We start from the raw sequence: 56,746 nt of genomic DNA on the forward strand, positions 1-56,746 counted from the left end.
GCTTCTGCCTTTGCCTTAGCCTCCGCTTCCGCCTTTGCCTTAGCCTCCGCTTCCGCCTTTGCCTTAGCCTCCGCTTCCGCCTTTGCCTTAGCCTCCGCTTCTTCCTTCGCCTCAGCCTCCGCTTCCGCCTTTGCCTTAGCCTCTGCTTCTTCCTTCGCTTTAGTTTTTTCTTCCTCTGCTTTAACCGTACCTACTTCTTGCTGTTGCTCTACCTGTGCGCTACTATCAGCAGACTCTTCTACTGGAGGAATTATTGAACTTAAAGTAATACATAATATCGCTGCAGCACCAAAAATCATTACTACATGCAACCTTTTGGCTTCAGGAGCTCTCTTCAAAACAAAGCTCGGTTTAATTAAGCCCACAAATAAAGCTGCGATAGATACTAGAAATAGGATAAGAAGCAAATTATCAATTACTGAAGGTGACAGTATCCAAATAAAAGATACTGCTATTGCGCCCCCAAAAACCCGCCACACAAATGGCTTATTTCTTTTAGTTTCTGGAAGCCATGAAAGAACAACGTTCGGATCATTCAAACCTACGATTAGACCTAGAAAAGATATTAAAAGCAGTCCAACCAACAAAGCCATCTTTCTTCCTCCTTCTATTTTTGTAATTAATATGGATAACAAATAGGCTTTTCATAATAGCTCATATTCTTATTTACCACTCGGCAATCCGAACTCAATCTAGATATTATTTCCATATAGTAATAGAACGGGAAAATTATGAAGAGACCTCCAGAATCAATCCAAAGGTTTACGTTTTGAGATGCTTTTCTAAAAATACTCTGAAGTAATAACCTTTTTGATATCATAAATGGCATAAAGATAAAGAAAACACGCCCCAAAAAACGGCGTGTTTTCTTTATTGTAAATATTACTTCTTCTTTAACTAATCCTCCATTAATTTATTAAAATGCTATCTACGCCCTCAATTGGGTTCGTTCTTTATACTCCTCTGATAGATTCACCAGTCCCCCCTATTTCCTCCAAGTAGTATTATAGCTTCGTTTGTTATACAAGATCTCAGTCCACCTAGCCTTATATATATTTATACAAGTAGGGGGTGAACAGTTTAGCGGAGGAAATCCATATCAGTCCCACATCCCCGTAAATTCTACCCTGGCTACTGATAGAATAAATCCATATAAAAAGTTCAACCAGAAAGTTCTGGCTGAACTATATAATACGAACCATACCAACTTCCCCTTCCATACGAAAGCCACAATCTTTACGAAACAGCCTTTTGTTAAGGTTCTTTATAATGACCCATTACCTTTTTCATAACAAAAAGGAAGGAAACAAAGCTTCCCTTCCTTTATATATATTTTTCTCTCATGTAGATTTATTCAGCTTTCATATCAACTACGGCTTTTTTTCCTTCCAATATATCCAGACTTAACTGAACTGATTCTCCGATGGCTTTTTCTATATCATCTGGCTGTACACCAAAGTGGTCAACAATTGTCTTTTTATCAATGAAAAGATTTTTAGTAAAGATTTTTGCGAATTCAGCCGTATCCAATCCCACTTCTATTCCAGCACTCTTTTGTTTTTCTGCTTTCGCCTTCATCGCTTCAATATAATTAGAGGCAGGAATTGTTATGATTTCTTTGTCCGGTGTTCCCATGTATTTATGGAAGATGGTCAGCATTTCTTTCCACTCCATATTATAATAGCCAACCGGGTAATTACCTGTCTTCCCATTTATTAAGGCACCAGCAATGCACTCCCCGATCTGCTTCGCTGTCACCATGGTTGTTCCTCCTTCAGGATACATGACAGCTTCTTTCATATTTTGAATCTGTTCAACAAGGAATACCCAAACAGGCTTACGTCCCTGCTGGCTTCCAAAGACATATGGAACCTCCAAAACGGCTACACTCATATCATCATCCCCGAAGGATAAAGCCATATTAGCCTGATCTACACGGCTCCTTATATATGGATGGTGCTTCGTCAGTTCATACTCGGGTAGTTCTCTATTAAAATAAGCAAAATACGACCCCAGTACAACTGAATGTTTGACACCGCATTCCTTTGCTATTCTTAATAGCCGTTCTAATGGTGTAATATTATATTTTTCAAAAAATGAATAGATTGGTGATGGTGCCTCTACTCTTTCATCTACACCTGCCGCAAAAACAAATCCGTCACAGCCTGTTAAATATTTACGAATATCATCATCTGTCAATGTTAAATAATTTCCCAGAGTTATCTCCATTTCTTCAGGAAGGTTACTGCCTTCAGGGATAGGTGGCAGTGACAATGTTGCCACTTCATGCCCTTGTTCAATTAATACCCTTGCGCCTTCAGCACCTAATAAGCCCGTACCGCCAATCATAAATACTTTCATGTTGGTTGCCTCCTCCGTTTCATTCTCCTAAATTTTATCATCTAAGATAGTGGTATATTTGACCAAAAATGTATTTTATGTGAAATCTTATACTCACATTTCCCTTTACCTTTAAACGGTAAACAAAAAAGCTCACAGGTAGAACACCTGCAAGCCTATTCCTCAATTTCCTGAAGCATAACACTCTCCACATAATTCACAAATCGACGTAAATCCTGAGCCAGTTCGCGATTTATTTGGCCTTCTTCATACATTCGCTGAATGTCAGCTCGTTCAGCTTCAATAGCTTTGAAACGTAATTCTTCTTTTTGCTGATCCTTCATACTATTATTTGAACGGGCTTTATTTGGTTGCTTCAGTTTATCAATAATTCTTCGATACTCATAAATGATGGATGAAACATGTGAATTGTTCGTTTCCTCTACATATTTTTCTAGACTTTCAATGGCAGCTTTTGTCGCCTGAATCTGAATATCCCGCATATCATTTAACAGGACTGCCGTCTTTTCGTTTTCCTTGGTTATCACACGCTTATATTGCTTATACTTCCTATATAATTGGCCAAAAAGAGTCGTTATTTTGGACATGAAATTCTCTGTGAGTAAATTTTCTCTTATATCCAAGGACTTCTCGAGTCTTTTCACAATCTCTTCACTTACAGAACCATCAGCAGCAGCCTCCTGGATATAATGTCTTTCTGCTCTTAAACCAACTAAGCGAGCCTCTATTCTCTCTTTTTGCGATACCTTAATAAATTCTAAATCCTTATTTTCATAGCGAATTTGCTCAATCATCTTTTTATATTCACCAATTAACTCGTAACCAGCGGATTGATTCTCCGGCTCTAGTTCTTCTTCAATCCGCTTTATGGCAGTCCTCAATATTTTTAATTTCATCTGAGCATCTAAAAACTCTTTCTCTTCATCACTCTCTGGTTCAATGGCTTTTTTACTGATCAAAGGCAATAGAATAGTCGCAGCTAAAAGAGTAAATAAAATAACACCGCCTGCTATAAATACAATTAGAGACCGTTCAGGAAATAAATCTCCAGTTGCTACAAAGTATGGCATTGACAATACACCTGCCATGGTAATTGCACCGCGTACGCCAGTCAAGCCGGTTAGAAGGGCCACTTTCCAGCTGGGCTTCGATTGTTCTTTTCTGTTAGTTATGTAATAACCCATGCTTAAGAAGCAGTAGGACCAAACAATTCGGATAATCATGATAGCCAAACCAATCGCCAGGACATAACCGAGCACAAGCCAATTGCTGATTAGAGGATTCTCTACCGTTGCTCTCATAGAAGAAGGCAAACTCAAACCCAATAATAAAAACACCACTCCATTGAGTACAAACAAGATGATCGACCACATATTCTCAGTGACCACCTGTTCCTCCGCACTTTTCATTCCAGTCTTTTCACTTAAACTGGAATGAACAATACCTGCAGCTACTACAGCAATTACACCAGAGGCGTGCAGGACTTCTTCTGAAACAATATAAACAATAAATGGCGTTACAAATTGCAGCAAAGAATAAAAGGTAACATCCTGTATCCCTTGTCTTCTTAGTGAATAACGGATTAGGATAGCTAATAATCCGAGGATAATACCAGCAATCGCGCCAACAATGACCACATAAACAAAATCGGCTGCTGCCTCCCGCAATGAAAAATAACCTGTTACAACCGCAGCAACCGCATAATTAAAGGCAATTAAACCAGACGCATCATTAATCAACGATTCGCCTCGAACAAGACGTAAAATAATCGTCGGTAAGTAAATCCTTTCGGCAATTCCATTCACCGCTACTGGATCCGTTGGAGAAAGGATAGCTGCTAAAGCAAAAGCAGCGGCCAACGGAATACTGGGAATCAGCCAGTTAATAAAATATCCGCCAATTATAGTCGTTAAAAAAACAAGAATAAATGCATTGGCCAATATTGGCCAGCGCATTTTCCATAAATCATCGCGTGGAAATCGACGTCCATCATTAAATAATAGCGGTGCAATAAATAAAAGCAAAAACCATTCCGCTTTTAACTCAAATGATAGATCCTGTATGAATAAAGCAAATAAAATCCCCAAAGCTATTTGAGTTAAAGCGGTGGGGATGGATGGAATATAGTGGCTAATAATATTCGATATTAAAAGCATGACTAAAAGCAATATAATTGATAAAAGTAAATCCATTATTCTCCCTCTAACTCGATATTAATAATTTTTATATTCTTCCACAAAAGGAGGCTACTTATTAATATACCCATTCAGATATGTGGAAAACTTTTCTCTTTAATCGGATTCATTACTGTGTTGTAATCGATCCGCGTTTGAAAAGTGGGTGGCATCTGTTTATAATGTCTAACAATATCCACGTAACCGCCTCCTTTGTTTTGCCTTTTCTATAATTATAAAGGAAAATATTTCTAAAGGAGATTAAATAACGGAAAAATCAAATTCTTTTATTTAAGTGAGGACAATCTCAAAGTACAGGAGGCAAGGAAATACTTGGGGAATTATATACAAAATCTAATTAATCAATTACCCGAACTTAAAGTAGGACAAAGATTTATTCTTGGTATTGATGGCCTCAGTCGTTCTGGGAAGACGACTTTTACCAAAAGAATGAAACAGTCACTTGAGAAACAGAGTCTATCATTTCACCTTTTTCATATTGATGATTTTATTGTAGATAAAGATAAACGTTATCACACTGGTCACGATGAATGGATTGAATATTACCGACTCCAATGGGACGCGGAGTGGCTAAGAGCTAATTTTTTCAATCAATTAAAGAAATCAACTGAGTTACTCCTCCCTGCATATGACCCCACCACTGATAAGCAAAAATGGCAAGTAATCCAGATTCCAGCAACTTCCCTCATTATCGTTGAAGGTATATTTCTGCAAAGAAAAGAATGGAGAGCATTCTTTGATTTTATGATTTACCTAGATTGTTCCAGAGTAACTAGATTCAGCCGGGAAAGTAAGACCACACAGGAGAATATCGATAAATTTCAAAATCGATACTGGAAAGCAGAAGAGTATTATATAAAGAAAGTTACCCCGCTAGAACGAGCTGATTTGGTTATCAAGAATGATGATTAGATCTTTAGGATGGATCTAATTAAAACAGCCCTTCCGAACGATTCGGAAGGGCTGTTTAGATCGGTGAGCATCCTATTATTATTCAAATGCCTCATATACCTTTAATTTCTTTCCTTTAACAGTTTTATTCTTCATAGCCTGTAAGACGATTGGACCTTTATTGTTCAATATTTCAACAAATGTAGCCTGGTCTTGAATTGTGATAATTCCAATGTCTTCAGCAGATATGCCTTCAATTTTTGCAATTGTCCCCACAAAATCGACAGCTCTCAATTTCTTTTTCTTGCCGCCATTGAAAAACAGCTTCATAATTCCACTGTTTAATTCGGTCGTTTTATCTTCCTTTATCTCATTTTCGAACATTTTTGATTCGAAATTCGGCCTGCATTTTTCTACTTCTGCTTCAGTTGGCTCCTCTTTTACCTGAATAGCAAAGCCTATATATTCTTCTGTCTCTCTCAATAATTCTTCATCAAAAGGAGTTACAAAAGAAATGGCTACTCCCGTATGTCCCGCACGGCCCGTTCTTCCCGTCCTATGTACATAGGATTCCTTTTCCACTGGAAAATCGTAATTCAAGACATGTGTAATATTTTCAATATCAATTCCGCGCGCAGCGACATCCGTGGCAATTAAATATCGAAACTCACCCCGTTTAAATTGATTCATAACATCGAAGCGGTCCTCTTGATACATTCCACCATGAATTTTACCGCATGAATACTCCCATTTAACCAATGTATCAAACAGATTGTTTACCTGTTCCTGTGTGCGGCAAAAAACGATGCAGCTATCCGCATTCTCTATCGTCGTAACTTTCCTTAGCAGCTCCGCTTTCTTTTCATGCTTGACCCTATAATAAGAGTGTTCGATCAACTGAGTCGTCATCTCTTTTTTGTTAATTTCAATAAAGATTGGTTCTTTTAAATATTGATTGGATAGGTTTTGAATATCATCCGGCAATGTTGCTGAAAACAGCATGCTGATTCGTTCCTTAGGTAATTCATTTATAATGGCTTCAACCTGATCAATAAAGCCCATATTCAACATTTCATCTGCTTCATCAATTACCAAATAGCGAAGTTCATCAACATTTAATGTACCTTTTTGAATGTGATCCAACACTCTTCCAGGTGTTCCAACAACAATATGATTTTTTTGCTTAAGCTCCAGCTGCTGCTTAGCAAATGATTGCTTTCCATAAACAGCAGCTGCTTTAATCCGCTTAAATCGGCCAATATTCGTTAAATCTTCCTTCACCTGCGCAGCCAATTCTCTGGTCGGGGTTAGGATAAGTGCCTGAGGCTTATTTTCAATCCACTCTATATGATGGCAAATCGGGATTCCATACGCAGCTGTTTTCCCACTGCCAGTTTGTGCTTTTACGATAAGATCCTGATTACCAATCGCAATTGGAATCACCTTTTGCTGGACCTCTGTCGGTTGAAAATAATTCATTTTACTTAATGCCCGAATAATTTCGGGACTTATGTTAAAATCATTGAAGCTATGTTCAGTCATGTATGTTCCTCTTTTTCGGTTACTTAGCTGATTCTCAACTTGAGAGATGCTTTTATCCATTATACCTGATTGGCACTGAATAATCGAAATTAGAACGATACTCTAATCTCAGGCTACCGTTCTAAAACACTGTATAATAATGAATCTCGCCAGCCTTCTCTCATGAACAAATGGTCGCGAATGATTCCTTCTCTAACCATTCCGACTTTCTCCAACACCTTAGCTGAACCTATATTTCTTGGATCACAGGTTGCAAATATACGATGCAGGTTCAGTTCCTTAAATCCAAATTCAATTAACAAAGACGCGACTTCTGTCGCCACTCCCTTTCCCCAATAATCCGGATTAACAACATAGCCAATTTCTCCAGCTTTATTAGTGAAACTTCGTATTGTAAGTTCTCCGGCCCCAATCATATTTCCATTATAAATAATTGCGAAGACAAACCTTGCTCTTGGTTTTTGTGTTGAATCCTCGATTACTTGGCTCACGAATTTTTTCGATTCTTCTTCCGTATTCGGTCCCCATGGCTGATACTGACAAACTATATCCTGTGATGCGTATTTATGTACATCAACCCAATCACTACTAATCATTTCTCTCAGCATGATTCTTTCATTTGAAAGGCAGAATATATTTTCGATCGTATTTCCCTCCCTATCCTGAACCACTTCATTCTTCTAAAAAAGCAGCTATCTGGTCATGATAGCTGCTTAAAATTTATTCTTATTAATTTTGATATCTCAATACAGGCTTACGAGCAGCCAGTGCCTCATCCAAACGGCTGATTACCGTTGTATGTGGTGCTTCCTGTACAATTTCCGGATTCTCCTCTGCTTCCCTGGCAATTTGAATCATAGCATCAATAAAGCCATCCAGTGTTTCTTTTGATTCTGTTTCTGTTGGCTCAATCATCATGCATTCTTCCACATTCAAAGGGAAATAAATGGTTGGTGGATGATAGCCAAAGTCTAACAATCTCTTGGCAATATCAAGAGCCCGAACACCAAGTTTCTTCTGACGTTTTCCGCTGATAACAAACTCATGCTTACAGTGCTTATCATATGGGAGATCATAGTACTCTGCCAATCTTCTCATCATATAGTTTGCATTTAAGACAGCATACTCCGTTACTGCCTTCAATCCGTCTGGTCCCATAGACCGAATATACGTATAGGCACGGACATTGATTCCAAAATTTCCATAGTACGGCTTTACTCTGCCAATTGATTGCGGACGATTGTAATCAAGCTGATAGCCATTCTCTTCTTTTACAATAAGCGGTTTTGGTAAGAACGGAATTAACTCCTTCTTAACCCCAACCGGCCCTGAACCTGGCCCACCGCCGCCATGTGGTCCAGTAAATGTCTTATGCAAGTTAAGATGAACAACGTCAAATCCCATATCACCCGGGCGAGCCTTGGATAGTACAGCATTCAGATTGGCACCGTCATAGTATAGTTTTCCACCGGCATCATGAATAATTTCGGCCATCTCGATGATCTGTTCTTCAAAAAGCCCCAGTGTATTCGGATTTGTAAGCATTAAGGCTGCTGTATCTTTCCCTACAACACTCTTCAAATCTTCCAGATCTACTAAACCATCCGGACCTGACTTCACGGTAACAGTTTGCAATCCCGCAACTGTGGCTGAGGCAGGATTCGTACCATGCGCAGAATCAGGAACAATTACTTTTACGCGGTCAAAATCACCATTCGCCTCATGATAGGCACGAATCATCATTAATCCCGTCCACTCTCCATGCGCTCCCGCAGCCGGTTGCAAAGTGACTTCGTCCATACCTGTGATTTCCTTTAGACTTTGCTGCAAATCATACATTAACTCTAAAGAACCCTGTACAGCTTCTGCATCCTGCAGAGGATGAACATGTGCAAATCCATTTAGACGGGCAACATTCTCATTAATTTTCGGATTATATTTCATGGTACAGGAACCGAGCGGATAGAAACCGGAATCGACGCCATGATTTCTTCTCGAAAGTGCCGTGTAATGACGCATGATATCCAACTCGGATACTTCAGGCAGCTTTGGTTCCTCTGTGCGAATGAACTCCTCAGGCAAAAGCTCAGTTAATGCTGACTCCGGAACATCCATTTCCGGCAACGAATAGCCGATACGGCCCGGCTTGGTTTGTTCAAATATTAATGGCTGATCCTGTTTATTCATGGAAATCCCCCAATTCCTGTGCAAATCTATCAATCTCTTCTTTTGTACGCAGCTCCGTCACTGCCACAAGCATATGATTGGTTAAGGCAGGATAATCACAAGCTAAATCATAACCACCAATTATGCCTTTTTGTAGGAGCATTTTATTAGCTGCAGCTACAGAACCATTTAACTTAACAACAAACTCATTGAAAGAAGGTCCTTCAAAGGCAATTTCAAGTCCATTTGCTTTTAATTGCTCCTTTGCATAATGCGCTTTTTGGAGATTTTGAAGCGCCATCTCCTGCACGCCTTTCTTACCTAACGCAGTCATTGCCACAGAGGCTGCGAGAGCATTTAATGCTTGGTTAGAGCAAATATTCGAGGTCGCTTTATCGCGACGAATATGCTGTTCCCTCGCCTGCAAGGTTAATACAAACCCACGCTTCCCATCCTCATCAACCGTTTGGCCAACCAAACGTCCAGGTACTTTTCTTATCAGCTTAGAAGTAACTGCAAAATATCCGCAATGAGGTCCGCCAAATGCAGCCGGGATTCCGAACGGCTGTGCATCCCCTATGACAATATCTGCACCAAAATCACCCGGCGGTTTCAAGACACCAAGTGAAAGTGGGTTACTTGAAACAATTAACATTCCTTTATGTTCATGAACAATTTGTTCAATTTCAGCTAAGTTTTCGATTCGGCCAAAGAAGTTTGGATATTGAGTAATAAAACCAGCTACCTCATCAGTCATCATACCCGCCAATTGTTCTGTATCCGTCACTCCATTTTTACAGGGGACAACTTCAAGCTCAAGATATTGGCCTTTTGCATAAGTGGATAAAACAGCCCGTGATTCCGGGTGCACTGTCTCTGAAACAAGCAGTTTCTTACGACGTGTATGTCCTGCTGAGAGCATGGCTGCCTCGGCCAGAGCAGTTCCCCCATCATACATGGAGGAGTTCGCCACATCCATTCCGGTCAGTTCACAAATCATCGTTTGAAATTCAAAAATAGCCTGCAATTCTCCCTGGGAAATCTCCGGTTGATACGGTGTATAAGCGGTATAAAACTCTGATCTTGAGATAACGTGATCAACGATGACTGGCATGTAATGGTCATATACTCCCGCTCCAAGAAAAGAACTATGGGTCCTGAGATTGGCATTTTTCTCGGCTAGCTCTGTTAATTCTTTCAGAAGTGCTGATTCAGACTTTGCTTTTTTTAGCTTGTATTCACCCTTAAACCTTACTTTTTCAGGTATATCAGAAAATAAGTCATCGATTGATTCTACACCAATCGCTGTTAACATCTGTTCAGTATCCTGCTCTGTCATTGGTAAATAACGATGCTTCATTTTTTTACTCCTCCTGCCTGAGTGCGTTTATAAAATGGAGTACTAACAATTTTCGCCTTTAATCTTTTTTCCCGTATCTCAACCTCGACTACCTCATCAAGGTTAGCGAATTCTACATTAATCAGGACAAGGCCTACGTTTTTCTTTAAGGTTGGGGATTGTGTTCCAGTGGTCACTTCCCCGATGTTTTCATCCTTAACGAAAACCGGGTACCCATGTCTCGGAATACCGCGGTCAATCATTTCGATTCCGACAAGCTTTCTAGGGGCGCTATTTTCCTTCTGTTCCTTTAAAACTTCCTTACCAATAAAATGTTCTTTATCGGTTTTTACAGCGAACCCAATCCCCGCTTCGATAGGTGTAATCTCTGGAGATAACTCTTGGCCATATAAAGGAAGTTTTGCTTCAAACCGAAGCGTATCTCTTGCCCCAAGTCCACATGGAACCAATCCCTTATCCTTACCGAATTCTAAAAGATCTTTCCAAAGCTTCACTGTATCTTCGCTCTTACAGTACAATTCAAATCCATCTTCACCGGTGTAGCCAGTTCTTGAAACAAGTACACTAATGCCATTTATCATGACATCTTCACGAAAAGCAAAGAAACCAATGGTATTGAGTTCTACTTCCTCTGCAAGGTTCTGTAATATATCAGCTGCAAGCGGTCCCTGTAATGCCAATTGCCCTATTTGTTCCGATATATTTTTTAGTTCTACATCTTCGCTCGCATGCTTTTTTAACCACTCAAAATCTTTATCAATATTAGATGCGTTCACAACTAACAAATAATCATCTTCACCTTTTTTATAAATAATCAGGTCATCAACCGTTCCGCCATTCTCATAGCACATAGCAGTATACTGTGCCCGGCCCGTTTTCAGCTTACTGACATCGTTGGTCATCATCAGCTGCAAAAATGGTAAAGACCCAGCACCCTTAATCATGAATTCGCCCATATGTGATACATCAAAGAGGCCTGCTTTTGTACGCACTGATTCATGCTCCTGTTTAATGCCTGAAAATTGGACAGGCAGTTCCCAGCCGCCAAAATCAATTGTTTTTCCTCCATACTCCCTGTACACACTGATCAGCGGAGTCTGCTTTAATTCTCCCATCCTTACCCTCCTAAAAAATTCGATTCGTTTTATACGGATACTCTTGCTTGTTATGCCATTTAAACGATTGCTTGTTAACTTATTAAGTAAAACGCCGCTTTTCCACATTTGACCGAAGCGATATATCCTTCAGCGATCCACGAAAAAAAGGACAGAAACCTCCCTTATTAGGGGGGCTCTGTCCTGATACCTGAAAGTTTACCGCCGGGTAACGTACTTCGGCGTTTCCTCTTGGGTGGCTTCACAATAAAGGAAGCGCTCTCCAGAGATGCGTCCAGCAAGAGTCTCTGTACCTGAGAGATTCATGGATTCACCATTTGCTCCTTCGGTGCCGCAAATACGGTCTCTCCCCTTGCCTTCATTCGCTCATATAATTATGTAAATTGGTCATACTAAACAAAAAGCAAGAGATAAGCCGTTTTCTAAATAGTCTTACATTTATATCCTACCATCAACAATTATCAGGTGGCAACATTTACGTTATCTCGATGAATGATTGGAAACTAAAAAAATATCAGTAACACCTCAGCTTTATTGGGGCAAAAAAATTGTTTAGGCGTCACTTAATAAATTCCTTATAATTTTCTGCCATCCGCATAAAGCATTTAATCAGATTTTAGCCGGAGATTAAACTCCTACTATTGTTTAGAAATTAATGACACCACCTATACCTATATAAGGTAAGAGAATTCTATTGAATTTAGTTAAATTACAATCAAGCATTTATCTAACTAGCTTAAATAAAGAAAGTTGGGATTCACATTGAGTTTAACACCAAAGGTCTATTTTGATGAAGATTGGGAAAAGGAGCTTGAGGAAAAGATTATGGAGGATGGCCCCTGGTGCAGCTACTCCCTTTTTAAACTCGGATTGGAGGCCGAAAAGCATAATCTAATTCCAGATTTCAACGGCCTCCTTGCACCAAAGCATTTATCAGGATTTACACCTTTAACCCATCAGCTCGAAGCTGCTACCGAAGTCATCGAAAGAATGAATGGTAAAGCCATATTAGCTGATGAAGTAGGTCTTGGTAAAACAATAGAGGCCGGTCTGATCTTAAAGGAATATATGATTCGGGGCCTGGCAAGCAAAATACTAATACTAGTCCCAGCCTCTCTCGTATCTCAATGGGCACAGGAGCTTAATCAGAAGTTTCACATACCAGCTGTCATATACAGAAAGGGGTATGGGTGGGATTCTGAATGTATAATCACTTCCATAGATACTGCTAAACGAGAGCCTCATCGTTCTGCCATACTCGAACAAACCTATGACATTGTCATCATAGATGAAGCTCACAAGTTAAAAAACAATAAAACCAAAAACTATGAGTTTGTACAAAAAGTCCAGAGAAAGTTCTGTCTACTGTTAACGGCAACCCCTATTCAAAACAAGATAGAAGAAATTTTTTATCTTGTATCATTGCTTAAGCCAGGGCATTTGGGAAGTTATGCCAAATTTAATGAACGCTTTTCTGCTAAGAAACGTTCATTAAAGGATGATGCTTATTTGAAAGAATTGGTTAATATGGTGATGATTCGAAATAAACGTCAGGATACCGGCATTGAATGGACTAAGAGAAAGGTTGAAACCATTTTTATAGATTTCACCGAAAAGGAACAGGCTCTATATGATGGGGTTTCTTCATTTAGGAAAGAATTACCGGAGGGTATCGGGAGTACATTTTCTTCGTTAATCCTTCAGCGTGAAGCATGCAGCAGCAGGGAAGCCGTCTACTTTACGCTAAAAAATATGCTCGATCGAAACCCGGATGCCGGACTAAGCTTTAAGGAAGCCATACATAACCTTATCAACCTGGTCGAACTGGTTGATTGCAATTCAAAAGCGAAAAAAGCACTTGAATTGATTCATTCTATAAAAGATAAGGTTATCATTTTTACCGAGTATCGAGCCACGCAATTATATTTGCAGTGGTTTCTTAAGCAAAATGGAATCACTTCTGTTCCATTCCGCGGCGGATTTAAACGTAGTAAGAAGGACTGGATGAAAGAACTGTTCGAAAAACAAGCACAAGTCTTAATTGCTACAGAAGCAGGTGGAGAAGGAATTAACCTGCAGTTTTGCCATCATATTATAAACTTTGATTTACCTTGGAATCCGATGCGACTGGAACAAAGAATCGGCCGAATTCACAGACTTGGACAAACAGAAGATGTCCGAATCTATAATTTTGCGACCAGGAATACCATTGAGGATCATATTATGAAAATTCTCTACGAAAAAATTCAATTATTTGAACGTGTCGTTGGGGAACTTGATGATATTCTAACGAGGCTGGAGGTTAAGAATCTTGAAGAGCATTTAACTGACATCCTCAATAAATCAAAAACAGAGGGTGAGATGAAGGTTAAAATGGATAATCTCACGTCTTTAATACAGCTTGCTCAAGATCTAAAAAAGGAGATGCCTTCACATGCAGCAACAGGAAATTCTTGAGTTTCTCGTTCAATTTTTCACAGCCAATCAATGCGAAATCATCAATCAAGGGCCAGGTCATCTAACTGTGCAGTTGACAATTGATATGGATAAAGAACTGATGAACCGACCTTTTTATTGGCATTATCTCGAGAAAGTTGGCGGAGTGCCTAATCCGATGAGCTTAACGTTTATCCTCGACAAAGAGGCAGCTCCTCCTGATTTAAAAGGGGAATTCATACATTTTGGATCCCCTCGCCTGCACCAAATATTCGCGTCTGCCCAAAGACTATCGAAGCATATCCGCTTATTTGAGGAGATTAAAGTGACTAGTGGTCAGATGCCTTTATTTCCCTGGTTAGGTGTAAATGTTAATATATCCTATGAATGCGACCGAAAAAAGGATTTATTCTTTTCAATAGGATTGAACCTGATCAACGGTCTTTTTGTAGAAAATTTTATTGATTCAGCTGATAAACTCTCGCTTACACCTAAAATATCTGACTATACATTTACCCTTACACCCATTATTCGTTATCAAAGCGGGTTGCATCGTATCAAAACTTACATCCAAAATAAAATTAATCAGGATGACCATGGGTGGGCTGATGAGGCTCTCGTGCGCTGGAATAAAGACTTGAGTTTGCTGAACCATTTTTATGAGGATAAAAAAGAAGAGGAAACTCACATGTATGACCTTGAAAAAGAAGCATTACGAATGCAATACGAACCCAGAATCCGTGTCAGCATTATAAATGGCGGACTTTTTTATCTTAGCGGTCAGGCTATCTAAAAGAGGTATTTAAAGTTAAGGCTGAATTCTCGCATCAACTAAACAATAGTTTAGAATAAAGCTTAATCTTTGATGAAGATATAAAAATGAATACAAAAAAGCAGTGGGTTGCAAAAAAATCCACTGCTTTTTTAAAGAAACTTTATTACGCCTTACGTTTAAAGAGCATTTCAATTGATAACGGAATGATTCCGAACCAATGGTTCATTAATGGCGGCCGATCATCTCTATGATGACGGCGTTGCTCTTTACGTACTTCCTTTGGCTGCTTCATATACACTAACCACTGAATTGTTAAAAATTTTATATAATCATTTGTTTTCATCGACATTCACCCATCAGAAGTATCTCCATTTATCATGGATGTTATTCATTAATTTCTAAAAAAGATGGCTAGTTTATGGTGATTTTCATTAATATCTCTTCTGTAATCTCCATTTTTGTTTTTCTGTCCGTATGAACCTGTAAATCAGCAGCTAACTTATATAGGTTAACCCTCTTTTGATAAAGCTGCACTATTTGTTCCTCTTTATTTCCGGACAATAAAGGGCGTGATGAGTCAGTCTCGAGCCTTTTTATGATTTCTGTCGGATTGGCATGGAGCCAAATAACGGTTCCCTTTTCCTTCATATATTTCCGGTTGTCTTCCCTAAGAATGATACCCCCGCCTGTCGCAATGATACAATTTTCGATAGGTAATGATTGCAACGCCTGCTGTTCTAGGTCCCTGAATCCATCTTCACCTACTTCATCAAAGAGCTGCGGAATCGACCTTCCTGTACGTTCAACCACCGTCTGATCACTATCATAAAAGGGACAACGCATTTTTTCAGCGAGAGCCCTACCCACAGTCGTTTTCCCAGCTCCCATAAATCCAATTAAATAAATGGCTTTCATCTCGCTCCCCCTAACTCCTAACTATCTATCCATTTCACTACTTTCTTTGCTTCAATTGAGTACGTAATCGTCTCCCGTCTCACCGTATGATCAGTCTGAATATCCAATGAGATCTCATAGAACCCTCTCTCAAGCGGTTTTATATGATAGCCTATTCTTCCATTATAATAAATCCATTCCCCTTTTGTCTCAGGAACACTATCATCATCAAGCATTAAGATTGCAGCATGTGTACCCGTATCACCCAGATAGGTGGTAATTAACCATTCGGTTTGATACTTATGATAATTCACTTCCCGAGCCATATTTCCTATCGAATACATACAAATGATAAAAATAACCGAAAAAAACAATAAAGCAACAGGCATAAATATCCCACGTTCATTTTTAAGAAGGTTCAAATTTGTATCGTTTGAACAGCCGTTTTTCATACATATCACCATTTATAAGAGTCACAGATATGATCAGTGACTCTCCTTCTTTTTTAACATGAAAGCTCTTAATATCTTGAAGGACCATTTCATGCCCAGCGCCATCCACTCGCCTTCTTACCATATTGTTATAGACTTCATATGTTATTTCTTCTCCACTTTTATCAAGTAAAAGGACATTGCTTTTAGGTACTCCAAAGTCTTTTGTCTTTTGAAATTCTCGTTCCAATTGACGTATAAAGATATTCCATTCCATCCTTGTATTTGTGTTCGTATCCCTGACATGCCAGTCTGTTATACTGGCAAGTGCACTCGTCATAAAGACACTTAATAACGAAAATAAACCAAGAGCAAATAATATCTCTACCAAAGTAAAGCCATCATCTTTCAGGCAGCTTTTCATACACTTTCTGTAATTTATCCTTTGAGTTGCTATACTCTGCATAATAAACGTTCCCTTCAAGATAAAAAGTATAGGCTTTCCCCTCAATCTCTGCTTGTCCAGTAAACAGTGGACGGCCGTTTATCTGATATTCATTTAAATTTTCAAACAATCTATTAAGAGCGGCTTCCTCCATTCTTAAGTCATTCTTTAGCGTAATGCTTTCCATATATGCCGGAAGCAATAAACAGCAGCATAAGATAAGTATTCCAAACGAAATCAGCAGGTCCAAGATAGCATATCCATGCTCTTTATACTTTTGATATATAAAATCTCCCCCTCCCTAATTGAAAGACAAGCTTGTATATCGTTTTACCATTTTTATCGGTTAAATAGATTGTTGTTGGATTTTGGATATTTCCTGCTGGAATATAGGTAATTGGCACATTGCCAACTTTTTTAAACTTGATTGATTCGGCCTTCTGAGTCGAAATAATATGACTGTTTGTTTTGTATGAGTAAGCTGAATATTCATTTTGGTCAGTTACAAATCTTAGTAAGACATACGTGTTATTTTCCATTGCATAGACCTGAGCATAGTAAATATCCTTCTCCAGTTGATTTAAAAATGCTTGCTGTTCATATGTTTCAAACATTTTACTTGTAACCGCACTTGCTATAGTCAGCATTAACGTCAGACATCCAAGTACAATCAACACCTCTACTAACGTAAACCCTTCTTCGTTCTTTTCCATTTTTATTGTCCCTGAAGAGTTACAGTCCCATCATCCGAAATCACCGCGGTTTTTCCTTCCGGACATTTAACATCCTCTTTTAAAAAACCAGAAGAGATAAGCTTCTCCATCGTCGGAAGCGTACCTTCCTTTAATTTATAGGCTTGTACCTGTCCCTCAACCATCTTTACGAATGCCTCGCATCCCTTACTATTAACTGCTTCCTGGTTTTTCATTACATTGGGTACTGTAATAATCAATAGAACTGATATAACCAGCATGACAATCAACATCTCAATCAAGGTAAAACCTTGTTCATTTTTGTATTTCATCAAAAACACCTTCCTATATCGTATTCATCAATGAAATCATTGGCATTAATATTGCCAAATACAGAAGGATCACTAAAATGGCAACAAGGCCAAACATTAATGGTTGAACCACCTTTATATATTTTTCAGTCTGCATCTCCATCTCATTTAACAGATATCTGCTGTAGTAAAGAAGTTCTTCTCCTAATAAACTATTTTTTTGCCCATGGCTGATTACTCGCTCAAAATCATTCATAAAAATTGTGAGATTCCCACTAATGCTTTCTAATGAATCTCCCTCCTGAAGACTTTTAATCATGTGATGGGTTATTTCCTTAACTAAACTTTTTGGATCCTGCTGACTCATAATCGTTAACGCATCAATAATCGAAATACCACCCTTTAATAATGAGCCCAGCTGCATAGAAAAATAATACGTTGTGGAAAGCTTTCTAAAAGAACGCAGGAACGGAATTTTATTCATCAGTAATTCCTGTTTTATTTTGGATAGTTTTTTTAAATAATAGTGGTATATAAACAAATGCATGGTTAGGAGCACAATGATAAAAAATGGAAGATTGTTAAAGAGGGTTGCCAGTAAAACGGATAACTTTAAGAATATGTTTGATTCCTGCCCTGCGCCCTGATACATACTTGAGAATTTTGGCAACAAATAATTTGTAAATACTTGCAGCAAGGTAAATGTAAAAACAAGTAGGAAGACTGGGTAATACAATAAATTTTTTAGTTTTGCGCGATCCTCACTTTTCTTAAGCCATATTTCGCCTCCATTCTGCAAGGATTTGGATAGCTGTCCGTGTTTTTCACCGTAGGATACTAAACCAACGAGCTCTTGTTCAAAATCGAGCCATTCTAAAAAGTCCCTAAAAGTATGGCCATCTTTCAATAGTTCCAATGCATCCTTAATTTCTTCTCGATACTTCTTTTTTCCATGAATAAGAGAAAATTCAATACCCTCATAAAGAGTAAAGCCATTCTCCAATAAATCGCCCAATTCCTGAAGAAATCTCGCCTGATCCCTGCAAGACCATCGGGACTTTAGATTACTCCTCATGCACCCACCTCTCATACTCTTTTTGATCCACAAATCCATAGGCAACAGCCTTGCTGATGAGAGAAGATAATTCCGGATAATGAAAGTTCACATCATCTCCCTCCATCTCTGCCCAAACCTTCGCCAATTCATTGCCATAAATCATTTCATGCACACTTACCCGCCCTCTGCTCTTTTCCATAAGGCAGTACGGTGAGCATTCACCCTTACAAAAAGGACAGTGCAATTCCAATAATCTTTGGGAGGTTACACCTAAAAGAGTTTGCTTTGCCTCCTCCTTGTCTATCCCAAATTCCAAAAGCCTTCTAACTGCACCCAATACATCACTGGCATGCATCGTAGTTAAGATTAAGTGGCCTGTTAAAGCGGCGCGCACCGCTATTCTGGCCGTTTCAGCATCCCTGATTTCTCCAATCATGATAATATCGGGATCGTGGCGCAGGGCAGCTTTCAAGCCTACTGAATAACTGATACCGGCTTTTTCATTAATCTGGACTTGAATGGCATCATCGGACTGATGTTCAACAGGATCTTCCAGTGTAATAATATTTCGGTTAACGGTATTTTTGGCATGATGGAGCATGGAATATAAAGTTGTAGTTTTACCACTTCCAGTCGGTCCACAGATGATCATTAATCCATGGGAATGTTTAAGCATGGAAATTAACGTAGTTGACATTTTTGGAAATAAGGAGATTTCTTCGATTGGGAGAGTTTGTAAACTTGGAATAATACGAATGACGAGAGATTCAGAGTATGGGGTAGGCAAGGTGGATAATCGGAGACCAATCCATTTATTTGAAACAAACATCGTTAAGGCCCCTGACTGAGGACGTCTTTTTTCTCCTATATCCATGCCGGCCATAAATTTAAAATGAGAGATGAGTCGTTGGGCCCTGTCTCTTTGGTAACTGCCTTCTGAAAATAAGCGATTGTGAATCCGATAGTAAAGATGGGTTTTCTTGCGTTGGGGAACAATGTGGATATCTGAGGCTTTGAATTTTACTGCTTCTGTTACAACTTTTTCAGCTAACTTATCGATGGTAAGCAATTCTCGTTTCACCTCCTTATATGTTACTCTCTTATGTTATTAGACATTAATTTTTCAATCCCTGCTGGCATAACGAAAGTTTCAAAATCTGTCACAATTCGTCGTTAATTTGGGTAATTTTTCATAATCATGAAATATTTCATCCCTTTTATTCTGTTAACATATTTACAGATTAATTTTAAAATTAAGATAGTAATATATACATGTTAAATATTGATTTATCAAAATGTGGCTAAATTACAACATATGTTTCCAAAGAGTCAGAATAGCCAAGAACAGCATATCAATGCTTGATTGACTGTATTATAATGGAACTATTAAGGAGCGCGAGGTGGACCACAATGGACCAAACATTAAAAATTACCAATGTATTATCAGATCCGACCAGATACTATATTTATCAGCATATAGCTAAAAGGCACAGCGAGGTGACGGTACAGGAAATTGCGGATATATTTGAGATTCACCCCAATGTTGCGCGTTTACATTTAACAAAGCTCGAAGATGTAAATATGCTTGTTTCTGAAACTAAGAAAACAGGAAAAGGTGGAAGACCAAGCAGATTATATAGATTATCAGATGATGTCATACAATTAAACTTCCCTTACCGCGATTACCAACTGCTTGCAAAAATAGCCCTTCAGACAATGTTCTCACTGGGAGAAGCAGGTAAGGAAGCGTTATTCAATACCGGAAGATTATTTGGGAAAGATTTGGCTGAACAGCATATGAAAGGAATTGGAGAAAGTCAGGACAGCCTGTCTTTCGACCACAAACTCTCTATCATAAAAGATGCATCGACTACTGCTGGATTCTATCCGGAATTCATAACAGCTGAGGATCATTCAACCATTTTCTTTAGAATACACAACTGTCCTTTTAAAGAAATTGCCTTTGAGCAAAAAGAAGCCGTATGCGGAATGCATTATGAGTTTTTACGCGGTATGTTCAGCGTCCTTTTTGATTCAATCGAATTAATAGAAGAGGAAAATATGTTTGATCATGCAGGTTGCCAAGCTTGCACATACAAGATGCTTGCCGGAAATTAATCACACAATTCAGTCATCCTATTTTAAGATAGTTTACATTCTTTAACAATATCCTTATAATAGTAGTGATGGAATTATAAGGGGATAAGGGAGGTTAAGGGATGGACAGAATGTTCAGAGTATGTGGTTTCTGGACTGGAATTATGGCAGTCATGTTCTTTGTTGGCGGTATGCATACTACATCACTCATCTTTTTCGGTCAAACTGGTTTCTTTGTTATTTTAAGCTATTTAAAATTGTCTGAAAGAATGTACTTATATGTTTTCGGTGCTTATTTAACAGTTTTCTTTGCAGGCTTCACCTATTGGACAACGTTCATGATGACTCCTGGAGCGGGACATTAATTTACAGTAAAACCTTGATTGAGCTGTAGCAATCAAGGTTTTTTTATATTCTTAGATTGAACTAAAACACTGAAACTATCACTAATCCAGTCTCCCAGAACTAATTGTTTGATTTGTCTGTTGCGCCTGGCGACAGGAGAAAAAGGATCTGCATCCGCATGTGGAACCAGCTCATCCAATATCCCTTCCTCTAATAAAAATGACTGTTGTCCTCCCCAGTACTCTAGATCAAGCCCTCTTCTCTTCCCTTCACATTTAAGCAATGAAAAATTGACGGTACTCGTTATATCTGTTTCTCCTGGATTTTCGAGAATTGAGCCGATTAATTGATGGTCCTTAAATCCTCTTAAGGTACCATTTTTACGGGCAGGTATATACAAATCCTCCGCATCCATTCCATAATCTATCGTCATGAGATATCCACTCTTCATTTTATCGACAATTTGCTCGTAGGCAACCATCATTGGGCATGGCACCTCTATACGATAAATAAACTCCGGGATATTCAACTTCTCTATAACGGCTAAAATCATCTGATTATTGAGATCTCTGGTCGTTTCAAATAGCTCTCCATTCTTTACTGTGACGCCCGCTTCTTTCCACTGATTCTTATCTTTAATCAAAACATGAACTGGAAAAGCATCAAAAAATTCATTTGAAAAAATGAAACCTTCTATTAGTGGCATATCCTTGATAGAATCTAACAAACGAATTCTATCATCCTTTGCCGCCGTATCTAAAATCAATTCTCGATGATAGGAACTGGATTCAACAATATAATAAATTGCATTAGATGCCAGCTCTGGGTTGTACAGTTCCAATCCTCTCAAAAAATCACATGCCATCTTCCCGGTGCCGCCGCCAAGCTCACATATAGCGGGAGGCAGGTCAGATTCAATTAGCTTCCTTCCTGCCCATTTACCTATAAATTCACCAAAGACAGGGGACATACTCACCGAAGTATAGAAATCACCGCTACTTCCAATTTTATCTTTTCTCCGTTGGTAATAGCCATATTCAGGATGATACAATGCCAACTCTATATATTTGTCATACGGTAAAAATAAATCTTCTGTTTCCTCAATGGACCGAATGATTATGTCTTTCATAAATCCACCTAATTTTATAAATATTTCCACAATAGGCGTTGACATCACATTATCCCTATTGTAAATTTATGGTATAGATTAAAATGGCCCCTCCCATTTTATAGGAAATACCCCCTGACCCTCCTTATCTAATTGTTAAGGAGGGTCTACAATTAGTACACCTCTTACCTTAAAAATGGATTATGATTCATCTCATCTTCAATGATGGTTTCCGGCCCATGTCCAGATAAACAAAGCGTATCTTTTGGAAGAGTTAATAATTTTTTATGAAGACTATCCATTAGCTGTTGATGATTTCCACCAGGTAAATCGGTCCGGCCTATACTCATATGAAATAATGCATCTCCTGAAAATACAATCGCCTCGTCCTTATCATAATAAGAAACACTTCCTGGTGAATGTCCAGGTGTAAACAGTACATTAAAGGTGAAATCCCCGATTTTTAGAATACCTTCCTCTGAAATCACATTTTCTGCGGGAGCAGCCTTAATCTCACCAAGTTGGAAAAATCGCGAACCGTTCAAAGCTGGGTTTGTTAACCATTCTGTTTCTTTTTTGTGCACATAAACCGGGATACTAAAGACTTCCCGTACCCTGTCCACTGCCCCTATATGATCAAAATGAGCGTGAGTTAAAAGAACTGCAATTGGTTTCCATTTCTTTTCACGAATGATTTGAATCAGCTTTTCTGCTTCCTCGCCCGGGTCGATGATTAAACATTCACCGTCCTGCTTGGCATATAAATAACAATTTGTTTGCAAAGGTCCTAAAGGAACTCTTTTCCATGTTTTCTTCATGTCTTTCCTCCTGAAGTCTCAGTTTAGTTTCTTTTATTTTACACAAGTGATGGTTTTGTATAAAGAGTCTTATACTGTATTGTTCCTATTCCTTCCAAATTGCCTATAATATCTCGACAAATAATCTGAAAAGAATTAAAATACTATTGAATGCATTTATTTTACAATTTAATGATTTATTGGGTTTTATTACTTAATAATTCCAGGGGAGGTAAATGAAATGGGATTGGTAATTATTTTTGGTTTAGTTGCCATTTTGGCTATTTTCGCATTAATCAGCGCCTTTAAAAACAAAAATTTCCTTGGTCTAGTATTCGCTTTGGGTACTGCCGTTGTATTTGGCTGGTTCGCCATCATGACCTTCATTAGAGATGGCTATCCTGCTGTACATTAATTAATTGTATACGTCATACATCTGAAAAAGAGGAATCCTTTAAACAGGATTCCTCTTTTTCGTTCACCAGCTCCTGTCTTCTATAAATAAAGACAAGCATTTAAAATTGGTTTTGTATCCCGATAAATTTGTTCAAATTGTGATAAAGGAAGTGGATTGATTCCTTTACCCAGCTCTAATGTAAATCCAGGCTTCTTGAACTGATCAATAAACCAATCCTTAAAGCCTGCATGGCTATCAATATAGCGAACGGCCTTGTAGCCAGATCTTGCGGTAAATTCCATAGCCATAACAGAGGTGATTTCCGGCTCTTTTTTCTCATATCCCCAGTAAAATTCTTCTCCCTGGGTGTGCAGAGAAACTACACGATCGAACCCTTCCTTCAGCACAAGTGCAACCAGTGATTTCACTTCACTTTCTGTTAATGGCTCGATTCCAGGAAAATCTCTTGCTGCTGGTTTTTTCGGCCGTTTTCTCTTTTTCTCAATCTCCCAGTTTGCCGGAAATTGATTATTTAAGTCAACTCCTCTAATATTCGCTTTCCAGCCTAAAAATTCTTTTCTTCCATCATTCATCCTAATTAAATCTTTTTTCATTTTTTCAGATGGACCATTTACTACTAAATCTACACCATCAGGATTCACCATCATAACAAGTGACAAATCACACTCCAGGAATAGCTCCAATGCTGAACATTCTCCTAAATTTGTCCCCGTTGTTAATGCCAGTAAATAATCATTCAGCCACTTCATTAAAACCAAGCTAGTAATCCATTCATTCGCATGCATCGAGGCATTCATATGGACTTTTTTCGGACCAATACCAATTCGCAGTTCCCAAATATCCTGGCCAAGTTCAGATTTCCCGATAGATTTCATCTGCAGGAAAGGATAGATGGTTGTAAGTATTTCCATGTCATTCATGCATTTACTTGATGAGTATGGACAAGTCTGATCCACAATACTATGTTGAATTTTCACAGGCAATCTAACAGATTGCTTCGGATTCTCTTCCATACTCTCCATTGAATTAGCTACCTGAATTCTTTCACGTTCTACAGGGTGTGTGATATCCAAGGACGATAACCTTTCCTCCCTTGTCCAATATCCAGGTATATGAACCATATCGCCAACAGATAGCTCATTATTACTAATATGTAAATTACATTCCCGTAAAAGTGCGAACGGTATAGAATACAAAACGGCCAATCTCGATAATAAATCAGGCTTCTTTATGATGACTTCCATAGAATCACATCCTTTTCTACTCATTTTATGAATACTCCGATCAAAAAATACAGAAGCTAACAGATATTATGTATAGATTCGTAAAAAACAGCTTGATTATAGTTGCCTTTAACTGTATAGGCCTTTTTAGTATGCCATTTAGCGGGGTATGGGCTGGGGAAAGGCAGGGTGTAGATGGGGCATAGGTGTTTCATAGGTGGGGCATAGCTGCTTTCCTACACACTTCACCCACCTTTCAGGCACTTTTACCCCGGTATAGCTGGAGCATAGGTACTTCATAGGTGGGGCATAGGTACTTCATAGGTGGGGCATAGGTACTTCATAGGTGGGGCATAGCTGCTTTCCTACATACTTCACCCACCTTTCAGGCACCTTTACTACCCCGGCATATGGTTTGGTGCGGCTATCTCTGTCCTTTGACAAGTACCTCCTACATCCTCACTCAACTATCCAATTCAAACCGAATGAAAAACAGTTGGGTCAACGAAAAAAAAAAGGCATTAACCCGTATTGGATTAATACCTAATTAATTGATTTAGTTAAAAATATCCCGTCAAAGAAAACAAATTCAAAAGGGCGAATTTCATTTCCTACTGACTAATTGTCCGCTCACTCTCCCATAACCATTTAAACCATCTGCCGTGCCCGTCGGTTTCTGCAATCGTATTTTTGTTCAGAATGCCATCCAAATAATAATCCAGATGCAAATATCTATCTTGAATATTATTATAAATATGAAATACCTCTCTCATCTTCCCAATATCCTTGATGGTTTCCAACAGATGCTTTTTCACATCCATTGGCATTTGGTTAGCAACATGTGTATGAAAAATACAAACAGCATGATTCTCTGGGATATCCTGTATACAGTCAGGTAATAGATCAGCGCCATCACCATTTATCAATCTTAAGGAACTCCCCTTCACATAGGCTGCAGCTTTTTCAAACATAGACAGCCGCTCCGCATGCTCGGGCCATATTAAGGATTTAAGCCACAATTTTTCGTCCTCAACATTTAAATCAACCGTATGTAAATCCAAGCCAATCCTAATTGAAACTGGCGGCGGCATGAAGGGAAGGTTTGGTACATTTTCTCCTTTTATTTCTGCTGAAATTGTAAGTTTAGATTCTGAATTTCCATAGGTACTTTCTTGCCCATATGTATATGAATAGTGATCCCAAAGAAGCTGTAATCCTGCACTTGTTCCAATTTCAATAAGTGCCAAGGGTTTCTTTGCTATCTCATGAACAGTACAAAAGGCGGGGTACAGGTATGCACATCTTCGCACTTCATTGGTTTGAACCCGTCTCGATCTAAGAATAAATTCAATCTCTTCTCGATAAGTAAAGCAAAAATCCCTAAAAGGTCCATAAGATTCCATATATGCTTTCGGATACTCAACCAAACTAGGATAATACTCTTTCAGTGAATGTTCTTTACCCTTTAACAGAAGATAGTGGACAACACCGAATAAGAGATTTGGTACTGGCTGACCCTCCCTCGCATTCATACATATCTCTAAAAGCGCTTCATCTCCAGAAATTTTTATAGATAAGTGCTCGTATAGCCTGCTGGAGCCTATACATTCTCTTTCAGCAAAATTTATAAAGGTTTGAGACAGAACACTATTAAACAAATGGAAACCCCCTTTTAAAACTAAATAAATGACACCCGCTGTTTGATTTTGATTGGCTTCATTCACCTATAGCTCCCTCACGATACTTACCATTAAATTCTACATAAAACGGCTGAATGCTTTCGTCCAGACAATACTCGATTCTTTGTCTAAAATTATTCCAGGTTACCATTTCCAATGCCTCTGCTATGGGATAAAAACCTACCTCTAAACTTTCAGGGCTGGTAGTGGGAGTACCTCCAATCGCCTTACCCAAGAATAAGGTGTTACAAATAGAATGGTCTATATTTTGAAAAACACCACAAAATTTAGTTACTACGATATCAATCCCCGATTCCTCTTTTGTTTCTCTTATCGCAGCATCTTTGAGTGACTCGCCTTCCTCGACTTGTCCTCCAGGCATTTCCCACCCCCGGTGCGGACCCCTAATCAACAAAATTTCCCCAGCATCGTTTAATATAACCGTTGCTGCAGATACAATATGCTTCGGCACCCTCATCCCCCAAACCCTCTATCATCGGATTTTCATGTTATACTCATCAAATTAATTTCGACATATGGTTTTTATATTCCTTTATAAAAACTTTTGCAAATAAAAAAGCACTTCAACAAAATACATTGAAATGCTTCCAAAATTAATTAAATTCTACTAAGTAATTACCGTTTACCTCAGCACGTGGACTCTTAAATCTCTTGTCCTAGTTGCTGCATGATTAAGCCCGCTGCGCCTATAACACCCGCATCATTACCAAGAGATGCAACTTTGATTTCAGTTGATTCCGCAACCCGCGGAAAGGCAAATTGCTTAAAGTATTTCTCAATTGGTTTTAAAATAATGTCCCCAGCTTTTGAAACACCACCACCGATTACGATGATGTCGGGGTTAATCATATTGCCCACATTGGCAGCTGCAAGTCCAAGGTATTTAGCTACCTCATCAAGGACATCCTGACTTGCCTGGTCTCCGCCTATAGCACAATCAACTACGTCTTTAGAAGTGATCAACCCATTTTCGTTAAAAACAATCGAGAGGTCCGAATCTGGTTTCTCTTTAATCTTCTCTAACGCCAGCCTTACGATACCGGTAGCTGAGGCGATCGTTTCAACACAGCCTGTTTTCCCACAGTTACAAGGAGCTCCACCCTCTGGCTGAACCGTTATGTGACCGAGCTCACCAGCTGCCCCACTAATTCCATGCACCAAATGCTTATTAGTGATTACACCGCCACCCACACCAGTTCCGAGAGTGATACAGACTAAATCATTTGTACCTTTTCCTGCTCCCTTCCAAAACTCACCGAAGGATGCTACATTCGCATCGTTATCAACCACTGCAGGAATTCCTAATTCTTTTTCCAGCAACTCCTTTAAAGGAAAATCTCTCCAACCGATATTCACGGCCACATAGATTGAACCGTTCTCAAAATTAACTGGACCAGGAGCACCCATTCCGACACCTACTAAATTACCATCCTGCCATTCTTCCAATTTTGCCCTGACAGATTTGCCGATGTCAGAAACGATATGCAGACCATTTTCTTCCGTTCTCGTTATGATTTCCCATTTATGTACAATGGTCCCTTCTTTATCTATAAAAGCAAGCTTAATCGTTGTACCGCCAATATCAATTCCCAGTAACCAATCTTGTTTCCCCAGCATATTGATTCACCTTTTCGATTGTTTTTGTTTTAGCTGTTGCTTTTCCTTCTCATACTCTATTTCTTGTTTCAAGATTAAAATTGCCGTTTGATAATCTCTGATTTCAATCAATTGAGAGTGAAATAGCTCTCTTAATTCTCCTGCCATCATCTCTAGATCAGCTAATCGATCACCCATGTATATGATGGTTCCAAACCTCTTTAAATATTGTTGAATTTCATATACGGATTTCATTTTTGTCACATTCCTTCCTGCTTCTTTAGTATATCTGAATTTAGTTGTTCTCCTCAAGATACTTTCTTTCTGTATTCCGTCAATTGTGACATTTATAAACAAAGCATATGTATTTAGAGTTACACATATATTGCTTAGGACAAAGCATCCGTCTATTTATCATTTGACATCCATTTAAGAATATATACGTAAGGCAATAATCTAAAGTGAGGAGAGAATCCTTTTGAAAAAATATATTGGTTACCTAATAGTCGGTTTAGTACTCATATTTACCTTTATGTGGTGGAAACAGCTTTATATACAAAGGGATATAGCTGTTATTAAATATTTTCCACTTAATCAAAAGGCTGCGTTTATTAAAACAACCTCTTCCCTTGTCATGCCTAAGCAGGAAAAAGATACAGAACAGTACGATGTTGCGTTATCGACTGAATCTATTTTAAATCAAACAAGTTATCTCAGACAGGATTTCTCACTTCTTTTTCAAAACGGTCGTTTAAAAGAGTTTACAAAGAAATGGGAGCAGAATACAGATCGAATATCCCAAAAGACAACCGTAAAAGCTCATGAATCTTCTTTATTTCAAGTGGTTACCATTCATTATGCTGAGATTCATACGGAAAACGACAAGATTACCAGCTCATTTAAATTAACTGATAGTAATCTGTTTGTCATTGCTTCACGTTATGGACCAACCAAATCATTTCATTCTCCTGAAACCGAGGAACAAAAGGAATGGGCCTTTACCCTGTCTTCTGTAAGTAATTCCAGGCTGACTAAAGTGCTCAATCGCTATACAGATAACAAAAAGATTGATATTACAAGGTATCACGTAGTTCCCCTGACACAGTTTTCGACTGAAGAAAAAAGATTATTAGCCGGATATTCAGAGCAAAAGCGTCTGGAGATTACGGAAAAGCTATGGGAAGCTTTTTATTCCATTTATGTTTCAGGAATAAAAAAACAGGATGGTACAGTCATAAATCCGATAGACAGTACCATCCCCTTGATTTTGCGTAAACAAGACTCAAACAAACTAATTATTCTTATTCAGGATAAATCAGGCAATATACATGAATATTATCAGCAGCTGCCTTAAAGTAAGATAACTATTCGGAATCAAGCTCATTCAGCGTTGTTTTATAATCTTCATTATCCGGTTCCTGATAAACTGCTATTTGGATATAATCTTTAGCTTTATCGATTTGTCCCAGTTGCCAGTAGAGCAGTCCAATATCATAATATGCTTCTGGAAACACTTCTTGCTGTTCAATGGCTTTTAGAAAATACGTCTCAGCCGCTTTCAGATCATATTGATGATACTTTATATATCCTGCTAAAAAAAATGCTTCTGGAGCGTCTTCTTCCTTTAGATAGCCTTCGATAAGCTCATAGGCTTTGGCATATTCCTTAGAATTCACATATTCATGAGCAAGAGTGACATCATTATGATATTTATGGTCAGATTCATTTGATGAATACCCATATACTAAAGCTCCTATTGTTAACAAAACGGTCAGGAGCAGCGCACCCATTTGCACGGCAAGCTTAGGATTTTTCGGCAATCTGACAATCGCTGCTGCGAGGAATCCACCTATTAAACCGCCGATATGGCCGGCACTATCTATAGCATCTGCAGAGAATGTAATAACCAGGTTGATGGCCAAAATTACAATCACATTCCATCCCATTGTTCTGAAAAAAAGATTGGGGTGGAGTATACCAAACAATAGCAAGGCACCGAGTAAGCCAAATATCGCACCACTGGCACCGGCTGATAGATTGGGCATCAAAATAAAACTTGCTACCGAACCAATAAAGCCTGCAAAAAAGTAAATAACCAGAAATCTTAAGCTTCCATAAATACGCTCAACAATAACTCCGACAAAATACAAACTTAAGGTGTTCAGAATCAAGTGTGTAAATCCAATATGAAGAAAGATGGGTGTGAAGAATCTCCACCATTCCCCTTCCATAATCAATGGGTTATACTTTGCACCAAATTGGATGAGGGTTTCAGTGTTTGTACTTCCGCCACGCATCTCGAGTAAAATAAACACAAGAACTTGGATGGCCATTAACAAGTATGTAAAGATTGGTTTGCCATGGCTAAAGATTTGTTCATCTTGTTTCTGCTTTTGGTAAGAAGCAGCCAAAGCATCTTCTTTAAGATGGTTAATTTCATTTTCTTCTATAAACTCATAATCCCTGTTGACCACTTCCAACGGAAACCCCAGAAAGCTTTCCAATTCCGTCAAAGATTCTTCCATAGCCTCTGTTTGAAAAATCATGGTATCAATCGTAATTTTTGCACGACTTTCGTTTGAGTATCTTCCAAGGACATCCGAATAATCATCAACCGGAGCATATTGACTAACATAAATGGTTTTAACAGTTAGTTCCTTCCTGGAAAGAAACCTACGAATCTTCTCTGCATTCTGCAGTACAAGATTTCGGTCACGCTTCATATTATTGGACCAATCCAAATCTTCTCTTTTTATACGGATTAGGGGATCTATCCGACTCGACTGATTTTCAAGCCATATTTCTTGCTGATCAGTGGATGCAGATATAAATCGATACCCTTTTTTCGTAATCAATTGATTGATAAAGGACCAATAGATATATTCTTCTTTAAAACTCACGGATTCCCCTACTTTCTCTCCCTAAAAAGTTTCTATATCTATTTTATCATTACGTAAGAGGAACAGAAATAATTCCTCTGGTCATTATGTTTGATCTTGCACAGTTTTAAAAATTGGCAATTCCATTAGAACGGCTATAAGGATGTTGCGCAGTACTTGATTCTTCATAATGGAAGACCTCTTTTGAAACACTATATACCCTATTATGCCAGATACGAAAATAATTAAGAATTTATTCATGTAAAAATCCCTCCTGTATTACCATATAGTTTGGTGAACAGGAGGGATTTTTATTCTACTTATAGTAACTGATCAAGAATTGGATTCATCGTTTCTTTTAATACTTTAACAGAATGTGAAAATTTCTCTTGCTCATCATCTGATAATTTCAGTTCGAGGATATCAGAAATTCCTTCACGGTTTACTATCGCAGGGACACCTACATACACATCTTCTTGTCCGTACTCCCCATCTAGGAAGGTTGACACTGTCAAAATGCTGTTTTCATTCTGAAGGATGGCTTTTGTAATACGAACCAGACCCATGGCAATTCCATAGAATGTTGCACCTTTTCGATTAATGATTTCATAAGCTGCATCACGTACATTAATAAAAATCTTATCCAAATCTTCCATGGAATGATTAGGTTTATCTTTAATCAGTTCGTTCATATTCTTTCCGCCTACATTGGCATGGCTCCATACAGGTAATTCTGTATCCCCATGTTCTCCAATGATATAGGCATGGACATTTCGAGGATCCACTTCAAAATAATCGCTTAACATAAATCGAAATCTGGCCGTATCAAGAATCGTACCAGAGCCAAGTACGCGATGTTTAGGAAGACCTGAAAATTTCCATGTTGCATATGTAAGGATATCAACTGGGTTCGCAGCCACAAGAAAGATCCCATTAAATCCATTAGCCATAATTTCTCCAACAATGGATTTAAAGATTTTCATATTTTTTTCAACTAAATCTAAGCGTGTTTCACCAGGCTTCTGATTCGCTCCTGCAGTTAGAACGATAATGTCTGCATCTTTACAGTCTGAATAATCTCCGAACCAAATTTTCGTTCTATTCGGTGCAAATGGAGTTCCATGATTCAAGTCCATTGCATCGCCTTCTGCTTTATCCTTATTTAAATCAATTAAAACAAATTCTTCAGCAATTCCCTGATTTAACATAGCGAATGCATAGCTGCTTCCAACAAAACCTGTACCAACAAGGACAACACGATTTACATTCTTTTTCATTAACAAAAACCACCTTTTCACACTGCATACAAGCTCTTTATACCCTAGTATTATGTGATACTATACCAAGTTATTATACAAAAAATAGTGCTTATCAGAATTGAGCTTAGATTTACAGTTTCGTTATTAATCCAGTTAATTCCTTTCCTTTTAACAGTCCGTGTATTGCAGTGCACTTTTTTCTCCGTATGAACCGAACAAACTGGGCATATATATTCGACTTGCAGGAAAGCCCCCAGTAAGGTATCCAGAATACTGCCCAGAAATCCGAATGCACTCAGTAGGAGAATTGTTGAAAATGACAGATTAAACAGTATACCTGCTATTACTGCAATGAATATGGAGCCAAACAGCCCGGCCAGAGTTCCATGGACTGAGACTGCCCCTGAAGTACCCCGTTCACATCTCTTCAAACTGATGATATGCATTGGGTCGGACTTACTCAACACACCAAGTTCAGATGACCATGTATCAGATGTAGCTGCTGCAATTGAAACGATAAAAGCAATTAACCAGATATCCGAACCGTCAGATATAAAATAAAGTAGAGAACTTATACCAGCAGGACCGCCATTTGCTGCTACCTGGGCCCAATTTCGTCTGCTTCCGTTTGCTAATTTTTTATCAATACTCTGCTTAATTCTTTTTTTATAACTGGAAAACAGACTAGATGAGGAAAAAAACAAACCAATTAGTAGTAAACCTTCCCATCCAAGTCCTATAACAATTAAAGCTCCCAAAAGAAATGCCGCGAGAGCACCGGATTTACTCAGAGCTTTAAGCCGATATGCCCCGTAGGAGCCGACAGCAACAGCGCCGTAAATAATTAAGTTACCCACAATTTATTACCCCTTGTTCTGTGAATAGATAGTCGACAGGGATGTCGAACTCTTCTGTATGGATATCATCTCTTATTTGCATCATAAACGCCAGCGAAAGTTTGATTCCATAAAATGATGCCAAATAACGATCATAATAGCCGCCGCCAAATCCAATCCGATAACCAGTTGTTGAGAATAGGAGTCCCGGAACTACCATTATATCGATTTGGTCGGATTCTATCTTTTGTGTTTTATCCGGTCTGGGCTCTTTTAAACCACTATAAACTGACTCAAGTATCGTATTTGGACGATAGTCATAAAATTCCATATATTTTGTGTGTGGATAGCATTTTGGAATCACGATATTCTTTTTCTCTTTCCACGCTCTCTCGATAATCTCTTTCGTTTCAATCTCAGGATGCCGAGAAATTGTGATTCCGATTGTCTTTGCATTCTTCCATATGTCATGACTAAATAAGTATTCAACAATTTTAGATGTATATGTATCCCGCTCGTATGACGGAAATTCCGCTAATAAACTCCGATAAGTCGATCTTAATTCTCCCTTTAACATTGCGTTAAATCCCCTTAAATTCTATATAATCCCAAAAAAAAACAACAGGAGAGAACCTCCTGTTGTTTTATTTTGTTTCGCGGTGTGCAGTTGTACGCTTCTCTCTTGGGCAATATTTTTTAAGCTCAAGACGATCAGGATTATTACGTTTATTTTTTGTGCTGATATAATTACGCTCACCGCACTCTGTGCAAGCTAAAGTAATGTTTACACGCATGTGAGTCCCTCCAGTTCATTCAAAACTTCATTTTATACGACTTTTCTATAATATCACCTTTCACTAATAAATGCTAGTCTGATTTTTGACCAAGTAATCAAACAGCATGACTTCCTCTTTATTCTTGCCTGTAATTAACCAATTAGAAACCCCCATTTTCACTCCGGGCTCCACTAGAAGCTTGTACATCGTTGTACAGATAACTAGACCTCTGGCTAAAGGAGAGTGGATAATTTGGCCATTTTCCATTAATTCGTACACCGCTTTTTTATGTTTTCGTTCCATTATCGAAATAGATGCACAATCATTTCCATTTAATAAGCTTATCGTATTCTTACCATATAAATAGATTAAAGAATCCGCAGGACTATAAAAACTTGCTGATACTTCACTAAAGGCCTCATGGACAAAAAATATCTTAATTTCAAGTGGCCGATCCCCATCATTTTTGCAGACTACATCTACTCTATCGAAATAATCATTATTTGTTAACTGTACTGCAGCAGATATCCCCTCTTGATCTTGATCGTTTTTGCACCAAAGATAGGGTACAATTAATCCAGATTTATCATCAACAAGCCTTTTACAGCTGGCTTTTTTAGTACTTTTATTTAAAGAGTCTAACTGGTCCATGCGGTCCCACCCCTTTCATTCATCTTGCCTTCTTTAGCGAACCACTAATATCTTCCATTTAAATCCTAACACTCCCTGAACCAGATGACAATGAACGCATATTGTCGAAGTACCACTACCTACTTCCAAATTATGAGCAATACTTCCTTTTTCATATATTTTTACCAAAATCAAGTGAAAATTGTTGTACAATAGGGATTGTAATTTAATTTGGGAGGGTATTCATGATAATCATTATGATTTGTTTATTTTCTCTATCTGCCTTACTGTTCTTGCTATCGTTGTTTTATAAAGGACAGGAAACTAAAGTAGAAAAAGAGATTGAACAGCTTTCATTAGAGCATATACAAGAAATGTATATAATAAAAAAACGAATTCGTGCACTTGAGGAGGAAATCCTGCACGAGGAATCGTTTTCGGAGGTATCTTTTTTAACTAATTCCTCGCCCATACACGAGGTTATTCAAAATCAGGTCATTCATTTGTACAAACAAGGATTATCGATTGAACAAATTTCCAGGCAATCTGCATTATCAAACAATGAGGTAATTAGAATCCTTGAAAGTCAGGCAGGCGATCTTCATTGAACCGACTATACATATCTGGAGCAGCTGCAGGTATTTTTTTAGCCACAAGCGTATTTACTGCATATTATCTTGCCACAGATGAATCAGCAGCTAAAAAGGTGCCCCTTTCAAGCGAGGACGCTCATAAAACTCTACAGGAGGATGGTTATCATGTTTTATCAAAAAGTGAGTGGGGTGACTATCAAAAGAACCTTCAATCTATTAATCAACTAAAAACAGGAAATCAACAAAGTAATAAAGAAGAAACTGTAGCCATTAAATTATCGATTAAGCCTGGAATGGCTTCCGACGAGATTATCAGCCTATTAAAAGATGAGCGCGTGATTGAGGATACTGAAAAGTTTTTCACCTACTTGAATGATCGGGATCTCACAAAAAAGATTCAGACTGGGACCTATACAGTTTATAAAAACATGGACTATGCTGCCTTATCTGCCATTTTAACGAAGGGTAAATAGTATATCAAAGTGGCAGCTTTTAAACTGGGATAACCTTTGCAATAACATCCCAGATTTTTCTATTTTGATCAATACTCTCTTCCCCTGAATCGATAATATCGGCCTTTTCAATTAAATTTTCCATCGCTTGATCAACAAAGCCGGGTAAAGGAAGTTTTTTTATAGCTTTAGCCATTTTTTCTGGATAGATATGACCATAGATTTCAATAGCCATAGAGAGCTCAGATACCGATAATTCCCTTCCGTATTTCTTTTGATAGTTTGCTTTCAGTTTCCTTGCCAGATCAATGGCTTCTTTAGGGTTTTGGATAATGGATTCCAATTCTTTATTATTGTCTATATGAATAGCTTTTTCACTCAGAAAATAGGTTATAGGTACTCCGTCCACTTCTACTGACTCTTTTTTCTTCATTCTTCTAATCCCCCTTTTATTAATAAATGTTATTTTCTTATATCCAAGTCACAAATTTATAAACATCTTTAAGGATTGTCCGTTAGTCAGATAAAGCTAGAGTTTTAGTTAAACACATTTTACAACCTCAATAAAACTGTTATACATACTTATCCACCTTTCTTCATAATATGTACAAGTTACTAATACATAAGAAGATGGAGTGAAAGCGTGAGCGGACATATTATGTTTAGTTATTTTTTGTTGGGAATAACATTGGCGGCACCCATTGGTCCAGTTAACTCAGCCAGAATAGATAAGGGGATCAAAAACGGTTTTTTTCACGCCTGGATAGTAGGCGTAGGATCTATGATTGCGGATGGAGTATTCATGCTATTGGTCTATTTGGGTTTTGTACAATTTATTACGATTCCTTATGTCCAGATTTTCCTGTGGCTCTTTGGAGGATTTGTTCTTATTTATACCGGAATTGAAAGCATTTTGAGGGTCCATACACTTTCATTAGAAGATTATCGTACGAAGGACTCGTTATCGAAATCTTTTTTAACTGGATTTATAATGTCCATTACAAGTCCATTATCTATCCTCTTTTGGATAGGGATATATGGGTCGGTTCTCGCTAAAACAGTTACTTCGTACGGCACAAGCTCTCTTCTTGTGTACAGCTTGATGATTTTTCTCGGGCTAACTTTTTGGGACATTACCGTTGCCTTTCTAACAACCGGGTTCAGAAGATATCTGAATGACACTAGCTTGAAAGCTATATCAGCCTTCTCAGGACTTTCTCTAATCGGTTTTGGGGCATACTTTGGTTTTCAGGGCATAAAGACATTATTTTTTTAAGCATTAAAAATAGGAACAAGATAAAATGGAGCTTCCTATTTGGGAATCTCCATTTTTATTATCACAATTCTATTCATTTAAATGATAGTGTCTTCCTTTAATCATATAAAGGGTTTCTTCCGCCATATTAGTTATATGATCGCCTATTCTTTCATAGTGGCGGACAATAAACAATAACTGAGAATTTTCGTTAACCGTAGCAGACTCAGGATGCTTCATTTCAAGTATTTTACGGATTTCCTGTCCATATAAATCATCCACTGTATCATCGAGCTCTGCAAGTTCCTTAGAAAGGACAATATTTTCCTCCATAAAGGATTTATTGAACATATCAAGCATTTTCATACAAGTAGCGTGCATTTCGCCTACAGCCTCATTAACAAAGGGCTTTTCTTCCTTTGATAATCTAATCGCAGTTTTGGCAACATTCTTTGCATAATCACCAACCCGTTCAATTTCAGAACCGATTTTAATAGCTGAAACAATATGCCTTAAATCCGTTGCAACAGGCTGCTGCTTTGCAATCATCAAGATAGCCAGTTCATCAAGCTCTTCTTCCATTTTATCAAGCTTTTTATCATCCTCTATAACAGAAAGTGCTAGCTCTACATCATTTTTCAGCAATGCTTGGTACGATTTATTCAAGGCAGATGAAGCAAAACGTTCCATATCTATTACTTTAAGCTTTAATTCCTTTAGCTCGCTCTCGAATTTTTCTCTTAAAACCATTTTTTATTCTCCCTTCAAAATGATCTGGCTTATCCGAAACGTCCTGTTATATAATCTTCTGTTCTCTTATCATATGGGTTTGAGAAAATCTTATCTGTCTTGTCATATTCAATGACTTCACCATTCAAGAAGAAGGCAGTTTTGTCAGATATACGAGCTGCTTGCTGCATATTATGCGTAACGATAATAATACTGAATTTCTCTTTCAACTCTTGTACGAGTTCTTCAACCTTTAATGTTGAAATTGGATCTAATGCGGAAGTCGGTTCATCCATTAATATCACATCAGGAGAAACGGCAAGGCATCGTGCCAAACAAATACGTTGCTGCTGTCCGCCTGATAGTCCGTTGGCGTTTGTATGCAATCGATCCTTAACTTCGTCCCAGATTGCTGCACCACGCAAGCTTTTTTCTACAATTTCATCCAATTCTTTTTTGTTTTTAATACCATGTATTTTAGGTCCGTATGCTACATTTTCATAAATAGACTTTGGAAAAGGATTTGGCTTCTGAAATACCATTCCAACTTTTGTCCGTAATTCTTCCACTTGAAAATCTTTATCAAAGATATTCTGTCCCCGGTAAAATATATCACCAGAAGTACGAACACTTGGAATAAGTTCAATCATTCTATTTAATACTTTAATATAAGTAGATTTCCCACATCCAGATGGGCCAATAATGGCTGTAACCTCATTTTCATTAATGGCAAGATTAATATCCTTTAAAGCATGGTGATCACCATACCACAAATCCAAACCCTGTGTATCGTAAACAAGTTTACTAGACTTTTCCGTTTTAGCCGGGTTGGCTTCTTTTAATTCTATCATCTCAATTTCCCCCTTGGTAATGGTGATTTCACTTAAGACACAGATGCCTTTTGTTTTGTTTTACTTTTGCCGCCTTCAAAATGTTTTTGGATAATTTTTGAGAATAAACGTGCAAGGAGATTAAAGATTAATACCATTATAATCAATACTGCTGCTGATTTAGTCGCGATTGCCGTTGCATCCGGAACAATTCCTTCAGAATTTAATTTCCAAATATGAACAGCCAATGTCTCTGCAGGTCTGAATATATTAAAAGGATTAACCGGACTTGTTAGATCGGCTGCTGTATTCAAGATTGGTGTTGTCAATCCTGCTGTAAAAATTAACGCTGCTGCTTCACCAAAAATACGACCAGCTGCCAGGATAACTCCCGTTATAATTTGAGGCATTGCTGTAGGAAGAGCAATTTTTACAATTGTCTGCCATTTGGTAGCCCCAAGTCCCAGACTGGCTTCTTTAACACCGGCTGATACCTCTGTAATTGCCGCTTCACTGACACGTGTTAAACTCGGTAAATTCAGAATCGTAATTGCTAGTGCCCCTCCGATAATGGTGTACCCCCAACCTGTAGCTGTGACAAATACCAATAAACCAAATAAACCAACTACAATGGACGGGAGAGAGGCCATCGTATCAATGCATAATCGGATAAACGTTAATAACTTTCCGGGTTTGGCATACTCCGCCAAATAAATACCTGCGCCTAAGCCAAGCGGTACAGAGATTATCAGAGTAATAATTAACATATAGAAAGAGTTAAATAGCTGATATCCGATTCCCCCACCAGCATCCATATTGCTAGAACGACCAGTCAGAAAAGATGGGTCCCAGAAACCCCAGCCCTTTTTGAGTATTTCAAATACTAAATAACTCAATAAAATAATGACAAAAATAGCAACGATATAGAAAATACCCGTCCAGATTTTATTTACTGTTCTAGCGCTCATTTCTGTGCCCCCCTATTCCCGATAAAACGAATAATCATGATGAATAAGAATGACATGATTAAAAGTATTAGCGCGAGGCTCCATAATGCATTATTCCATGCAGTTCCATTCATTGTATTAGACATGTCCATCGTTAAAATTCCAGTTAACGTTGCCGTGGGATCATTTAAGCCAGTCGGCAATTTAACCGTATTTCCGATAACCATCTGAACGGCAAGTGCTTCACCAAAAGCACGTGCAAGCCCCATAACGATTCCTGTAAAGATGCCATTCTTTGCGGCAGGAATGATTACTCGGCTGATTGCCTGCCATCTCGTGGAACCGAGCCCATAGGAGGCTTCCAGAAGCTGTGGCGGGACATTTTTTAACGCATCTGTTGCCAAGCTTGCAATAGTCGGTAATATCATGATACTAAGTACAATTATCCCGGCTGTTAAACTGAATCCTACTCCGCCGAATGTGTTTCTAAGTAGGGGAACTAATAAAGTCACACCTAGCAAACCATAAACAACGGATGGAATACCAACCAGCAATTCCAAAACCGGCTGCAAGACCTTTTTTCCGAATTTCGGGGAAATAAAGTTCGTAAATATTGCTAGAGCTATTGCAATAGGTGCACTGATAACAATGGCACCAATTGATACAAGTATAGAACCGATGATAAATATCAAAGCTCCATATTTCCCATCATTGGGACTCCAGTTTGTTGAGGTCAACATCTCCACTATAGAGATATTACTGTTTGTAAATGACTGAATACCCTTTCCTGTAATAAAAACGATAATAGCCAAAGTTGTTACAACGATTAATAGTCCACATAATGTAACAAGAATCCGTCCGATATATTCACTTTTCCAATAGTTGATTGGTTTATGATCATTCAAGCCTTTTCGCTCCTTCCGGCAAACAGATGATAACCAGGCTGTTTGACTTCCTGTTTACTTCATCCTTGGAATTATTCTTTATTTTCTAGCTCTAACATTGGAATGTATCCCATTTTCGTAACGGTTTCGGCAAACTCATCACTCCTAATGAAATCCATATAACCTTTAACAGCTCCGCCTATTTCGCCTTTCGTTACCATATATTCATAGGACCAAAAAGGGTAGCTGCCATTTACCACATTCTCAATTGTGGGTTCAGCCCCATTAATAGTTACCGGTTTTAAGGATGAGCCTTTCCCCTCAGCGAGGTAGCTCATAGCCAGATAACTAATAGAACCAGGTGTGGAATTAATCGAGTTTTCTACAGCACCGTTAGAATCCTGAGTTGTTCCAACCCCTGTATTCATGCTGACATCCTTCATGATTGTTTTTTCAAAGGCATATCGGGTACCTGATGATTCTGGTCTGTTCACGACATTTATTTCTGAATCAGCTCCGCCAACCTCTTTCCAGTTTTTAATTTTTCCGGAGAAGATTCCTTGGATTTGTTCAATTGTTAAATTATCTACATTGGCATCATCATTCACCACTATGCCAAACGCAATACCGGCTACTTTATAATCGACCAGTTCTTCTGCTAATTTCTCATCTTCAATTTTATCTACTGAAGGTAGATCAGAGTTTCCGATATTGACTGCACCACTCGCCACTTGATTTATACCTGTTCCGCTTCCACCGCCTTGAACAGTAACCGATACATTTGGATTTTTCGCCATAAATTCAGTTGCTGCTTCATCTGCCAATGGTAGTAAAGCTGTAGAACCAGCTGCATTTATGATTCCTGTGTATCCTTCTTCTTCAGAGCCGCTTCCCGCCTTTGCTCCTCCTCCATTATTACTGGTACAAGCTGCCAGCAATCCGATTATAAGTATCAAAGTAATCATAAATGCTGTTTTCCTTCTACGCATTTCCAATCCTCCCATATACTTTGGCTATTTATTTGTAATTTTTAATTTTCACCCTTTACATTTTCTATAGTAAAGATAAAGTTTAAATACTGTGTTAAAGAATTGTAAACGTAGTGTAAAAAATCAAAAGTTTATTGTAAAGATGACTGCAAAATCCTAGAAACCGCACTATTTATTTGTAATAATAATCCAAAAGAATGATACTTACCTAAATTATGCTGGCAGTAAATAAAAAAAGGTCTGCCCCATAAATCAAGGCAGACCCAATTTTCTATTAATCTTTTATTTTTGTTTAGCTCGTTCTTCTTTTAATTCATAATATTTTTCATAAACTTCTTTTGCGATTTCGAGGTTCATTTTATGTCCTGACGAATTTTGGTAAGCCCATGGTACTACTACACTCATGGCAATTTCCGGGTTATCGGCAGGAGCATAGGTAACAAAGGTTATATTATAGGTTTCTGGCTGTACAGTACCCTTTTCCCATTTAGGTCCATCATAAAAGGCTTCCGCTGTACCTGTTTTACCTGCTGGTTTATAGTCAGCATTTCCAAAATAAGAGTAGGCGGTTCCTCCGGTGGATTGGGTAACTTGTCTAAATCCTTCCTGGACACGTTCAATCCATTCAGTTTTCATTGGAAGAGTATTCATCACTTCTGTTTTAACCTCTTTAATAACCGGTCCAAGCGTATTATCTTCATCATCATCCACTGGCTCACGGACTTGTTTTAAAACATGCGGTTTTATACGGTTACCTCCATTTGCAATGGTAGAAACATATTGAGCCAACTGCAATGGAGTATACGTATCGTATTGGCCAATGGAAAAGTCCATTAATAATCCGGCACCCTGCGAGGATCCTTTATAGCCGATTTGTTCACCAGGTAAGTCTATACCTGTTTTAACACCTAAGCCAAATTGACTGTAATAATTCCTCATTGTGCTGAATGCTGAGTTATTAACTTTCAGAGAGCCTCCCGGAACATAGTTTCCTTTACCAAGAGCAATCGCTGTTTTAAACATGTAGACATTGGAGGATACTTTCAGTGCTTCAATGTCACTAATATTCCCAAAATTCTTCCATGATTTTTTAATTGGCGTGGCTTTAATCTTCATTGGTCCATCATAAATGACTTGTCCAGGTTTTATTGCACCGGTCTGGTATCCCGTTAAAATAGTTGCTCCTTTAACTGAAGAGCCCATGGCATAGGATGAAGTAAAAGTTCCCAATGCCATATCATTCATTTGCATTTTTCCATTATCATCGGCTGCATATTGTTTACCAGCCAGAGTTAGGAGTTCACCAGTATTAGGATTCGTTACAACAACAAAAGCACGATCGAGATATTTTGTATTCCCGCTTGCTTTCTTTTCCTTCAATTGCTTTTCAATAATTTCTTCTGTGGCTATTTGAAGATCCATATCAACTGTTAATACAAGATCCTTACCTCTTTGTCCTTCAGAAATAACCTCCGTGCTGACAATATCGCCGGATGTATTAGTTACATTTCTAATTTTCTCCTGTTGACCGCGTAATAAATCTTCATATTGCTGTTCTAAGTAGGAGGTTCCAACTCTATCATTTCGACTGTAGCCCCGAGCTAAATAATAACTTGTTTTATCAGAGGGCAATCCTTCGCTGGCACTTGATACTTTACCTAAAACAGATTTAAGCGTATCGCCATACGCATATTTACGTTCCCAATCTGTTGTTGTATCAACGCCTGGAAGAGATTCAATCTGCTCATTAACTCTCGCTACCTCTTCATATGTCGTTCCTTTATTTTTCACAATTTGCGGAGTTAAATAGTAACCGGCAATAAACTTGCTATAGATCGCCAGCACTTCCAACTCACTTTGACTGTAATCTATTTCTTTTTCAGTAATTCGCTCAAGCTGTAATTTGTATATATCATCATCTGTCAGCTTTCCATCACTTAATTGCTGATATTCTTTTTCTGTTACTTTCTTTTTAGCAGCTTCTGGGTTATTTAAAATCCAAAAGTCTTTCATATCCCTTTCACGAACTTTATCAGTATCAACCTCAATTAGCTTGGAAAGTTTTTCAGCAGTTTCAAGCATCTCTTTGCTTGAGGTTTTTTGTGTACGTGTGTAAGTTATCGCATATAAAGGTTGATTATCAACGATGATTTTTCCATTTCGATCATATATTTTTCCCCTCGGCACAGAATTGCTCACAGTTACATCCTCTGTCCGCTCTATTTCACGCTTATAGTCATCTCCATATACAATCTGAACAATTCCTAAACGGAGTATTAATGCAGAAAACATTACAAATACTGCAAAAAACAGTAGATTCAGGCGAACAGGTACATGTTTTTTCTTTTTCTTTTTTCTGACTTTCACTGTCCCCATCCCTTCTAATACACATTTCTTATCATTTTATTATCAATTTTTAAAGATTAACAGAAGTAAAAGATTCCAGCAACTTTTAGTTGCTTACATCTTGATGTCTTTTACAAAATAATAAACAAACAGATGTCCGGACCCTAATAATAATAGCAATATTTTGATGCCGGTACTCTCCGGCAAAATTTTAATGAACAATATAAACATAAGAATCGATGCGGCTCTTCCCATATTTAAAAATAATTCCCGGATTACCACATATTCGATACGATGTTCCCCCGCTTCCCAGGATCGTCCTATTACATCATACGTGACAGACATATAGGGGACAAGCAATAAGGGATAAGCTACTGCAAGAATAGACGCATATGTAAGCAGTTTAGTGAATGACACTTGATATATCAGAAAAAAGATTGAACCATAAAGGAAAATGGCCCCCACCAGCATCGACCATTTTCGGTAACGAACCTTTATATATCTGCTGACTAAAAAATAAGCAATAAATGATACTCCTGAACTAATTAATCCATATGTGCCTAAAGCCATTTCGCTACCCGTTTCGACAAATACAAAAACGGAAACAACAAAGAGAAACGTCCCTTCCCTTAGCCCCTGCGAAAAATTAGCATACGTAATTCTTCTCCAATCTTTATTATTTTTTCTTTCATCAAGAATACGCTTCAGCATATACTTCCCATTAGCTGCTCTGCTTTTTAATAAGAAACTAACAAGTACTGCCACGATAAACAAACATAAGGAAACTCCAAAAATGAACAGATAGCCATTGTTATCAGTCAAAACCGTAATAATATATCCCGCAAAAAAAGGACCAATCATTCCGCCGATAGACCCAGTTATCCCTTGGAGCCCATTAAATGTATCTCTAGTTTCTGGTTCAGTAATTTCGAATGTCATGACATTATAAGCAAGCCAATAGAATCCATATCCTATTCCAAGTAAACCACCAATTAGAACAAGATAAAGGTGGTCGGTAGAACTGAATGTCAGGACTGCTATATAAAATGCAGCTAAAAACAAGATTCCGATCCTCAGTACAATAATACGATCTATGCGTTTAGCCAATTTTCCAGCTAAAATAAAGGTAACTCCCTGAAGGATTACAACGGATAGATTATAAATCCCCAGATTGATCAATGCCTCAGACTGTTTCCATAAATAGATATTAACAAAAGTATTGGAAAGAGCCGTACTCAATGAATAAAGTGCTCCAATTAACAAAAGGATATAAAGTTCTTTATTTGTTTTTATTTTATTGACAAATTGATTATCCATTTTCATAAAAACTCCCCTTCACTTCCGGTTAGTTTTCCTGTAGATAATCCTCTTATGTAGAATTAAATCATTTGGTATTTGTTAACAGCAGATCCTTTATTTTTTGCACAAAAAAAGATACAGGAAACGATTCGGATTCGTTTCCTGTACCCACACTTATTATACGATTATTTTGCTGCTGCGTAGCGCTTAGAAACTTCATCCCAATTTACAACATTCCAGAAAGAATTAATGTATTCAGGACGACGGTTTTGGTAGTTTAAGTAGTATGCATGCTCCCAAACATCAAGACCTAGGATTGGTGTTTTACCTTCCATTAATGGAGAATCCTGATTAGCAGTGCTGGAAAGTTCTAGTTCACCATCTTTAACAGTAAGCCAAGCCCAACCGGAACCAAAACGAGTTGTAGCAGCTTTCGCAAACTCTTCTTTAAAGTTTTCAAAGCTTCCAAATTTAGCTGTTAGTGCATCAGCTAATTCACCTTCTGGTTGTCCGCCCCCATTAGGAGATAGAATATTCCAGAATAATGTGTGGTTAGCATGTCCACCGCCATTGTTTCTAACAGCAGTACGAATGCTTTCAGGTACAGAGTCGATGTCAGCTAAAAGATCTTCCAAGCTTTTTGCTGCCAATGTTTCCTGTCCTTCTAAAGCATTATTTAAGTTAGTCACATACGTGTTATGATGTTTTGTGTGATGAATATTCATTGTTTCTTTGTCGATATGAGGCTCCAACGCATCATACTCATACGGTAATTGTGGTAAAGAATAAGTCATAATTCTCTCCTCCTAATAATTGTAATAATAAGTACTTTCGGGCAATTCTGTAAGTTCATGTGTTACGAAAGTCTTTATCTTAAGATTAGCAATTGAAACCGTTTATTTCAACCTTTATGCCTTATCAGAGCACTCGGATAAAGAAATACACAATCATAATGATCTGAATGATAAATTTGGTTATCACACTGCCGACAAATCCAACGACAGAACCCATACCAATTTTCACTGCATTTTTTAGCGACTGTTTATGTACCAACAATTCAGCTATGACTGCACCTAAAAACGGTCCCAGTATAATACCAAGAAAAGGAATAACAAACGGTCCAATCAGCAATCCTATTGTACTACCCCAAACACCTGCTTTTGAACCTCCAAATTTCTTAACACCAAAAAGATTGACCAAATAATCTGCTCCAAACAACAGTAAAACAAACATTCCCTGTACAATCCAGAAAAACCACGAAAACGGTTCAAATGAAAAGAATACCCCATATAAAAGCATTCCACCTACTATAAATAGAACACTTGGAATAATAGGATAGATCAATCCTACAAACCCAATAATAAATACCAGCCAAATAATAAGCCAATACATCCATTCCATCTTCGACACTCCTCTCAAATACCCTAATTCAATACACACTTAACACTTTTTCGATTTGTTTCGCTATAATAAGCAGAACTTTCTTGTCTTATCGACATAAGCCAGATAGAATAAAGAATGAATTTAAAAAAAGGTGTTGTAGCCCATGAATATATTCTCACAATTTATTAAAAGCCTATACTCGCCAAAGCATATTGCGTCCTTTCGCTTTCAGGGTATAGGGAAAACCATCCTCTATGCTTTTTTATTATCTCTAATAACTATTTTACCATCATCGATCTATCTTACAAATGCAATACTAGATGGGGCAGATCATATAGCAAAAGCGTTAACGACAGATTTTCCTGAATTCGAAATTAAAGATGGCAGACTTCATTCAGATGAATCATTACCTGTCATTATTAATGATGATGTAGCTACGTTCCATTTTGACAGCACCGGTAGTCTGAATGCAAATGATATCACCAGCCCTACTGGAATAGACTTTGGAATACTACAGGATGAATTTGTCATTGCTGCAGACGGGGAATCACAAACAATTCCTTATTCTATGATACCCGGTCTTGAATTAACCAATGAAAAGGCCAGCGATTATATTAAATCTGCAAAAACATCTTTATACATAATTATCGGTCTATGTATGTTAGTCATGTATCTATTTACAACAGCAATATTCTTCTTAGAGATTACACTTCTAGCCTATCTTACCGGCTTATTTGTAACTTCCATGAACAGAAAAGCTACTTTTGGACAGCAGTGGAGGATAGCCACTTACAGCTTTACATTAGCCGTAACGTTCTTTACGTTTATGAATTTTATTCAGGTTCCTGTAATAGGTGATGTTTATGTCAAATGGTTTATTACACTAATGATGATCTACCTGACTATTAAAGAAATGCCTATTCCAAAAAGTAAACAAAAGACTATACAATCATAAAGTGTAGCCCTTCCGAATTTCTGCGGAAGGGTTTATTTATATCCTCTATTATTAAATACTGATTATCCAGCTCAACATTTCCTCTATTCTATCTAAACGTTAACTCTAAAAAAATCCTTCAAAATCAATTCTATTATCTCTACTAACTTCATATACTCTAGTAAAAGATAGAGGGAGTGCGAAAGAGATGAAAAGAATAATCCTGTTTATCGGCTTTTGTATTATAGCTTACTCGATATATTTTGATATAAGTGTAGGCACCCTTCCCGCCTACTCCTCCGAGAATATGGATAAAATGAATGAAAACTACTATAATATAAAAGTAGAGCCGGGAGATACCGTTCTTTCTATAATAGAGAAAAATGAAGGTACTATCCCAGTACCGATTGATCAAATGATTGAAGACTTTTCTTTATTAAATAACGGAATGAAACCGGAAGAAATAGAAATCGGACAAACTTACCGATTTAAAAATTACTAAATAGCCAATTCATAATCAACTTTATTGTTATTTTAGCTAAAACGCTGATACAATAATTTAGAAGATAATATATTTATTGGTATTGAGGCAAACAGCCTAAAAGGAGAGAATGACCAGTGAGTGAACTAATACATCGTACAAAAACCCGCCCCGTAAAAGTGGGACCACTGACTATCGGTGGCAACGATGAAGTTATAATACAAAGTATGACGACAACGAAAACACATGATGTAGAAGCAACAGTCGCGGAAATAAATCGTTTAGAAGAAGCGGGCTGCCAAATTGTACGTGTAGCTTGTCCTGATGAACGGGCTGCTCATGCAATTTCTGAAATAAAAAAACGTATTAATATACCTTTAGTAGTTGATATTCACTTTGACTATCGTCTGGCTTTAATCGCTATTGAAGGCGGAGCTGATAAAATCCGTATTAACCCGGGCAATATCGGCAGACGCGAAAAAGTGGAAGCCGTTGTAAAAGCAGCTAAAGCGAAAGGGATTCCAATTCGTATTGGGGTCAACGCAGGATCTTTAGAACGTAAAATCCTCGAAAAATACGGTTACCCAACTGCAGACGGTATGGTTGAGAGTGCTTTACATCATATAAAAATTCTAGAAGACTTAGACTTCCATGACATCATTGTATCAATGAAAGCATCTGATGTACGCTTGGCAATTGAAGCCTATGAAAAGGCGGCACAGGCCTTTGATTATCCACTTCACCTTGGAATCACAGAATCCGGCACGTTATTTTCAGGAACGATTAAGAGTTCTGCCGGTATTGGTGCCTTATTAAGTAAAGGTATTGGGAATACTTTGCGTATTTCTTTAAGTGCTGATCCGGTTGAAGAAGTCAAAGTAGCCAGAGAGCTGTTAAAAGTATTTGGTTTATCAGCCAATTCTGCTACCTTAATATCATGTCCGACATGCGGACGTATAGAGATTGATTTAATTTCTATTGCTAACGAAGTGGATGAATATATTCAAAAAATTAAAGCTCCAATTAAAGTGGCGGTATTAGGATGTGCCGTTAACGGACCTGGCGAAGCAAGAGAAGCAGATATCGGCATTGCTGGTGCTCGCGGAGAAGGTCTATTGTTCCGCAAGGGTAAAATCGTTCGTAAAGTGCCAGAAGAAATAATGGTTGAGGAACTAAAAAAAGAAATCGATGTTCTTGCTGAAGAGTATTACGAAAAACAAAGAATTGAAAAAGAAAAAGCAAGCCTGTCTTAAATTAAGCAGAAGCAATTCAGGTTCGAAACAGAAACTTTAAACTTAATTAAAGGTATGAGAATTTATTCTTTTTCCTAGTATATGTAAATAAAGAACTTCAAAATAATTATTATTTTGAAGTTCTTTTTTATATCTGTTATTTATGGATGGAGGGATTGGATAAAAATCCAATCCCTAAACTATCCTGAGATTTGAAAGCCCATAACCGATTTCAGGCCTACTGTATTAGAAAAAGGGATATACCAAAAGACCAGCAACAACAGAAAATACACCAATTACTATTGCTGCTATCCCCATCATACGCGATTCAGTTTTCATCGCAAAAATCCCTGCGACAATGCCAATTGTCCCAAAAATCACCGGCATAAAAAATAGAGAGGCAATTGACAAGGCTAACGCCACTATACCAAAGCTGCTAGCCTTAGAAGTGGTCTTATTATTATTTTCTGTTTGACTTTGACGTCTGTATTCAGCAGAATCCATAAATTCTGCCCCGGTCTCCTCACGATAATTGAGCTTTTGACACACGTCTTCATTTTTAAATTTATCTCTTTTATTTCTGGCATTCCAATGTCTTTTTGAGGCTGACAATAGCATTCCCTACCTTCCTTTATTGAAGCCTTCCTAGTTTGCTCCATAAAAGGCTAACTCATAAGCAGGGATTGTTTCATGAATCTACAAAATTTAGAAAAGCAATTTGTCGCATTTTGATGTAAACTACAGACAAACATATTTTGGAGGAAATGCTTCATGTCAAAACCTAAACGTTTTGGAATAGATATTGATGGTACCATCACTACACAGGATTCCATGCTTCCTTATATCAACAAAGCCTTTCGCTTGCAATTAACATTAGAGGATATTAACCAATATGAATTTTATCCGTTTGTAAATGTTCCAGAGCATGAATTTGATCTTTGGTTTCAAAAACACGAACCCATCATTTATTCTGAATCACCTATGGCAAAAGGTGCCAAACGAGTTTTACAGGAATGGAAAGAAATATATGAACTGTTTTTCATCAGCGCCAGAAATCAAACTTTATTGCCAGTTACAAAGGAGTGGTTCAGTAAAAACGATTTACTGTATCACCACATCGAATTAATCGGTACGCATAATAAGGTTGCAACGGTAAAAAAACACAAAATCGATCTTTTCTTTGAGGATAAGCACGATAACGCTGTTGCAATCGCTGAAGAATGTGAAATTCCAGTCATCTTATTTGACGCACCTTATAATCGGATGGCTATCCCAAACAATGTAATCAGGGTGGAAAATTGGGCGGAAGCCTATCAGTGGGTAAACCATTGGGCTAAGGAAAATCGGTAATAAAAAGGAGCCACTCTCCAATCGCAGAATGGCTCCTTTCTAGTTACTTTGTTGTATATTCTCTTGCAAACAATCTGGGCATCTTCCGTATATTTCAAATTTATGTCCTGAAATATCATATCCTTTAAAATCCTCTGTTATTTTTTCCATTGGACATAACTCTACATTACGAGTTTTTCCGCATTCCATACAAATGAAATGATGGTGATGATGATTTCCAACACAAGCAAATCGGAATCTTTTTTCACCAGAAAGCTCAGTGGTTTCTAGAATCCCTAAGTTTGCATACAAGGATAAATTTCGGTATATCGTGTCATAGCTCATACCTGGGTATGAACTTTTCAATTTTTCAAGGACTTCTTTGGCTGTTAAATAACGATTGCTCTTCGAAAAAAGTTCAAGCATGTCTTCACGCTTCTCAGTGTATTTGTAGCCCTTATCTTTCAAGAGTTGTATTGCTTCTTTAACATCCATCTTCAGATACCTCCTTACGCAGTCATTCTCCATTTCTTGATAAAAATTGTGATTAAAAGAATGATAATTGCCAATACAACGATTGTACCACCCGGAGCAAGATTTAAATAATATGATGTGAATAATCCGCCTATTACAGCCAATTCTCCAAACAGAATGGAAATAAAAATGGTTTGTTTAAACCCCTTCGCTACTTTTAAGGCAGCCGCTACCGGTAAAGTCATTAATGAAGAAACAAGCAGGACACCCACAATTCTCATAGAAATGGCAATAACCAAAGCAACGAGCACGATAAAGATAAAATGAATCGCTTTAGCCGGTATTCCGGAAGTTTTAGCATGCTCCTCATCAAAGGATAAAAGGAATAATTCTTTATATAGGAATATAACAATTGCGATAACAGCAATACTGATTGCCAAAACAATCCATAAGTCTGTCCGACTTACCGCACTGACACTTCCAAATAAATATCCAAATAAATCAGTCGTGAAGCCATTAGCGAGCGAGATAAAAATCGCTCCCAGCCCTACTCCTCCGGAAAGAATGATTGGAATGGCAAGTTCCTGATAATGTTTATAGACGGAACGCAGTCGCTCTATAAAAAGCGATCCCGTTACCGAGAAGGCCATCCCCATATATAAAGGATTAATAGGACCCATTGCAGGCACTTCCTTACTTAGTAACAAACTGAATGCAATTCCAGTCAGGGTTACATGGCTAAGGGCATCTGCAATTAAGGAGAGTTTTCGAACTACAATAAATACACCCAACAGCGGAGCAATAATACCAATTACAATCCCTGCTAGAAAGGCATTTTGTAGAAATTCATACTGAAACATTGATAACATACTACTTCCTCCAAATTAATGATCATGTGTTAATGTATAAACATCATGGCCATAAAAAGCTGACATATCCTTATCATCTAAATGTTCATATTCACATGTATTCCCGTGAAAATGCAATTGTTTATTTAGACAAGCAATATGAGTGACCTTTTCTGTAATGGTACCAGTATCGTGAGTAACCAAAATAAGTGTCAATCCAAGGTTACGGTTTAAATCGTAAAGCAGGTCATAAAAATTAGTAACATTCTTTACATCTACACCAACTGTAGGTTCATCCAGTATTAACATAGCAGGATCGCTGACCAGTGCTCTTGCAATGAATACCCGTTGTTGCTGACCGCCCGATAATTCTCCAATTGGTCTTTTGATGAAATTCTTCATTCCTACTTCTTTGAGCGCTTTCACCACTTTTTGGCGATGAGTTTTATTATAGAAACGAAAAAGTCCTATTTTCTTCGTTAATCCGCTAGCTACAACTTCTTCCACTGTGGCTGGGAAACCACTGTTAAAGGAATTGGCCTTTTGTGATACATAGCCAATTTTCTCCCAATTTTTAAATTTGTTTATTTTCTCACCGAACAAGAAAATCTCACCTTGCTGTACTTTATTTAATCCAAGCATCAGCTTCAGCAATGTTGATTTGCCAGAACCATTCGGCCCGACAATAGCGAGGAAATCTCCATCCTTGACGGATAAATTAATATCTTCCAGAACGTTTTCTCTCTCATATTTATAAGTAACATGTTCAATTTTAATTAAGTCATTATTCATAATCGGCCACCTGTTAATAAGAATGATTACGATTTATCTCAAGTAGTATACAGGACAATTTCAGTAAAGTAAACACATTTACTTAATATTGTATAATTTAGTTCATTTTTTTCTGTCCTTTTCATATGGTAAACATGGGGTGGTAATTTGAAGCTATTTGAAAGCATTGTTAACTTAAAAATCAATCGTATCACTGCCAGTGAATTGCTTGATTTTGCCGGACAGAATGGTTTAACTTTAAAAAAAACGGAAGCTGAGGAAATAACCAAACTAATCCGGGGGAAATCCGTAAATATTTTTGATCAGACTGAACGAAAACAGCTTTTAAAAAATATCGAGAAAATTACCGGTGCAGAGAAAGCACAGAAAATCGAGAAAATATTTTATAGCATGACCGGAATTTAAAAAGGAAGCAGTACAGATGTACTGCTCCCCTTCTCTTTATACCGTTTGTCCAAGCATGGAAGCTTGAAAATCTACCCAAGCTCCATCTCTTAGCATATCAATTTCATGTTTATACGGTGCTTTTTTGTTTGTTTTATCCGTACCCACAAATGGAGTCTCTAATATTTTTGGTACAGAGCTTAATTGTGGATGATGGACAATGTAATGAAGAGGTTGAAAACCAATCTTTCCATACCCGATATTTTCATGTCGGTCTTTTCTCATTCCGCATTCATTTTTACTGTCATTAATATGCAGCACTTTAATACGATCTACACCGACAGTTTTATCAAAATGATTTAAAACGCCATCAAAATCATTCACAATATCATAACCCGCATCATGCGTATGACAAGTATCAAAGCAAACACTCAGCTTGTCATTGTGTGTAACTCCATCGATAATCATCGCTAATTCTTCAAAACTTCTTCCACACTCTGAGCCCTTGCCGGCCATCGTTTCCAATGCGATTTGGACTTTTTGATCAGGGGTAATGACTTCATTTAATCCCTCGATGATCTTTTTAATACCTACTTCTGAACCTTCTCCGACATGAGCACCTGGATGCAATACAATTTGGTAGGCCCCCAGAGCTTCCGTCCGTTCGATTTCCGAACGAAGAAAATCAACACCCAATTGGAAAGTAGCGGGATTTACTGCGTTACCGATATTGATAATATAAGGAGCATGGACAACGATATCACTCATTCCATTTTCCTCCATATGCAATAGGCCTGCTGCAATATTTAAATCCTCGATTTTCTTTCTTCTTGTGTTTTGAGGAGCGCCTGTATAAATCATAAATGTATTGGCACCATAAGAAGCTGCTTCTTCACTTGCGCCTAAAAGCATTTTCTTTCCGCTCATGGAAACATGTGATCCAATTTTAAGCATCCATTTGCCCCCTTTTATCTTTTATCTTTTCTTTAAGCGTCTTTCTCTCTTTTTGATTTTTTCTACTTCTGCTTTAACTTTCTTTTTATAGCCAGGCTTTACTTTACGTAAATGCTTAGAGAATTTACCATAATTCTTTACCTCACCGGCTGCTTTAGGTGAATTTTTACGTTTTTTACGCTTATTGCGGTCATCAATTTCAACCCATTCACCTTTTACTACGTCACGGTTGCTGAATGTTACACCCATGGATTCGAGTTTATTCAGAGCTTGATCATCCTTCTCTTCATAAAGGGTAACAGCGACTCCGGACATACCTGCGCGCGCTGTACGGCCACAGCGATGGATATAGAAATCCAAGTCCTGAGGAAGTTCATAGTTAATCACATGACTTACACCTTCAATATCAATACCTCTTGCTGCTAGGTCTGTCGCTACAACATATTGATATTTAAGAGCATTAATCTCTTTCATAACCCTTTTTCTTTCTCTTGCCGGTAAGTTACCGTGTAGTCTTCCTACCTGCAATCCCTTTTCAAGGAGGGCATCTGCCAGCTCATCTGCGTTTTGCTTTGTGTTAGCAAAAATAAGCACAAGGAAAGGATTTTGAAGTTCAATAATTGACTTAACCAATTGAACCTTGTCTCGGTGTCTAACAGGAACGAGAATGTGCTCCAATTTTTCTACAGACACTTTTGTCGGATCCACATGGATATGTTTCGGATTGTTCATATACTTTTTCAAGAATGGCTGTAGCTTTTCTGGAATTGTCGCAGAAAATACTAGCATTTGCAGCTTAGGAGCCATCCTTGAAGCGATTTTATCCACATCTTCCATAAATCCTAAATCAATCATTAAATCAGCTTCATCAACTACTAAAATATCGGCAGAAAAAACACTCAACGCATTTTCTTCCGATAAATCTTTAATACGACCAGGTGTACCGATCACAAGCTGAGGTTGAACGGTGAGCTTGTCAATTGAACGTTGTTTATCTGTTCCACCTACATAGCTTTTTATATGAATTTGTTTATCTTCAGGAAATTTCTCATTCAAAGAAACAGCAGCTTTATAAATTTGGGCCGCTAATTCTCTCGTCGGTGCCGTAATTACAGCCTGTACTTCCATCTTTTCCTGATTGATTTTAGCCATGATCGGCAATAGAAAAGAATGGGTTTTTCCAGTGCCAGTTTGTGACTGCCCTATAATACTCTTACCGCTAAATACAGCTGGAATGACTCTTTCCTGTATGATTGTCGGCTCCTTAAATCCTACCTTCTCAACAGCTTCCAATACATATTCGGGTAACTTAAACATTTTAAATGAACTCATTTTTTACCAACTTTCTGACATGCTTACAAGCTTTTTAGCAACTATCCTTCTCATATTACCTTATGTGAAGGACTAATAACAAGTTTTTGTAGATTAAAAGCCTATTCTTTCATATATTCGCACTTTACCGTCCCTAACTGACATATTCTATTATGGGAACTTAAGTAAAATATTGAATAGAAAGGAGGGTTAAATATGCCGCCTATGAGACCACCCATTTTCGGCCCGCCACGAGGACCAGGCTTTATCAGAGGTTCTGCCCCACCACAATTTAATACAAGAGGATTATTCGGTCCACCTATGCCAAGGAGAGGAATTCCTTTTGGAGCAGCAAGTGCTCCCAAGCAAGGAGGAGGATTTCTGGCTTCTTTGTTTGGCAGAGGAGGAGGTTCCGGCTTGGCACAGGGTGCCGGTACAGCTGCTAAAGCTGCCGGAGGAGGTTCCACTTTAACAAATTTTATGAACAGTACGCAAAAGGTGTTAGCAGCAGGGGAACGTGTGGTACCAATGGTTCGCCAAGTTCAGCAATATGGACCTTTAATTAAAAATTTACCATCCATGTGGAAAATTTATCGGGGATTAAATGCAACTACAGCAGAAGATCAAGAAGAAGCTATCGATCAGGTCGACTCAAACATTTTGGAGTCATCCAACCATATAGAATCTTCAGCTTCTCTTAAAAGCTCTAAAAAGGAAAAGAATGAATCTAGCGAAATAGACTATTCACACGAGCTTCCTGGAAGCACAATAATAAAATCGAAACCTCAAAATGTGAAACCATCCCTGCCAAAGCTTTTCATCTAACTATACAGCGCCCCTAAAAGGAGCGCTTTTCTACATATGCAATATCTCCCGAAGGATTTCTTTTTGTAAGTTTTTAATCACTCGCTTATAATATAAGAAACACTCCATCTGTCAAACAGACATGGAGCAAGGAGGTTTTTTTGAATTAATGAAAGTAGTTAAAATTTCCCCAAGAGGATATTGTTACGGCGTTGTTGATGCGATGGTTATCGCCAGAAATGCCGCTTTAGATAAAACTTTGCCACGCCCTATTTATATTCTGGGTATGATTGTTCATAATCAGCATGTAACGGAAGCGTTTGAACAAGATGGGATTATCACCCTCGACGGCAAAGACCGTAAAGAAATAATCGAGAAGGTTGATTCCGGCACTGTCATCTTTACTGCTCACGGTATCTCACCTGAAGTAAGAGAAATTGCCAAACAAAAGGGGCTTGTAACGATTGACGCAACCTGTCCGGATGTAACAGCAACTCATAATTTAATTGAAGCAAAAGAAAAAGAAGGATATGATATCATTTATATCGGTAAGAAAGGCCACCCGGAACCTGAAGGCGCCGTTGGTGTAGCCCCGGATATCGTCCATCTCGTTGAGTCCAAACAAGATATTGATGACCTCACAATTGAAAACGAGAAAATCATTGTGACCAACCAAACAACTATGAGTCAGTGGGATGTTGCCGACTTAATAGATGAAGTTAAGAAAAAATATCCTGCAGCAGAAATTCATAAAGAAATTTGCATGGCTACTCAAGTCCGTCAGGAAGCTGTTGCTGAGCAAGCAAAAGACCTTGACGTTCTTATTGTAGTTGGAGATCCTAAGAGTAATAACTCAAACAGATTGGCACAGGTATCGGAAGAAATCGCCCATACAAAAGCCTATCGAATTGCTGATGTCAGCGAATTGGAAATAGAATGGATTAAAGATGCTCAAGTAGTTGGTGTAACAGCTGGAGCATCCACACCAACACCTATTACCAAAGAAGTCATTACATTCTTGGAACAGTTCGACCCGGCTGATTCATCGACATGGAAAACGGAAAAGAAAGTACCTCTTTCCAAAATATTACCTAAAGTGAAAGTGAAATAATGCAATAGCTACAAAGAAAAAAGGACCCAGGGGTCCTTTTTTCTTTTTAT

The 56,746-nt window shown here is 38.0% G+C and carries 63 protein-coding genes, 1 pseudogene and 2 riboswitches; of the genes and pseudogenes, 17 read left to right on the plus strand and 47 right to left on the minus strand.

Going from position 1 to position 56,746, the window contains the following annotated elements; genetic code table 11:
* The 3 genes and pseudogenes from AC4BHA_RS07130 to AC4BHA_RS07140 form a co-directional block, all read right to left on the minus strand.
* Positions 1–593 (minus strand): annotated as a pseudogene (locus tag AC4BHA_RS07130) (hypothetical protein); the annotation flags it as partial.
* A gap of 757 nt (positions 594–1,350) precedes the next feature.
* A complete protein-coding gene (locus AC4BHA_RS07135) occupies positions 1,351–2,361 on the minus strand; it encodes an NAD-dependent epimerase/dehydratase family protein (RefSeq protein ID WP_490558378.1) in 1,011 nt (336 codons plus the stop codon).
* A 155-nt stretch (positions 2,362–2,516) separates the two neighbouring features.
* Complete coding sequence (locus AC4BHA_RS07140) at positions 2,517–4,553, minus strand: Na+/H+ antiporter (protein WP_148630108.1); 2,037 nt, start codon at positions 4,551–4,553, stop codon at positions 2,517–2,519.
* A gap of 315 nt (positions 4,554–4,868) precedes the next feature.
* Between AC4BHA_RS07140 and AC4BHA_RS07145 the strand changes: the two genes are divergently transcribed.
* A complete protein-coding gene (locus tag AC4BHA_RS07145) occupies positions 4,869–5,468 on the plus strand; it encodes a kinase (protein WP_140462028.1) in 600 nt (199 codons plus the stop codon).
* Between the two features lie 78 nt (positions 5,469–5,546).
* Here AC4BHA_RS07145 and AC4BHA_RS07150 read toward each other — a convergent pair whose 3' ends face one another.
* From AC4BHA_RS07150 to gcvT, 5 genes are all read right to left on the minus strand, one after another.
* A complete protein-coding gene (locus tag AC4BHA_RS07150) occupies positions 5,547–6,989 on the minus strand; it encodes a DEAD/DEAH box helicase (RefSeq protein ID WP_140462027.1) in 1,443 nt (480 codons plus the stop codon).
* A gap of 113 nt (positions 6,990–7,102) precedes the next feature.
* Complete coding sequence (locus AC4BHA_RS07155; RefSeq protein ID WP_490551641.1) at positions 7,103–7,597, minus strand: GNAT family N-acetyltransferase; 495 nt, start codon at positions 7,595–7,597, stop codon at positions 7,103–7,105.
* Between the two features lie 121 nt (positions 7,598–7,718).
* Complete coding sequence (gene gcvPB, locus AC4BHA_RS07160) at positions 7,719–9,176, minus strand: aminomethyl-transferring glycine dehydrogenase subunit GcvPB (RefSeq protein ID WP_066105034.1); 1,458 nt, start codon at positions 9,174–9,176, stop codon at positions 7,719–7,721.
* Complete coding sequence (gcvPA, locus tag AC4BHA_RS07165; protein WP_066105037.1) at positions 9,169–10,515, minus strand: aminomethyl-transferring glycine dehydrogenase subunit GcvPA; 1,347 nt, start codon at positions 10,513–10,515, stop codon at positions 9,169–9,171. The genes gcvPB and gcvPA overlap by 8 nt, the downstream gene beginning before the upstream one ends.
* Positions 10,512–11,630, minus strand: a complete 1,119-nt coding sequence (gcvT, locus tag AC4BHA_RS07170; protein WP_490558379.1) for a glycine cleavage system aminomethyltransferase GcvT — start codon at positions 11,628–11,630, stop codon at positions 10,512–10,514. The genes gcvPA and gcvT overlap by 4 nt, the downstream gene beginning before the upstream one ends.
* A 176-nt stretch (positions 11,631–11,806) precedes the next feature.
* Positions 11,807–11,898, minus strand: a riboswitch (glycine riboswitch).
* 3 nt (positions 11,899–11,901) lie between these two features.
* A riboswitch (glycine riboswitch) is annotated at positions 11,902–11,992 on the minus strand.
* 463 nt (positions 11,993–12,455) lie between these two features.
* On the opposite strand from gcvT, the gene AC4BHA_RS07175 reads away from it, so the two are divergent.
* The gene (locus AC4BHA_RS07175; RefSeq protein ID WP_490558476.1) at positions 12,456–14,087 is read left to right on the plus strand and encodes a DEAD/DEAH box helicase; all 1,632 of its coding nucleotides are present in this window, start codon (positions 12,456–12,458) and stop codon (positions 14,085–14,087) included.
* Positions 14,065–14,859 carry a YqhG family protein gene (locus tag AC4BHA_RS07180; protein WP_148630124.1) on the plus strand — a complete coding sequence of 265 codons (795 nt, stop codon included), beginning with the start codon at positions 14,065–14,067 and terminating at the stop codon, positions 14,857–14,859. The genes AC4BHA_RS07175 and AC4BHA_RS07180 overlap by 23 nt, the downstream gene beginning before the upstream one ends.
* Positions 14,860–15,004: 145 nt before the next feature.
* On the opposite strand, the gene AC4BHA_RS07185 is transcribed toward AC4BHA_RS07180, so the two are convergent.
* The 9 genes from AC4BHA_RS07185 to comGA all read right to left on the minus strand — a co-directional run bounded on the left by AC4BHA_RS07185 (position 15,005) and on the right by comGA (position 19,740).
* Positions 15,005–15,184: a YqzE family protein gene (locus AC4BHA_RS07185; protein ID WP_066105047.1), complete on the minus strand. Its 180-nt coding sequence runs from the start codon at positions 15,182–15,184 to the stop codon at positions 15,005–15,007.
* Between the two features lie 68 nt (positions 15,185–15,252).
* Positions 15,253–15,756 carry a shikimate kinase gene (locus AC4BHA_RS07190; protein WP_066105050.1) on the minus strand — a complete coding sequence of 168 codons (504 nt, stop codon included), beginning with the start codon at positions 15,754–15,756 and terminating at the stop codon, positions 15,253–15,255.
* Positions 15,757–15,773: 17 nt separating this feature from the next.
* Positions 15,774–16,187, minus strand: a complete 414-nt coding sequence (locus AC4BHA_RS07195; RefSeq protein ID WP_490558480.1) for a hypothetical protein — start codon at positions 16,185–16,187, stop codon at positions 15,774–15,776.
* Positions 16,144–16,632: a competence type IV pilus minor pilin ComGF gene (gene comGF / locus AC4BHA_RS07200; protein ID WP_077248063.1), complete on the minus strand. Its 489-nt coding sequence runs from the start codon at positions 16,630–16,632 to the stop codon at positions 16,144–16,146. The genes AC4BHA_RS07195 and comGF overlap by 44 nt, the downstream gene beginning before the upstream one ends.
* Positions 16,568–16,861, minus strand: coding sequence for a hypothetical protein (locus AC4BHA_RS07205; protein WP_066105056.1), 294 nt, complete (start codon positions 16,859–16,861; stop codon positions 16,568–16,570). Before AC4BHA_RS07205 ends, comGF begins: the two co-directional genes overlap by 65 nt.
* A 19-nt stretch (positions 16,862–16,880) precedes the next feature.
* Entirely contained in the window at positions 16,881–17,324 is a 444-nt protein-coding gene (gene comGD / locus AC4BHA_RS07210; protein ID WP_066105059.1) for a competence type IV pilus minor pilin ComGD, read from the minus strand.
* 2 nt (positions 17,325–17,326) lie between these two features.
* Positions 17,327–17,635, minus strand: coding sequence for a competence type IV pilus major pilin ComGC (gene comGC, locus AC4BHA_RS07215; RefSeq protein WP_139892543.1), 309 nt, complete (start codon positions 17,633–17,635; stop codon positions 17,327–17,329).
* 13 nt (positions 17,636–17,648) lie between these two features.
* Positions 17,649–18,689 carry a competence type IV pilus assembly protein ComGB gene (comGB, locus tag AC4BHA_RS07220; RefSeq protein ID WP_490558380.1) on the minus strand — a complete coding sequence of 347 codons (1,041 nt, stop codon included), beginning with the start codon at positions 18,687–18,689 and terminating at the stop codon, positions 17,649–17,651.
* Positions 18,679–19,740: a competence type IV pilus ATPase ComGA gene (comGA, locus tag AC4BHA_RS07225; protein WP_066105067.1), complete on the minus strand. Its 1,062-nt coding sequence runs from the start codon at positions 19,738–19,740 to the stop codon at positions 18,679–18,681. Before comGA ends, comGB begins: the two co-directional genes overlap by 11 nt.
* A gap of 341 nt (positions 19,741–20,081) precedes the next feature.
* On the opposite strand from comGA, the gene AC4BHA_RS07230 reads away from it, so the two are divergent.
* Positions 20,082–20,789: a helix-turn-helix transcriptional regulator gene (locus AC4BHA_RS07230; RefSeq protein WP_066105070.1), complete on the plus strand. Its 708-nt coding sequence runs from the start codon at positions 20,082–20,084 to the stop codon at positions 20,787–20,789.
* 101 nt (positions 20,790–20,890) lie between these two features.
* Positions 20,891–21,133, plus strand: coding sequence for a DUF2626 domain-containing protein (locus AC4BHA_RS07235; protein WP_066105073.1), 243 nt, complete (start codon positions 20,891–20,893; stop codon positions 21,131–21,133).
* A gap of 32 nt (positions 21,134–21,165) precedes the next feature.
* On the opposite strand, the gene AC4BHA_RS07240 is transcribed toward AC4BHA_RS07235, so the two are convergent.
* Together AC4BHA_RS07240 and AC4BHA_RS07245 are read right to left on the minus strand one after the other, a co-directional pair.
* Positions 21,166–22,242, minus strand: a complete 1,077-nt coding sequence (locus AC4BHA_RS07240) for a class I SAM-dependent methyltransferase (RefSeq protein WP_180350005.1) — start codon at positions 22,240–22,242, stop codon at positions 21,166–21,168.
* Between the two features lie 164 nt (positions 22,243–22,406).
* Positions 22,407–23,039, minus strand: coding sequence for an MBL fold metallo-hydrolase (locus tag AC4BHA_RS07245; RefSeq protein WP_066105078.1), 633 nt, complete (start codon positions 23,037–23,039; stop codon positions 22,407–22,409).
* 220 nt (positions 23,040–23,259) lie between these two features.
* On the opposite strand from AC4BHA_RS07245, the gene AC4BHA_RS07250 reads away from it, so the two are divergent.
* Positions 23,260–23,433, plus strand: a complete 174-nt coding sequence (locus AC4BHA_RS07250; RefSeq protein WP_066105081.1) for a DUF2759 domain-containing protein — start codon at positions 23,260–23,262, stop codon at positions 23,431–23,433.
* An 80-nt stretch (positions 23,434–23,513) separates the two neighbouring features.
* Here AC4BHA_RS07250 and AC4BHA_RS07255 read toward each other — a convergent pair whose 3' ends face one another.
* From AC4BHA_RS07255 to AC4BHA_RS07275, 5 genes are all read right to left on the minus strand, one after another.
* Positions 23,514–24,680: a M14 family metallopeptidase gene (locus AC4BHA_RS07255; protein WP_490551142.1), complete on the minus strand. Its 1,167-nt coding sequence runs from the start codon at positions 24,678–24,680 to the stop codon at positions 23,514–23,516.
* Between the two features lie 590 nt (positions 24,681–25,270).
* The gene (locus AC4BHA_RS07260; protein ID WP_490558477.1) at positions 25,271–26,317 is read right to left on the minus strand and encodes a DUF2332 domain-containing protein; all 1,047 of its coding nucleotides are present in this window, start codon (positions 26,315–26,317) and stop codon (positions 25,271–25,273) included.
* Between the two features lie 58 nt (positions 26,318–26,375).
* Positions 26,376–26,816, minus strand: a complete 441-nt coding sequence (locus AC4BHA_RS07265) for an NUDIX hydrolase (protein ID WP_490558381.1) — start codon at positions 26,814–26,816, stop codon at positions 26,376–26,378.
* 185 nt (positions 26,817–27,001) lie between these two features.
* Positions 27,002–27,976 carry an ROK family glucokinase gene (locus AC4BHA_RS07270; protein ID WP_066105090.1) on the minus strand — a complete coding sequence of 325 codons (975 nt, stop codon included), beginning with the start codon at positions 27,974–27,976 and terminating at the stop codon, positions 27,002–27,004.
* A gap of 6 nt (positions 27,977–27,982) precedes the next feature.
* Positions 27,983–28,210, minus strand: coding sequence for a YqgQ family protein (locus AC4BHA_RS07275; protein ID WP_066105666.1), 228 nt, complete (start codon positions 28,208–28,210; stop codon positions 27,983–27,985).
* A gap of 223 nt (positions 28,211–28,433) precedes the next feature.
* Here AC4BHA_RS07275 and AC4BHA_RS07280 point away from each other — a divergent pair, with 223 nt between their 5' ends.
* A complete protein-coding gene (locus AC4BHA_RS07280) occupies positions 28,434–29,309 on the plus strand; it encodes a hypothetical protein (protein ID WP_066105093.1) in 876 nt (291 codons plus the stop codon).
* Between the two features lie 10 nt (positions 29,310–29,319).
* On the opposite strand, the gene AC4BHA_RS07285 is transcribed toward AC4BHA_RS07280, so the two are convergent.
* The 7 genes from AC4BHA_RS07285 to AC4BHA_RS07315 form a co-directional block, all read right to left on the minus strand.
* Positions 29,320–30,855: a rhomboid family intramembrane serine protease gene (locus tag AC4BHA_RS07285; RefSeq protein WP_490558382.1), complete on the minus strand. Its 1,536-nt coding sequence runs from the start codon at positions 30,853–30,855 to the stop codon at positions 29,320–29,322.
* A gap of 84 nt (positions 30,856–30,939) precedes the next feature.
* A complete protein-coding gene (locus tag AC4BHA_RS07290; protein WP_175354273.1) occupies positions 30,940–31,095 on the minus strand; it encodes a hypothetical protein in 156 nt (51 codons plus the stop codon).
* A 59-nt stretch (positions 31,096–31,154) separates the two neighbouring features.
* Complete coding sequence (locus tag AC4BHA_RS07295; RefSeq protein ID WP_066105102.1) at positions 31,155–32,111, minus strand: L-lactate dehydrogenase; 957 nt, start codon at positions 32,109–32,111, stop codon at positions 31,155–31,157.
* A gap of 50 nt (positions 32,112–32,161) precedes the next feature.
* Complete coding sequence (locus tag AC4BHA_RS07300) at positions 32,162–32,950, minus strand: DUF92 domain-containing protein (RefSeq protein ID WP_490558383.1); 789 nt, start codon at positions 32,948–32,950, stop codon at positions 32,162–32,164.
* A complete protein-coding gene (locus AC4BHA_RS07305; protein ID WP_490558384.1) occupies positions 32,943–33,506 on the minus strand; it encodes a 5-formyltetrahydrofolate cyclo-ligase in 564 nt (187 codons plus the stop codon). Before AC4BHA_RS07305 ends, AC4BHA_RS07300 begins: the two co-directional genes overlap by 8 nt.
* Before the next feature lie 67 nt (positions 33,507–33,573).
* Complete coding sequence (gene rpmG, locus AC4BHA_RS07310) at positions 33,574–33,723, minus strand: 50S ribosomal protein L33 (protein ID WP_066105110.1); 150 nt, start codon at positions 33,721–33,723, stop codon at positions 33,574–33,576.
* Positions 33,724–33,786: 63 nt separating this feature from the next.
* Entirely contained in the window at positions 33,787–34,356 is a 570-nt protein-coding gene (locus AC4BHA_RS07315; protein WP_490551141.1) for a hypothetical protein, read from the minus strand.
* Between the two features lie 224 nt (positions 34,357–34,580).
* Between AC4BHA_RS07315 and AC4BHA_RS07320 the strand changes: the two genes are divergently transcribed.
* Together AC4BHA_RS07320 and AC4BHA_RS07325 are read left to right on the plus strand one after the other, a co-directional pair.
* Positions 34,581–34,943: a hypothetical protein gene (locus AC4BHA_RS07320; RefSeq protein ID WP_490551140.1), complete on the plus strand. Its 363-nt coding sequence runs from the start codon at positions 34,581–34,583 to the stop codon at positions 34,941–34,943.
* On the plus strand, positions 34,940–35,401 hold the full coding sequence (locus AC4BHA_RS07325) for a hypothetical protein (protein ID WP_490551139.1): 462 nt from the start codon (positions 34,940–34,942) through the stop codon (positions 35,399–35,401). The genes AC4BHA_RS07320 and AC4BHA_RS07325 overlap by 4 nt, the downstream gene beginning before the upstream one ends.
* Before the next feature lie 19 nt (positions 35,402–35,420).
* Here AC4BHA_RS07325 and AC4BHA_RS07330 read toward each other — a convergent pair whose 3' ends face one another.
* On the minus strand, positions 35,421–35,813 hold the full coding sequence (locus tag AC4BHA_RS07330; protein WP_490551138.1) for a hypothetical protein: 393 nt from the start codon (positions 35,811–35,813) through the stop codon (positions 35,421–35,423).
* Between the two features lie 225 nt (positions 35,814–36,038).
* On the opposite strand from AC4BHA_RS07330, the gene AC4BHA_RS07335 reads away from it, so the two are divergent.
* A complete protein-coding gene (locus tag AC4BHA_RS07335) occupies positions 36,039–36,656 on the plus strand; it encodes a LysE family transporter (RefSeq protein ID WP_490551635.1) in 618 nt (205 codons plus the stop codon).
* A 69-nt stretch (positions 36,657–36,725) separates the two neighbouring features.
* Here the strand turns inward: AC4BHA_RS07335 and phoU are convergent, their stop codons facing one another.
* From phoU to AC4BHA_RS07380, 9 genes are all read right to left on the minus strand, one after another.
* The gene (gene phoU, locus AC4BHA_RS07340) at positions 36,726–37,385 is read right to left on the minus strand and encodes a phosphate signaling complex protein PhoU (protein ID WP_066105126.1); all 660 of its coding nucleotides are present in this window, start codon (positions 37,383–37,385) and stop codon (positions 36,726–36,728) included.
* A 29-nt stretch (positions 37,386–37,414) separates the two neighbouring features.
* Positions 37,415–38,215: a phosphate ABC transporter ATP-binding protein PstB gene (gene pstB / locus AC4BHA_RS07345; RefSeq protein ID WP_140462017.1), complete on the minus strand. Its 801-nt coding sequence runs from the start codon at positions 38,213–38,215 to the stop codon at positions 37,415–37,417.
* Positions 38,216–38,247: 32 nt separating this feature from the next.
* Entirely contained in the window at positions 38,248–39,162 is a 915-nt protein-coding gene (pstA, locus tag AC4BHA_RS07350) for a phosphate ABC transporter permease PstA (RefSeq protein WP_066105131.1), read from the minus strand.
* Positions 39,159–40,046: a phosphate ABC transporter permease subunit PstC gene (gene pstC, locus AC4BHA_RS07355; protein WP_066105134.1), complete on the minus strand. Its 888-nt coding sequence runs from the start codon at positions 40,044–40,046 to the stop codon at positions 39,159–39,161. The genes pstA and pstC overlap by 4 nt, the downstream gene beginning before the upstream one ends.
* Before the next feature lie 71 nt (positions 40,047–40,117).
* Complete coding sequence (locus AC4BHA_RS07360) at positions 40,118–41,014, minus strand: phosphate ABC transporter substrate-binding protein PstS family protein (protein ID WP_490551137.1); 897 nt, start codon at positions 41,012–41,014, stop codon at positions 40,118–40,120.
* Positions 41,015–41,296: 282 nt separating this feature from the next.
* Entirely contained in the window at positions 41,297–43,381 is a 2,085-nt protein-coding gene (locus tag AC4BHA_RS07365; RefSeq protein WP_254654710.1) for a peptidoglycan D,D-transpeptidase FtsI family protein, read from the minus strand.
* A 93-nt stretch (positions 43,382–43,474) separates the two neighbouring features.
* Positions 43,475–44,683 (minus strand): MFS transporter, encoded by a 1,209-nt coding sequence (locus tag AC4BHA_RS07370; protein WP_490551134.1) that lies wholly within the window; start codon positions 44,681–44,683, stop codon positions 43,475–43,477.
* A gap of 161 nt (positions 44,684–44,844) precedes the next feature.
* Entirely contained in the window at positions 44,845–45,453 is a 609-nt protein-coding gene (locus tag AC4BHA_RS07375) for a superoxide dismutase (RefSeq protein ID WP_140462014.1), read from the minus strand.
* Positions 45,454–45,577: 124 nt separating this feature from the next.
* Complete coding sequence (locus AC4BHA_RS07380; RefSeq protein WP_148630156.1) at positions 45,578–46,060, minus strand: DUF456 domain-containing protein; 483 nt, start codon at positions 46,058–46,060, stop codon at positions 45,578–45,580.
* A gap of 145 nt (positions 46,061–46,205) precedes the next feature.
* Here AC4BHA_RS07380 and AC4BHA_RS07385 point away from each other — a divergent pair, with 145 nt between their 5' ends.
* From AC4BHA_RS07385 to ispG, 3 genes are all read left to right on the plus strand, one after another.
* Positions 46,206–46,997: a DUF1189 domain-containing protein gene (locus tag AC4BHA_RS07385; RefSeq protein WP_490551133.1), complete on the plus strand. Its 792-nt coding sequence runs from the start codon at positions 46,206–46,208 to the stop codon at positions 46,995–46,997.
* A 187-nt stretch (positions 46,998–47,184) separates the two neighbouring features.
* Positions 47,185–47,478, plus strand: coding sequence for a hypothetical protein (locus AC4BHA_RS07390; RefSeq protein WP_490558385.1), 294 nt, complete (start codon positions 47,185–47,187; stop codon positions 47,476–47,478).
* 116 nt (positions 47,479–47,594) lie between these two features.
* Complete coding sequence (ispG, locus tag AC4BHA_RS07395; protein ID WP_490551131.1) at positions 47,595–48,710, plus strand: flavodoxin-dependent (E)-4-hydroxy-3-methylbut-2-enyl-diphosphate synthase; 1,116 nt, start codon at positions 47,595–47,597, stop codon at positions 48,708–48,710.
* Positions 48,711–48,935: 225 nt separating this feature from the next.
* Here the strand turns inward: ispG and AC4BHA_RS07400 are convergent, their stop codons facing one another.
* Positions 48,936–49,307, minus strand: a complete 372-nt coding sequence (locus AC4BHA_RS07400) for a hypothetical protein (protein ID WP_490551130.1) — start codon at positions 49,305–49,307, stop codon at positions 48,936–48,938.
* 153 nt (positions 49,308–49,460) lie between these two features.
* On the opposite strand from AC4BHA_RS07400, the gene AC4BHA_RS07405 reads away from it, so the two are divergent.
* Positions 49,461–50,039 carry a 5' nucleotidase, NT5C type gene (locus tag AC4BHA_RS07405; protein WP_490551129.1) on the plus strand — a complete coding sequence of 193 codons (579 nt, stop codon included), beginning with the start codon at positions 49,461–49,463 and terminating at the stop codon, positions 50,037–50,039.
* Positions 50,040–50,078: 39 nt separating this feature from the next.
* On the opposite strand, the gene AC4BHA_RS07410 is transcribed toward AC4BHA_RS07405, so the two are convergent.
* From AC4BHA_RS07410 to AC4BHA_RS07420, 3 genes are read right to left on the minus strand one after another with little or no spacing between them, the layout of a single operon-like run.
* Positions 50,079–50,513: a Fur family transcriptional regulator gene (locus AC4BHA_RS07410; RefSeq protein ID WP_066105166.1), complete on the minus strand. Its 435-nt coding sequence runs from the start codon at positions 50,511–50,513 to the stop codon at positions 50,079–50,081.
* Positions 50,514–50,527: 14 nt separating this feature from the next.
* A complete protein-coding gene (locus AC4BHA_RS07415) occupies positions 50,528–51,361 on the minus strand; it encodes a metal ABC transporter permease (protein WP_490551128.1) in 834 nt (277 codons plus the stop codon).
* A gap of 15 nt (positions 51,362–51,376) precedes the next feature.
* Positions 51,377–52,132, minus strand: coding sequence for a metal ABC transporter ATP-binding protein (locus tag AC4BHA_RS07420; protein WP_490551127.1), 756 nt, complete (start codon positions 52,130–52,132; stop codon positions 51,377–51,379).
* A gap of 147 nt (positions 52,133–52,279) precedes the next feature.
* Between AC4BHA_RS07420 and AC4BHA_RS07425 the strand changes: the two genes are divergently transcribed.
* Positions 52,280–52,537 carry a DUF2624 family protein gene (locus AC4BHA_RS07425; RefSeq protein ID WP_490551125.1) on the plus strand — a complete coding sequence of 86 codons (258 nt, stop codon included), beginning with the start codon at positions 52,280–52,282 and terminating at the stop codon, positions 52,535–52,537.
* Between the two features lie 36 nt (positions 52,538–52,573).
* Here AC4BHA_RS07425 and AC4BHA_RS07430 read toward each other — a convergent pair whose 3' ends face one another.
* Together AC4BHA_RS07430 and AC4BHA_RS07435 are read right to left on the minus strand one after the other, a co-directional pair.
* Positions 52,574–53,470 (minus strand): deoxyribonuclease IV, encoded by an 897-nt coding sequence (locus AC4BHA_RS07430; RefSeq protein WP_066105178.1) that lies wholly within the window; start codon positions 53,468–53,470, stop codon positions 52,574–52,576.
* A 21-nt stretch (positions 53,471–53,491) separates the two neighbouring features.
* On the minus strand, positions 53,492–54,787 hold the full coding sequence (locus tag AC4BHA_RS07435) for a DEAD/DEAH box helicase (RefSeq protein WP_225983608.1): 1,296 nt from the start codon (positions 54,785–54,787) through the stop codon (positions 53,492–53,494).
* Positions 54,788–54,997: 210 nt separating this feature from the next.
* Between AC4BHA_RS07435 and vrrA the strand changes: the two genes are divergently transcribed.
* Together vrrA and AC4BHA_RS07445 are read left to right on the plus strand one after the other, a co-directional pair.
* Positions 54,998–55,606 carry a VrrA/YqfQ family protein gene (vrrA, locus tag AC4BHA_RS07440; RefSeq protein WP_139892582.1) on the plus strand — a complete coding sequence of 203 codons (609 nt, stop codon included), beginning with the start codon at positions 54,998–55,000 and terminating at the stop codon, positions 55,604–55,606.
* Positions 55,607–55,754: 148 nt separating this feature from the next.
* Complete coding sequence (locus AC4BHA_RS07445) at positions 55,755–56,696, plus strand: 4-hydroxy-3-methylbut-2-enyl diphosphate reductase (protein WP_066105183.1); 942 nt, start codon at positions 55,755–55,757, stop codon at positions 56,694–56,696.
* Positions 56,697–56,746: the final 50 nt, after the last annotated feature.

The sequence above is a fragment of the Pradoshia sp. Z3_51 genome, from assembly GCF_058215915.1.

Excerpts from the sequence above, each read along its gene's own strand:
- AC4BHA_RS07135 (WP_490558378.1), bottom strand. The coding sequence starts at position 2,361 with ATGAAAGTATTTATGATTGGCGGTACGGGCTTATTAGGTGCTGAAGGC.
- AC4BHA_RS07140 (WP_148630108.1), bottom strand. The coding sequence starts at position 4,553 with ATGGATTTACTTTTATCAATTATATTGCTTTTAGTCATGCTTTTAATA.
- AC4BHA_RS07150 (WP_140462027.1), bottom strand. The coding sequence starts at position 6,989 with ATGACTGAACATAGCTTCAATGATTTTAACATAAGTCCCGAAATTATT.
- AC4BHA_RS07155 (WP_490551641.1), bottom strand. The coding sequence starts at position 7,597 with ATGCTGAGAGAAATGATTAGTAGTGATTGGGTTGATGTACATAAATAC.
- gcvPB (WP_066105034.1), bottom strand. The coding sequence starts at position 9,176 with ATGAATAAACAGGATCAGCCATTAATATTTGAACAAACCAAGCCGGGC.
- gcvPA (WP_066105037.1), bottom strand. The coding sequence starts at position 10,515 with ATGAAGCATCGTTATTTACCAATGACAGAGCAGGATACTGAACAGATG.
- gcvT (WP_490558379.1), bottom strand. The coding sequence starts at position 11,630 with ATGGGAGAATTAAAGCAGACTCCGCTGATCAGTGTGTACAGGGAGTAT.
- AC4BHA_RS07175 (WP_490558476.1), top strand. The coding sequence starts at position 12,456 with ATGGAGGATGGCCCCTGGTGCAGCTACTCCCTTTTTAAACTCGGATTG.
- AC4BHA_RS07180 (WP_148630124.1), top strand. The coding sequence starts at position 14,065 with ATGCAGCAACAGGAAATTCTTGAGTTTCTCGTTCAATTTTTCACAGCC.
- AC4BHA_RS07185 (WP_066105047.1), bottom strand. The coding sequence starts at position 15,184 with ATGAAAACAAATGATTATATAAAATTTTTAACAATTCAGTGGTTAGTG.
- AC4BHA_RS07190 (WP_066105050.1), bottom strand. The coding sequence starts at position 15,756 with ATGAAAGCCATTTATTTAATTGGATTTATGGGAGCTGGGAAAACGACT.
- AC4BHA_RS07195 (WP_490558480.1), bottom strand. The coding sequence starts at position 16,187 with ATGAAAAACGGCTGTTCAAACGATACAAATTTGAACCTTCTTAAAAAT.
- comGF (WP_077248063.1), bottom strand. The coding sequence starts at position 16,632 with ATGCAGAGTATAGCAACTCAAAGGATAAATTACAGAAAGTGTATGAAA.
- comGD (WP_066105059.1), bottom strand. The coding sequence starts at position 17,324 with ATGGAAAAGAACGAAGAAGGGTTTACGTTAGTAGAGGTGTTGATTGTA.
- comGC (WP_139892543.1), bottom strand. The coding sequence starts at position 17,635 with ATGAAATACAAAAATGAACAAGGTTTTACCTTGATTGAGATGTTGATT.
- comGB (WP_490558380.1), bottom strand. The coding sequence starts at position 18,689 with ATGAGGAGTAATCTAAAGTCCCGATGGTCTTGCAGGGATCAGGCGAGA.
- AC4BHA_RS07230 (WP_066105070.1), top strand. The coding sequence starts at position 20,082 with ATGGACCAAACATTAAAAATTACCAATGTATTATCAGATCCGACCAGA.
- AC4BHA_RS07235 (WP_066105073.1), top strand. The coding sequence starts at position 20,891 with ATGGACAGAATGTTCAGAGTATGTGGTTTCTGGACTGGAATTATGGCA.
- AC4BHA_RS07240 (WP_180350005.1), bottom strand. The coding sequence starts at position 22,242 with ATGAAAGACATAATCATTCGGTCCATTGAGGAAACAGAAGATTTATTT.
- AC4BHA_RS07245 (WP_066105078.1), bottom strand. The coding sequence starts at position 23,039 with ATGAAGAAAACATGGAAAAGAGTTCCTTTAGGACCTTTGCAAACAAAT.
- AC4BHA_RS07250 (WP_066105081.1), top strand. The coding sequence starts at position 23,260 with ATGGGATTGGTAATTATTTTTGGTTTAGTTGCCATTTTGGCTATTTTC.
- AC4BHA_RS07255 (WP_490551142.1), bottom strand. The coding sequence starts at position 24,680 with ATGGAAGTCATCATAAAGAAGCCTGATTTATTATCGAGATTGGCCGTT.
- AC4BHA_RS07265 (WP_490558381.1), bottom strand. The coding sequence starts at position 26,816 with ATGAGGGTGCCGAAGCATATTGTATCTGCAGCAACGGTTATATTAAAC.
- AC4BHA_RS07270 (WP_066105090.1), bottom strand. The coding sequence starts at position 27,976 with ATGCTGGGGAAACAAGATTGGTTACTGGGAATTGATATTGGCGGTACA.
- AC4BHA_RS07275 (WP_066105666.1), bottom strand. The coding sequence starts at position 28,210 with ATGAAATCCGTATATGAAATTCAACAATATTTAAAGAGGTTTGGAACC.
- AC4BHA_RS07290 (WP_175354273.1), bottom strand. The coding sequence starts at position 31,095 with ATGAATAAATTCTTAATTATTTTCGTATCTGGCATAATAGGGTATATA.
- AC4BHA_RS07295 (WP_066105102.1), bottom strand. The coding sequence starts at position 32,111 with ATGAAAAAGAATGTAAATCGTGTTGTCCTTGTTGGTACAGGTTTTGTT.
- AC4BHA_RS07305 (WP_490558384.1), bottom strand. The coding sequence starts at position 33,506 with ATGTTAAAGGGAGAATTAAGATCGACTTATCGGAGTTTATTAGCGGAA.
- rpmG (WP_066105110.1), bottom strand. The coding sequence starts at position 33,723 with ATGCGTGTAAACATTACTTTAGCTTGCACAGAGTGCGGTGAGCGTAAT.
- AC4BHA_RS07315 (WP_490551141.1), bottom strand. The coding sequence starts at position 34,356 with ATGGACCAGTTAGACTCTTTAAATAAAAGTACTAAAAAAGCCAGCTGT.
- AC4BHA_RS07320 (WP_490551140.1), top strand. The coding sequence starts at position 34,581 with ATGATAATCATTATGATTTGTTTATTTTCTCTATCTGCCTTACTGTTC.
- AC4BHA_RS07330 (WP_490551138.1), bottom strand. The coding sequence starts at position 35,813 with ATGAAGAAAAAAGAGTCAGTAGAAGTGGACGGAGTACCTATAACCTAT.
- AC4BHA_RS07335 (WP_490551635.1), top strand. The coding sequence starts at position 36,039 with ATGTTTAGTTATTTTTTGTTGGGAATAACATTGGCGGCACCCATTGGT.
- phoU (WP_066105126.1), bottom strand. The coding sequence starts at position 37,385 with ATGGTTTTAAGAGAAAAATTCGAGAGCGAGCTAAAGGAATTAAAGCTT.
- pstB (WP_140462017.1), bottom strand. The coding sequence starts at position 38,215 with ATGATAGAATTAAAAGAAGCCAACCCGGCTAAAACGGAAAAGTCTAGT.
- pstA (WP_066105131.1), bottom strand. The coding sequence starts at position 39,162 with ATGAGCGCTAGAACAGTAAATAAAATCTGGACGGGTATTTTCTATATC.
- AC4BHA_RS07360 (WP_490551137.1), bottom strand. The coding sequence starts at position 41,014 with ATGCGTAGAAGGAAAACAGCATTTATGATTACTTTGATACTTATAATC.
- AC4BHA_RS07370 (WP_490551134.1), bottom strand. The coding sequence starts at position 44,683 with ATGAAAATGGATAATCAATTTGTCAATAAAATAAAAACAAATAAAGAA.
- AC4BHA_RS07375 (WP_140462014.1), bottom strand. The coding sequence starts at position 45,453 with ATGACTTATTCTTTACCACAATTACCGTATGAGTATGATGCGTTGGAG.
- AC4BHA_RS07380 (WP_148630156.1), bottom strand. The coding sequence starts at position 46,060 with ATGGAATGGATGTATTGGCTTATTATTTGGCTGGTATTTATTATTGGG.
- AC4BHA_RS07385 (WP_490551133.1), top strand. The coding sequence starts at position 46,206 with ATGAATATATTCTCACAATTTATTAAAAGCCTATACTCGCCAAAGCAT.
- AC4BHA_RS07390 (WP_490558385.1), top strand. The coding sequence starts at position 47,185 with ATGAAAAGAATAATCCTGTTTATCGGCTTTTGTATTATAGCTTACTCG.
- AC4BHA_RS07400 (WP_490551130.1), bottom strand. The coding sequence starts at position 49,307 with ATGCTATTGTCAGCCTCAAAAAGACATTGGAATGCCAGAAATAAAAGA.
- AC4BHA_RS07405 (WP_490551129.1), top strand. The coding sequence starts at position 49,461 with ATGTCAAAACCTAAACGTTTTGGAATAGATATTGATGGTACCATCACT.
- AC4BHA_RS07410 (WP_066105166.1), bottom strand. The coding sequence starts at position 50,513 with ATGGATGTTAAAGAAGCAATACAACTCTTGAAAGATAAGGGCTACAAA.
- AC4BHA_RS07415 (WP_490551128.1), bottom strand. The coding sequence starts at position 51,361 with ATGTTATCAATGTTTCAGTATGAATTTCTACAAAATGCCTTTCTAGCA.
- AC4BHA_RS07420 (WP_490551127.1), bottom strand. The coding sequence starts at position 52,132 with ATGAATAATGACTTAATTAAAATTGAACATGTTACTTATAAATATGAG.
- AC4BHA_RS07430 (WP_066105178.1), bottom strand. The coding sequence starts at position 53,470 with ATGCTTAAAATTGGATCACATGTTTCCATGAGCGGAAAGAAAATGCTT.
- AC4BHA_RS07435 (WP_225983608.1), bottom strand. The coding sequence starts at position 54,787 with ATGTTTAAGTTACCCGAATATGTATTGGAAGCTGTTGAGAAGGTAGGA.
- vrrA (WP_139892582.1), top strand. The coding sequence starts at position 54,998 with ATGCCGCCTATGAGACCACCCATTTTCGGCCCGCCACGAGGACCAGGC.
- AC4BHA_RS07445 (WP_066105183.1), top strand. The coding sequence starts at position 55,755 with ATGAAAGTAGTTAAAATTTCCCCAAGAGGATATTGTTACGGCGTTGTT.